The organism is Alcanivorax nanhaiticus (assembly GCF_000756665.1).
Classification (GTDB): Bacteria; Pseudomonadota; Gammaproteobacteria; order Pseudomonadales; family Alcanivoracaceae; genus Alcanivorax; species Alcanivorax nanhaiticus.
This window is the reverse complement of record NZ_ARXV01000002.1, coordinates 54,884-112,554: the sequence shown is the minus strand read 5'-3', so window position 1 is coordinate 112,554 and position 57,671 is coordinate 54,884. Positions and strand designations below refer to the sequence as shown.

General features: G+C 56.8%; 46 protein-coding genes and 1 tRNA gene (2 of these 47 running past the window's edge). 27 read left to right on the top strand and 20 right to left on the bottom strand.

The genetic code is table 11. The features are described 5' to 3' along the window. The 3 genes in view from Y5S_RS02615 to Y5S_RS02605 are tightly spaced (at most 41 nt apart) and all read left to right on the top strand, a layout consistent with a single transcriptional unit that may run on beyond the window. Positions 1–957 carry the 3' portion of a class I adenylate-forming enzyme family protein gene (locus tag Y5S_RS02615; RefSeq protein WP_035230215.1) on the top strand. It extends 714 nt beyond the left edge of the window, so 957 of the gene's 1,671 nt are visible here — the last part of the coding sequence; the start codon falls outside the window, past its left edge; it ends in the stop codon at positions 955–957. 41 nt (positions 958–998) lie between these two features. Beyond that, positions 999–2,654 (top strand): lipoprotein insertase outer membrane protein LolB, encoded by a 1,656-nt coding sequence (locus Y5S_RS02610; RefSeq protein ID WP_035230212.1) that lies wholly within the window; start codon positions 999–1,001, stop codon positions 2,652–2,654. Then, positions 2,654–3,199 (top strand): FMN-binding protein, encoded by a 546-nt coding sequence (locus tag Y5S_RS02605; protein ID WP_035230210.1) that lies wholly within the window; start codon positions 2,654–2,656, stop codon positions 3,197–3,199. The genes Y5S_RS02610 and Y5S_RS02605 overlap by 1 nt, the downstream gene beginning before the upstream one ends. A 93-nt stretch (positions 3,200–3,292) precedes the next feature. On the opposite strand, the gene Y5S_RS02600 is transcribed toward Y5S_RS02605, so the two are convergent. From Y5S_RS02600 to Y5S_RS02580, 6 genes are all read right to left on the bottom strand, one after another. After that, positions 3,293–4,120, bottom strand: coding sequence for an ion transporter (locus tag Y5S_RS02600; protein ID WP_035230209.1), 828 nt, complete (start codon positions 4,118–4,120; stop codon positions 3,293–3,295). A gap of 93 nt (positions 4,121–4,213) precedes the next feature. After that, positions 4,214–6,139 (bottom strand): exodeoxyribonuclease V subunit alpha, encoded by a 1,926-nt coding sequence (gene recD, locus Y5S_RS02595; protein WP_035230207.1) that lies wholly within the window; start codon positions 6,137–6,139, stop codon positions 4,214–4,216. A 186-nt stretch (positions 6,140–6,325) separates the two neighbouring features. Further along, positions 6,326–9,931, bottom strand: coding sequence for an exodeoxyribonuclease V subunit beta (gene recB / locus Y5S_RS02590; protein WP_035230205.1), 3,606 nt, complete (start codon positions 9,929–9,931; stop codon positions 6,326–6,328). Continuing rightward, on the bottom strand, positions 9,928–10,932 hold the full coding sequence (locus Y5S_RS19970; protein ID WP_231552611.1) for a hypothetical protein: 1,005 nt from the start codon (positions 10,930–10,932) through the stop codon (positions 9,928–9,930). The genes recB and Y5S_RS19970 overlap by 4 nt, the downstream gene beginning before the upstream one ends. Further along, on the bottom strand, positions 10,872–13,343 hold the full coding sequence (gene recC / locus Y5S_RS02585; RefSeq protein WP_231552610.1) for an exodeoxyribonuclease V subunit gamma: 2,472 nt from the start codon (positions 13,341–13,343) through the stop codon (positions 10,872–10,874). The genes Y5S_RS19970 and recC overlap by 61 nt, the downstream gene beginning before the upstream one ends. A 105-nt stretch (positions 13,344–13,448) precedes the next feature. Further along, complete coding sequence (locus Y5S_RS02580) at positions 13,449–14,162, bottom strand: LysE family translocator (protein ID WP_035230203.1); 714 nt, start codon at positions 14,160–14,162, stop codon at positions 13,449–13,451. A gap of 154 nt (positions 14,163–14,316) precedes the next feature. Here Y5S_RS02580 and Y5S_RS02575 point away from each other — a divergent pair, with 154 nt between their 5' ends. Continuing rightward, on the top strand, positions 14,317–15,717 hold the full coding sequence (locus tag Y5S_RS02575; protein WP_035230201.1) for an aminotransferase-like domain-containing protein: 1,401 nt from the start codon (positions 14,317–14,319) through the stop codon (positions 15,715–15,717). 114 nt (positions 15,718–15,831) lie between these two features. On the opposite strand, the gene Y5S_RS19085 is transcribed toward Y5S_RS02575, so the two are convergent. Further along, a complete protein-coding gene (locus Y5S_RS19085) occupies positions 15,832–16,275 on the bottom strand; it encodes a DUF3332 family protein (RefSeq protein WP_052041354.1) in 444 nt (147 codons plus the stop codon). A gap of 163 nt (positions 16,276–16,438) precedes the next feature. Further along, on the bottom strand, positions 16,439–17,794 hold the full coding sequence (locus Y5S_RS02565) for a KamA family radical SAM protein (protein ID WP_052041353.1): 1,356 nt from the start codon (positions 17,792–17,794) through the stop codon (positions 16,439–16,441). Between the two features lie 381 nt (positions 17,795–18,175). On the opposite strand from Y5S_RS02565, the gene Y5S_RS02560 reads away from it, so the two are divergent. Both Y5S_RS02560 and Y5S_RS02555 read left to right on the top strand, forming a co-directional pair. Continuing rightward, positions 18,176–19,627 carry a phospholipase D-like domain-containing protein gene (locus Y5S_RS02560; RefSeq protein WP_052041352.1) on the top strand — a complete coding sequence of 484 codons (1,452 nt, stop codon included), beginning with the start codon at positions 18,176–18,178 and terminating at the stop codon, positions 19,625–19,627. Between the two features lie 172 nt (positions 19,628–19,799). Next, entirely contained in the window at positions 19,800–20,522 is a 723-nt protein-coding gene (locus tag Y5S_RS02555; RefSeq protein WP_081939634.1) for an START domain-containing protein, read from the top strand. On the opposite strand, the gene Y5S_RS19360 is transcribed toward Y5S_RS02555, so the two are convergent. Next, complete coding sequence (locus tag Y5S_RS19360) at positions 20,491–20,667, bottom strand: PLD nuclease N-terminal domain-containing protein (protein ID WP_081939633.1); 177 nt, start codon at positions 20,665–20,667, stop codon at positions 20,491–20,493. The genes Y5S_RS02555 and Y5S_RS19360 overlap by 32 nt on opposite strands. Before the next feature lie 81 nt (positions 20,668–20,748). Continuing rightward, positions 20,749–21,954, bottom strand: a complete 1,206-nt coding sequence (locus Y5S_RS02550; protein WP_035230198.1) for an MFS transporter — start codon at positions 21,952–21,954, stop codon at positions 20,749–20,751. A 97-nt stretch (positions 21,955–22,051) separates the two neighbouring features. On the opposite strand from Y5S_RS02550, the gene Y5S_RS02545 reads away from it, so the two are divergent. Next, positions 22,052–22,936, top strand: a complete 885-nt coding sequence (locus tag Y5S_RS02545; RefSeq protein ID WP_035230196.1) for a LysR family transcriptional regulator — start codon at positions 22,052–22,054, stop codon at positions 22,934–22,936. Here Y5S_RS02545 and Y5S_RS02540 read toward each other — a convergent pair. Continuing rightward, positions 22,937–23,013: transfer RNA gene (locus Y5S_RS02540), tRNA-Arg, on the bottom strand. A gap of 424 nt (positions 23,014–23,437) precedes the next feature. Here Y5S_RS02540 and arsS point away from each other — a divergent pair. The 4 genes from arsS (at position 23,438) to Y5S_RS02520 (ending at position 26,167) form a co-directional block, all read left to right on the top strand. Next, positions 23,438–24,394: an arsenosugar biosynthesis radical SAM (seleno)protein ArsS gene (arsS, locus tag Y5S_RS02535; RefSeq protein WP_035230194.1), complete on the top strand. Its 957-nt coding sequence runs from the start codon at positions 23,438–23,440 to the stop codon at positions 24,392–24,394. Continuing rightward, positions 24,391–25,068, top strand: coding sequence for a TIGR04283 family arsenosugar biosynthesis glycosyltransferase (locus Y5S_RS02530; protein WP_035230192.1), 678 nt, complete (start codon positions 24,391–24,393; stop codon positions 25,066–25,068). Before arsS ends, Y5S_RS02530 begins: the two co-directional genes overlap by 4 nt. An 8-nt stretch (positions 25,069–25,076) precedes the next feature. Beyond that, positions 25,077–25,709 (top strand): TIGR04282 family arsenosugar biosynthesis glycosyltransferase, encoded by a 633-nt coding sequence (locus tag Y5S_RS02525; RefSeq protein WP_052041388.1) that lies wholly within the window; start codon positions 25,077–25,079, stop codon positions 25,707–25,709. Positions 25,710–25,822: 113 nt separating this feature from the next. Beyond that, entirely contained in the window at positions 25,823–26,167 is a 345-nt protein-coding gene (locus Y5S_RS02520; RefSeq protein ID WP_035230188.1) for an Hpt domain-containing protein, read from the top strand. 632 nt (positions 26,168–26,799) lie between these two features. Here Y5S_RS02520 and fdxA read toward each other — a convergent pair. Both fdxA and mutS read right to left on the bottom strand, forming a co-directional pair. Continuing rightward, positions 26,800–27,135: a ferredoxin FdxA gene (gene fdxA / locus Y5S_RS02515; RefSeq protein ID WP_035230186.1), complete on the bottom strand. Its 336-nt coding sequence runs from the start codon at positions 27,133–27,135 to the stop codon at positions 26,800–26,802. A 378-nt stretch (positions 27,136–27,513) separates the two neighbouring features. Then, positions 27,514–30,066 carry a DNA mismatch repair protein MutS gene (mutS, locus tag Y5S_RS02510; protein WP_035230602.1) on the bottom strand — a complete coding sequence of 851 codons (2,553 nt, stop codon included), beginning with the start codon at positions 30,064–30,066 and terminating at the stop codon, positions 27,514–27,516. Positions 30,067–30,296: 230 nt separating this feature from the next. On the opposite strand from mutS, the gene Y5S_RS02505 reads away from it, so the two are divergent. The 3 genes from Y5S_RS02505 to Y5S_RS02495 all read left to right on the top strand — a co-directional run bounded on the left by Y5S_RS02505 (position 30,297) and on the right by Y5S_RS02495 (position 32,808). After that, a complete protein-coding gene (locus tag Y5S_RS02505) occupies positions 30,297–31,280 on the top strand; it encodes a transposase (RefSeq protein WP_035230184.1) in 984 nt (327 codons plus the stop codon). 66 nt (positions 31,281–31,346) lie between these two features. After that, the gene (locus Y5S_RS02500; RefSeq protein ID WP_035230183.1) at positions 31,347–31,940 is read left to right on the top strand and encodes a hypothetical protein; all 594 of its coding nucleotides are present in this window, start codon (positions 31,347–31,349) and stop codon (positions 31,938–31,940) included. Between the two features lie 340 nt (positions 31,941–32,280). Next, on the top strand, positions 32,281–32,808 hold the full coding sequence (locus Y5S_RS02495) for a hypothetical protein (RefSeq protein WP_035230182.1): 528 nt from the start codon (positions 32,281–32,283) through the stop codon (positions 32,806–32,808). A gap of 199 nt (positions 32,809–33,007) precedes the next feature. Here the strand turns inward: Y5S_RS02495 and Y5S_RS02490 are convergent, their stop codons facing one another. The 3 genes from Y5S_RS02490 to Y5S_RS02480 all read right to left on the bottom strand — a co-directional run bounded on the left by Y5S_RS02490 (position 33,008) and on the right by Y5S_RS02480 (position 37,382). After that, positions 33,008–34,300, bottom strand: a complete 1,293-nt coding sequence (locus tag Y5S_RS02490) for an SO2930 family diheme c-type cytochrome (RefSeq protein ID WP_052041350.1) — start codon at positions 34,298–34,300, stop codon at positions 33,008–33,010. 88 nt (positions 34,301–34,388) lie between these two features. Then, positions 34,389–36,020, bottom strand: coding sequence for a parallel beta-helix domain-containing protein (locus Y5S_RS02485; RefSeq protein ID WP_035230181.1), 1,632 nt, complete (start codon positions 36,018–36,020; stop codon positions 34,389–34,391). Positions 36,021–36,341: 321 nt separating this feature from the next. After that, positions 36,342–37,382: a helix-turn-helix domain-containing protein gene (locus tag Y5S_RS02480; RefSeq protein ID WP_035230180.1), complete on the bottom strand. Its 1,041-nt coding sequence runs from the start codon at positions 37,380–37,382 to the stop codon at positions 36,342–36,344. Between the two features lie 391 nt (positions 37,383–37,773). Between Y5S_RS02480 and Y5S_RS02475 the strand changes: the two genes are divergently transcribed. The 8 genes from Y5S_RS02475 (at position 37,774) to Y5S_RS02440 (ending at position 47,759) form a co-directional block, all read left to right on the top strand. Further along, positions 37,774–40,146, top strand: coding sequence for a hybrid sensor histidine kinase/response regulator (locus Y5S_RS02475; protein ID WP_081939631.1), 2,373 nt, complete (start codon positions 37,774–37,776; stop codon positions 40,144–40,146). A 44-nt stretch (positions 40,147–40,190) separates the two neighbouring features. Then, entirely contained in the window at positions 40,191–40,571 is a 381-nt protein-coding gene (locus tag Y5S_RS02470) for a lysozyme inhibitor LprI family protein (RefSeq protein WP_035230178.1), read from the top strand. 576 nt (positions 40,572–41,147) lie between these two features. Next, positions 41,148–42,764, top strand: coding sequence for a GMC family oxidoreductase (locus Y5S_RS02465; RefSeq protein WP_035230177.1), 1,617 nt, complete (start codon positions 41,148–41,150; stop codon positions 42,762–42,764). A gap of 56 nt (positions 42,765–42,820) precedes the next feature. Next, positions 42,821–44,449, top strand: coding sequence for a long-chain fatty acid--CoA ligase (locus Y5S_RS02460; protein WP_035230176.1), 1,629 nt, complete (start codon positions 42,821–42,823; stop codon positions 44,447–44,449). A gap of 70 nt (positions 44,450–44,519) precedes the next feature. Next, a complete protein-coding gene (locus Y5S_RS02455; protein WP_052041349.1) occupies positions 44,520–45,134 on the top strand; it encodes a TetR/AcrR family transcriptional regulator in 615 nt (204 codons plus the stop codon). Between the two features lie 371 nt (positions 45,135–45,505). Continuing rightward, entirely contained in the window at positions 45,506–46,855 is a 1,350-nt protein-coding gene (locus Y5S_RS02450) for a WS/DGAT/MGAT family O-acyltransferase (RefSeq protein ID WP_035230175.1), read from the top strand. A gap of 24 nt (positions 46,856–46,879) precedes the next feature. Next, complete coding sequence (locus Y5S_RS02445; protein ID WP_035230174.1) at positions 46,880–47,170, top strand: hypothetical protein; 291 nt, start codon at positions 46,880–46,882, stop codon at positions 47,168–47,170. A 31-nt stretch (positions 47,171–47,201) separates the two neighbouring features. After that, the gene (locus Y5S_RS02440) at positions 47,202–47,759 is read left to right on the top strand and encodes a hypothetical protein (protein ID WP_035230173.1); all 558 of its coding nucleotides are present in this window, start codon (positions 47,202–47,204) and stop codon (positions 47,757–47,759) included. Positions 47,760–47,819: 60 nt separating this feature from the next. Here the strand turns inward: Y5S_RS02440 and Y5S_RS02435 are convergent, their stop codons facing one another. Continuing rightward, entirely contained in the window at positions 47,820–49,205 is a 1,386-nt protein-coding gene (locus Y5S_RS02435) for a class II fumarate hydratase (RefSeq protein ID WP_035230172.1), read from the bottom strand. A 90-nt stretch (positions 49,206–49,295) separates the two neighbouring features. After that, positions 49,296–49,685, bottom strand: coding sequence for a nucleoside diphosphate kinase regulator (rnk, locus tag Y5S_RS02430; protein WP_035230171.1), 390 nt, complete (start codon positions 49,683–49,685; stop codon positions 49,296–49,298). Between the two features lie 305 nt (positions 49,686–49,990). On the opposite strand from rnk, the gene Y5S_RS02425 reads away from it, so the two are divergent. Continuing rightward, positions 49,991–51,340 carry a WS/DGAT/MGAT family O-acyltransferase gene (locus Y5S_RS02425; RefSeq protein ID WP_035230169.1) on the top strand — a complete coding sequence of 450 codons (1,350 nt, stop codon included), beginning with the start codon at positions 49,991–49,993 and terminating at the stop codon, positions 51,338–51,340. A gap of 199 nt (positions 51,341–51,539) precedes the next feature. On the opposite strand, the gene Y5S_RS20155 is transcribed toward Y5S_RS02425, so the two are convergent. Continuing rightward, positions 51,540–52,964, bottom strand: coding sequence for a fatty acid desaturase (locus tag Y5S_RS20155; RefSeq protein WP_035230167.1), 1,425 nt, complete (start codon positions 52,962–52,964; stop codon positions 51,540–51,542). Positions 52,965–53,087: 123 nt separating this feature from the next. Here Y5S_RS20155 and Y5S_RS02415 point away from each other — a divergent pair, with 123 nt between their 5' ends. From Y5S_RS02415 to Y5S_RS02400, 4 genes are all read left to right on the top strand, one after another. Continuing rightward, positions 53,088–54,128: a helix-turn-helix transcriptional regulator gene (locus Y5S_RS02415; protein WP_035230165.1), complete on the top strand. Its 1,041-nt coding sequence runs from the start codon at positions 53,088–53,090 to the stop codon at positions 54,126–54,128. Between the two features lie 68 nt (positions 54,129–54,196). Then, positions 54,197–54,685, top strand: coding sequence for a CinA family protein (locus Y5S_RS02410; protein WP_035230164.1), 489 nt, complete (start codon positions 54,197–54,199; stop codon positions 54,683–54,685). A 155-nt stretch (positions 54,686–54,840) separates the two neighbouring features. Beyond that, positions 54,841–55,878 (top strand): recombinase RecA, encoded by a 1,038-nt coding sequence (gene recA, locus Y5S_RS02405; RefSeq protein ID WP_035230162.1) that lies wholly within the window; start codon positions 54,841–54,843, stop codon positions 55,876–55,878. Further along, positions 55,871–56,341, top strand: a complete 471-nt coding sequence (locus Y5S_RS02400) for a regulatory protein RecX (protein ID WP_035230160.1) — start codon at positions 55,871–55,873, stop codon at positions 56,339–56,341. The genes recA and Y5S_RS02400 overlap by 8 nt, the downstream gene beginning before the upstream one ends. Positions 56,342–56,724: 383 nt before the next feature. On the opposite strand, the gene Y5S_RS02395 is transcribed toward Y5S_RS02400, so the two are convergent. Beyond that, positions 56,725–57,671, bottom strand: the 3' portion of a protein-coding gene (locus Y5S_RS02395) for a M48 family metalloprotease (RefSeq protein ID WP_035230159.1). Its footprint extends 484 nt past the window's final position; the window shows 947 of its 1,431 coding nt (coding positions 485–1,431); the start codon falls outside the window, past its right edge; the stop codon is at positions 56,725–56,727.

Genomic DNA, 57,671 nt, shown 5'->3' with positions numbered 1-57,671 from the left:
ACCGGTGAAGAGACCGTGGCCTCCGCGTTTCCGCTATTCCACATTGGTGGTGCTGCGGTGCTGTTCAATGCCCTCCGTACAGCGTCGACTTTTTTGCTGATCCCAGATCCCCGTGACATTGATCATTTTGTCAGTGAAATGAAAGCCCGCACACCGACGGTGCTGGCGGCGGTGCCGGCGTTGTATCAGATGCTGTGTGCTAATCAGACCTTCAAAGAACTGGATTTCTCCGGCCTGCGGATGGCGATTTCAGGCGCGGCTCCTTTTGCCAAGGAAGAAGTGCAGCGACTGGAAAGTGTGGTGGGTGCCGGGAAATTCTGTGAAGTGTACGGCATGACTGAAACCAGCCCGGTGATCACCCTGAATCCGGCGTCGCACTTCAAGGAAGCTCATGTGGGAATCCCGCTGCCGGGTACCGATGTTCGCATCGTCGATGCGGAAACCGGTGATACCGTCATGCCCCTTGGGGAAGCGGGTGAAATTATCGCTGCAGGTCCCCAGGTGATGCAGGGGTATCTGGAAATGCCGGAAGCTAGCCGCAAGGCGCTGCGGGAAGTGGATGGAAAAGTCTGGATGCACACCGGTGACATCGGGGTAATGGATGAAGACGGTTTCGTTCGGGTCTGTGATCGCAGCAAAGATATGCTGATCGTGGGTGGTTACAAGGTGTTCTCGGTGGAAGTAGAGGGCAAGGTGCAAAGCCTTCCCTGGGTTGGCATGTGTGCGGTTGTTGGCCGTCCTGATACCAATCGCCCCGGTAATGATGTGGTGCAACTGTATATTCAGCGTACCCCTGATAACCAGGACAGCGAATCAGACCTGAAAGCCCAGCTGGAAACCTTCTGTCGGGACAATATGTCCCCTTACAAGATCCCCAGAGAGATTTTCTTTATTGATGCAATACCTCTGACCTCTGTCGGCAAGATTGATAAAAAGGCATTACGGCAGACCGCATGAGGTCTGCCTTTCGATAACAAAAAAACGTAGTTGAGAGCCTCATGAAAATGCTTAGCGAAAACGCAAAAGTAGTGCTTCTTGGGTTGTTGTTGGTGGCCCTTCAAGGTTGTTCCTCCCTGAAGGAGTCTGATTATGTTCCCAAATCTCCCGAAACGCTCAGCGAATGGATGGTGGAGGGTGCTATGGAGTTGCGCGCCAATGGTGTGAAATCCAAGAGCAACTTCTACTTCAAGCAGATTGATGAAAATTACGAGTTGGCTATTCTCGGCGATAACCCGGTGGGTAAACCGAAGGCAGTAATCCGTGGCAATATCTATGAGCCAGAGAGTGAAATGCTGGACGTGATTGGCGGGTATGAGGCAGAAAAAGTCGCTCAGCACTTTCAGTCGGTCATGAAGGCGAGCTCTCTGTCTTACTGGGTGCGTGGCCTGCCTGCCACGGCGGACGCCAATGTGACCCAGCAAGGAACCAACCTGGCCAAGAAGATTGAGGAAGATGGCTGGAAAATTTATTTCCATGATTACATGTCGGTCACCGGAAACTACAAGTTACCAGCCGAGATTAAGTTTAATGGGGATAAAAAAGAGCTTCGTCTGGATCTGGTGCGTGCGGAAACGGGGTATTTGACCAACCCCTGTGGCCAGAACGTGAGTGAGGCAGACATTGCGGCAGCCAACGGCGATGAGACCGCAGCCAGCGATAATGCCGTCCAGACACTCGTGCCCCGCGATGGCAGTGCGCCATTGCCGCGCTGGATTGATGAAGCGAATTTCTGCAAGCAGCTGCTGAAAATTCATGACAACGAGCTGCCTGATCCACGAGTCGGGCTGTATGGCCCGGATTCCATGATGTGGCGTTTGTCGGGTATGGCTCTGCCTGGCAGCTTTGGCGCTGGTCGTGCCTTGCTATTGCAGGTTGCTCACCCCTGGGTTACCGCAGGCATTGATGAACACTCCGTGGTTCGTAATGATCCGCTCGGTCGTGCGCGTCGCACTTTCTATCACATCCTGAGCGTTACCTATGGAAGCATGCCCCAGGTAATGGCATCCGCGAATCAGGTACGTGATATCCATGAAGAAATTGAAGGGCAGTTGCCCGAGAAGAGTGGTGCCTTCGAGCGTGGTTCTGAATACCGGGCCAATGAGATCAACGCGATGATCTGGGTACATGCCACCCTGTGGGAAACCATCGTGCACATGTACGAGGAGATGGAAGAACCGCTGACGCAGCAAGAAAAGGATCGTTTCTACGAAGAGACGAAACTGTTTGCCATGTTGTTTGGCATTCCTGAGAGCGCATTGCCTGCCGACTGGAACGAGTTCATGGAGTATAACCGGGCCATGTGGGCCAGCCCGCAGTTGACCGTGACGCCCGCCGCCATGCAACTGAAGAATGATCTGTTCAAGGCACAATCCATCTGGATGATCTTCCCGATGTGGGGTCAGGAAATTATTACTTCTGCCGAACTCCCGCCGCGAATTCGTGAGCAGTACGACATGAAGTATGGTTGGTGGCAGAAAATGAATTATGGGTGGATGCGTGCAGGTGCCTGGACTATGGGGGCGCTATTGCCGAAAAACATGGAGCGTCAGGCGGTTTATCATGAAGCCATGGCGCGGTTGGAAGGTAAGCGTCTTGGTGGCGTGAATCAGTTCTTCATTGAAGCCTTCTTCGACAAGGAACGTCTGGTTAACTGATGACAGCGATTCTTTTTCGGGCATCGATCCGCCTTGTGGGCGTATTGATGCTGGCGGTCAGCCTGCAGGCGCAAGCCTACGACGAAACCGAGTATCTGAAACCGGAAGCCTTCCTTGCCAAGGTTTATGGTAGCCATGTCCCGGGCATCTCGTTGATGCCTTTGCGCGGGGAAACCCGCAAAAAAGCAGAAGCGGCGCTGGGACATGGCTACAGTGGTATGCGTCTGCGCTACTGGGAGCAGGAAGGCACCACTGCCTGGATCATTGATGAAAAGAGCAAGGATATGCCCATGACCATTGGCGTGGGTGTGAGTCCTGCCGGTGAGATAGCCGTGATTGAGCTTCTGGTTTACCGGGAGCCGCGGGGCGGGGAAATCCATCAGGCAGCGTTTCGTCAGCAGTATCTGGGGCTCTCTCTGACGGAAGATAATGGGTTGTCTGCAGAGGTGGATGGCATTACCGGTGCCACCTTGTCTGTGGATGCACTAAACCGGGTTGCGGCTATGGCGTTGGTATTGCATCAAGCCGTTGCAGGAAACCGCTGACTTTTTCTTTTGCTGGTTCTGGTTTTTAGTAGTGTGCGTTCGGCCTGCGTCGAGCCCCTTTGACTGGGGCTCACCAGGCCGTCTTTTTTTGTCTCAGTCGTTCTTTCGTGTGCGAATCAGCTTGTTAAGTTCTGCCAGTTGCTCTTGTACGTCTGCCAGCTGGCGGGTCAGTTTTTCGCGTTCATCATGGGCCTGCTGGGCGTTCTTGGCATTTTGCTCTTCGCTCATGACCTCCAGGATGGCGCCGATCATCATGTTCAGGAACACGAAGGCGGTAAGGAAAATAAACGTGAGATAGTACAGCCAACTCAATGGATAGGTGTCCATGGTGGCGTACATGACGTCGGTCCAGTCTTCGAAGGTGGCCACCCTGAACAGGGTCAGCATGGCGATGGCCACATCGCCCCACAGTGTCTCATCAATGTCAGCGAAGAACATGGAACCCATGGCCGCGTAGATATAGAAGATGATGAACATCAACAGGGCGATGTAGCCCATGCGCGGGATAGCCTTGAGCAGGGAGTTGATCAGGAAACGCAATTCCGGCACCACTGACACCAGGCGAAGTACCCGGAACACCCGCAGCAACCGGCCCAGCAGTACCACCTCTGAATTATCCAATGGCACCAGACTACCGATCACCACCAGGGTGTCGAACAGGTTCCAGCCATCCAGCAGGAAGCGTTTCTTGTCCGCATGAACGCTAAAGCGGAACAGGATTTCCACCAGGAAGAAGATCGTGATGGCATTGTCCAGCAGCCCCAGGATATTGGTGAACAGGGGGGGCAAGCTGTAAGTATTGGCACCGATGGTCAGCGCCGAGAGGATGATGATGGCAATCACCGAGCCCTGAAAAAGCGGGCTGGCTTCAAGGCGTCGTAACTGTTCGAGCGTCGAGACACGGGTCAATTCGGATGACATGGTTGCCGGCTAGTCCTGTTGATATCGAGTAAACGTTGAAGCACGGATTCTAATGATCCTGATGCCAGTGTGGTAGCTTGGCAGAACGGCTGCTTATCCCAGCCGTTCAGCCAGCCCCGATGCCCGGCGCGTTGGCTTCCTTACTGCGCTTTCCAGTACCACCGACTTGCCATATTCCAGCAGCGTAAACGTTTGCCGGGCACGGGTGATGGCGGTGTAGACCAACTCGCGGGTGAGCAGCGGGTGCGGTGCGTCTGGCAGTAACAACAGGGTGTGGGTGAATTCAGAGCCCTGGGACTTGTGGACGGTCATGGCGTAGACGGTCTCCACTCCGTCCAGACGGCTGGGTAGCACCCACTTGATGCGGCCATCGGGCAGCTGGAAGGCCACCCGGAGCAGCAATTCGGGGTGGCCGTTTTTTTCCTCCAGCAAGGGCAGGGTAAGTCCCACGTCGCCATTCATCAGCCCAAGCTGATAGTCGTTACGGGTCATCATCACCGGCCTGCCTGCGTACCATTCCTGCTCGCGGATCAACTCGCGGCGCTGCAGGAAGCGGGTGATGCGCTGATTGAGTTGCTCCACGCCGAAAGGGCCGCTGCGCAAGCCGCTGAGCAGTTGTTGGTGGGTCAGCTGCTTGAGCAAGCTGGAGGCCCAATCGTCAAATTCGCCCCTTTGTCGCGGTGGCGTTTTCACCGCTTCCAGCAGGGTGTGCAGGCCTGGGTGGCCACCACTCCCCTTTAGCAGCAGCCGTTCCAGATCATCGCTTTCGCTTTTCAGCGTGTGACGATGCAGATTGTCGTGATGGGTAAAAGCTTGCCGCAGTGTGGCCAGGTCTTCCTCGTTGACCGCATTGGCCAGGGCACTGATGCCTGGCGAATCCTTTGAGCGCCAGTTGGTGCGCAACATGGCGGTGTGCTGGGCCAGTGCATTGCCCGGTTGACCGGGGAGTTCCCGAAAAGCGCTGACATCCATGCTGCAGCTTTGTTGTACAAAGGCTACCGTGTCCGCTTGATAGCGGCCATCACGGGCATGACGACACAGATCGCCCATGACGGCACCGGCTTCCACGCTGGCCAACTGATCCTTGTCGCCTAGCAGGATCAGCCGGGTGTGTGGGCTGAGTGCCTGCAACAGGCTGGCCATCATGTCCATGTCGATCATGCTGGCTTCGTCCACTACCACCAGGTCAGCATGCAGCGGATTGTGTTGGTGATGGCGGAAGTGGCGGCTGTCCGGCCGGGTACCGAGCAGGCGATGCAGAGTGGTGACGTCGGTGGGGATGGCCTCACGTACTGCTGCTTCAACATCCAGTTGCTCAACCTGATCACCAATGGATTCGGTGAGTCGCGCGGCGGCTTTACCGGTGGGGGCAGCCAGCCGGATACGCAGGCGTTTGCCTTCCCCCATGGCGAGACTTTGCAGCAGACCGAGCAGGCGGACCACGGTGGTTGTTTTACCGGTGCCGGGGCCGCCGGTAATGATGGCCATGGCACTGCGACTGGCCAGGGCACAGGCAATCTTTTGCCAGTTCAGTTGTCCGTCGGAATCAGGAAAAAGCGTATCCAGCGCGGTGCGCAGTTCGTTCACATCGATGGCACTGGGCGTGGCCAGCCGCTGGCGGATGGACTCGGCCACCGCCACTTCCTGGGACCAGTTACGGCGCAAGTAGAGGCGGCTGCCATCCAACACTAACGGTGTAGTACCGTCCTGGCTGACCAGATCGCTCTCGCTCAAGGCGACCACCCAGTCAGCATAGTCGCCGGAAAAAGGTAGCTCGCCCAACTGGCTGCGTAATGCCTCTCGAGTTTGTTTTAGCTCCAGGCACAGATGGCCGCTGGCTTGTTGCTGACTGGTAAAGGCTGCCAGGTACAGGACTGTATCGTGAGTACCGGTTGATTGCTCATGGAGAAAGCGCGCCACCGCTACATCGAGGTGACGTAGTATTTTTTTCTCGAGCAATTGCTCAAGTGTGCTTTTCCAGTCGGCCTCGGGCACCTGTTCGAACAAGTCAGCTTGCATGGCAGGCCCTCGGGAAAGAGCAGCTACGAGCCACTAGCTTCGAGCTGCCAGATGAAAATCTGAAAAAAAAGTGACGTTCAGGAAAGCTGTATTGTCTCATTGGTGTTGCGTAAGTACGTGGGCAGGGCACTTTCGGAAACGGTTTCCCGTCTCGCGCCTCGCGGCTAGAAGCTCGTAGCTCGTAGCTCATTTCTCACCCCCAAACATCTCATCCAGCGTTTCAATCAGGGCAGTTGCCGGGCGATCAAACACTGTGCCGGTGGCTGGGCCTTGCAGGCCGCGCAGGAATACATATACCGCGCCGCCCAAATGCTGCTCCGGGTCATAATCGGGCAGTCGGCTTTTCAACAGGCGGTGCAGGGCCAGCAGGTAGAGCACGTACTGTACCTCGTAGCGCTTCTCCAGCACGGCGTTGGTCATGGCCTCACTGGTGTAAGCATTATTGTCTACACCCAGCCAGTTGGACTTGTAATCCAGCACGTAATATTTGCCGTGGTGTTCGAACACCAGATCGATAAAGCCCTTGAGCATGCCATTGAGGGTGTCGGCTTCCAGGTGCGGTCGGTGTTGTTTGGGATGTACATGCTCACGGATCAAGGTATCCATGTCAGCCACGTTGACTTGCTGGGCTGGCAGCATAAATTCCAGTTCCGGGATGCAGCTTTCCATATCGCATAGCGCGACCGAGCTGTTGGCCAGTGGCAGGGCGGTGGAAAGGGTTTGCTTCCACCATTGTTTGATCACCCCTTCATGTTCTTGCCAGCCCCGCGCTTGCAGTTTTTCTTCCAGCATTTTCTCAAACTCTGCCGGGTCTTCCTGCGTGGCTGAAAAACCGGGGTTGGCAGCGGCTTCCAGAAAATCATGCAGCAAGGTTCCGGGGGCGGCACCTCGGGGAAAAGCATGGATCGTGCCCGGACGAGGTTCCTGTTCGTTATCGGCTTCTTCGTCCTGATGTTCTGCCAGTTGGTCGCCGCGTGGATCAGCGGGTGCCAGGGTCTCTTTCACTTGTTTAAGCGCGGAATAGCTGGCAATCCACCAGGGCTCACGCTGGCGAACCTTGGGAATACGCGGTTCACACAGGCTGATGACATCGCTGTTTGGCTGGTAGTGTTCGTCACTACTGTCGGGCGCAGCCATAATGGTCACAGCCGTGTTGGCCGCCGGCTGCAGTTTGCTCATCAGTTCGTTGTTAGCCACTGGGCCGCCGAACAGCAGACGGCCGATGGCGCTGCGTTCCAGCTGGTTCTGCTTGCCGCGGCCCTTGATGTAAGGTGCGATGCCCAGCGTGCAGGTGTGGCAGGCTCGGGTCAGCGCAACATATAGCAGGCGCAGGTCTTCGGCCAGGCGTTCCTGGTCGGCCATGAACTCCACGTTGTCATCCGGTTCCAGGCTGACCTGCAAGTGATCGTTGTCGTGATAGCGAAGTGGCGGATTACTTTTTTCTGCAGGTCGAAAACTGCAAATAAAAGGCAGATACACCAGCGGATATTCCAGCCCTTTGGACTTGTGGATGGTGATGACCTTGACGCGATCATCGTCACTTTCCAGTCGCAGGATGCTTTCCTTGCCGCTGCTGCCAGGCTCCGCCACGGTATCTTCCAGATAGCGGATCAGAGCCTGTTCGCCATCCAGCTGGGTGGCCGCTTGCTGAAGCAATTCCGCCAGATGCAGCAGATTGGTGAGTGAGCGTTCGCCGTCTAGACTCTGGCTGAGGCGGGCGGGTACCTGGAAGTCCAGCAGCAGGCTGCGCAGCATGGGCAGTACGCCTTGCTGCTGCCATTGCTGCCGGTAACCGTGGAACTGTTCCACCATGGCTTCCCAGCGCACTTCATCCTGATTGAGTGCATCCAGTTCCGTGTAGGGTTGTTCCAGTGCTACGCAGGCCAACGCACTGCGTACCTTGCGATCCGATTCCGGTTGCGCGCAGGCATGAAGAATCAGCAACAGGTCGCTGGCTTCTGGTTGGGCAAACACGGAGTCCTGATCGGAGAGATAGACACTGCGTACGCCGCGTTCCATGAGGGCATCGCGGATGGCTTTGGCTTCGGTGCGGTCGCGTACCAGGATGGCGATGTCATTGGGGTGCAGGGGGCGGAAGCTATCGTTCTTGCGGAAACCGGTTACCCCTTGCTCGGCACCGTTTAATAGATGGGCGATTTCGCTGGCGCAGCGGGCCGCCTGCTCGTCCCGGTAGTGTCCGGCGCTGATCGGAGCATCGCGTTCATCCACCCACAGGGTGACGCCGGCGGTTTCCTGGTCGTCGATGAGTAGAATATCGCTGCGGCCGTTAGCCTTTACCGCCTCGAACGGAATGGCGTCCTGCATCATGAAGACATCGCCAAACTGCTTCTGGCTGTAGCCGAACAGGTGGTTCACCGCGTCCACCATGGCAGCGGTGGAGCGGAAGTTGGTGTCCAGTGTGTAGTGGTTGCCCTCGGTGGCACGACGCGCTTTCAGATAGGTGAAGACATCAGCACCACGGAAAGCATAGATGGCCTGCTTGGGGTCGCCAATCATGAACCAGCCGGTCTGCGTTTGTCCTTGATAGAGCGCTGAAAAAATACCGTACTGGGTGGGATCGGTATCCTGGAATTCGTCGATCAGCGCCACCGGGAACTGTTCGCGAATCACCTGGGCAAGCCGCTCACCGTTGCTGCCTTGCAAGGCGTCGTGCAGGCGGCTGAGCATATCATCGAAGCCCATGGTCGCCGACTGGCGGCGCATGCGATCGACTCGCTGATCAATCCAGGCGGCGGTGTGGGCCAGCAGGTCGGTGCGCGGCAGCTGGGTTTGGGCGCGGCTTTCCAGCATCAGATCCAGTGCATCGCAGCAAGCAAAACCCGGGCGGTGTTCCTGTCCTTTCTTGGTCAGCTTCATGCCGCTGTGGGCGAAGCGCGCAAGAGTGTCGTAATCCTTGCCCTTGAGCTGTTCACCGTTGGCGTAACGCTTCAGGGTCTGTTTCATGGCCGGCAGGCTGGCGGTGCGATAGCTGTTACCGTTCAGCCATTTCTCTGTGCTGGCGGTGTTGATCCAGTCCAGAAAATTCGGCAGTTCGTTGGCCAGAGTGGCACGGGCTTGCTGGTCGTTTTCCTGTAGCGGGCCGGTAGCAGCCAGCCAGGCGGTCACACTTTCCGGTATCGCATTCGGATCCGCTTCGCGCAAGCCAAACAGCGGCCGGGCTTCATTGAGGAGTGTGTCCGGGCTGTTCAGTCCTTCCGCTTGCAGGGCCTGCGCGGCGCTGGCTGGGAATTTGGCGATGATGTTGCGCCAGTAGTCGCGGGCGGCCAGTTGTTGTTCATCACTGGCATCTTCCTGCAATTCCAGGCTGAACAGGCTGCCGGAATCGAACGCGTGCTGTTTGAGCATGCGGTTGCAGAAACCATGGATGGTGTAGATGGCCGCTTCATCCATCCACTGTGCGGCGGCATCCAGGCGCTGGCCACAATGAGCGCGCTGTTCAGGGTCTGCGTAGTCGGTCAGCAGTTCTGCCAGTACCGGATCGCTGGCCATGGCGTGGGGACTGCTGAAGATACGCGCCGCTTCCGCCAGCCGGTCACGAATCCGTTCACGGAGTTCTTCGGTGGCCGCTTCGGTAAAGGTCACCACCAGAATTTCCGGAGGCAGTAGCGGGCGGGAGAACCCGTTGTCGTCGCCATGGCCCAACACCAGGCGCAGATAGAGCGCAGCAAGAGTAAAGGTCTTGCCGGTACCGGCACTGGCCTCGATCAGGCGGGTGCCATGCAGTGGGAAGGTGATTGGTAATGGGCGCTGCTCAGCTACGGTTTGGCTCATGCGTCTTCTCCCGATGCCGACCAGTCCGCGTGGGTATAGAGAGGCGCATAAAGTTGTTCGATCCAGTAGGCGAAGGCGCTGGTGTCGTTATGGGTGGGGGTGAGCATCGCGTCGAAATCGTGCCAGGCGCGGCATAGCGCAGGTTCTTTTTCCTGTTCGCCGGTGTGGCTGAAACCGGATTCAAACACCTTGCGGGCTTCGCTTTCGCCGCGTTGTTCTTCTTGCTCCCCTTTGCTTTTGTCTTTGCCTTTCAGCCAGGCGAAGGCGGTGGCACAGGCTATCGGCAAGGGTTCGCAAAGTGCCTGTTGCCAGCCATGGGCCAGTTGTTCCAGCTGCTGTTGTGCGGCGTTACGATTAATGGCAGGCAAGGTGAAGCGTCCATCCTGGCCCTGAATGTGGGTGGTGATGGCGATGCCACTGGCGCAGGCAGCCAGGTGCAGTACCCAGTCCTGGCAGAGTTTGTCGAAACGGTCCTTGAGCTTGCCGGTATGCAGCACCAGCCGTTGATGTTTGCCGGCGGGGCCGCGTAGATCGGTAAGCCAGTCTTCCAGTTGCAGCTCGCCAAGGGTGAGACGGATTTCCTGTTGTGGTTGTGGCGCGCCGCTTTGTTCCAGCAAGGCAAAGTATTGCTGTAAGGGTTCGCGTAATGGGCTGAGCAGACTGTGGCGGCTGCCGTCTGTGAAGGGTGCCAGGGGCAATTCGCCGCTGCGGGTTTGTTGATCCAGGCTGTGCTGCATGGCATCCAGCGCCAGCTCAGGGCCGGCCTGAAGGGCGGCGCTGAGTAGTTCGTCTTGCAGTTGATAGCGTAGCAGGCCGTTGTCCACCGCGAAGGGCTCGCTGTCGTCCAGCGAGTGCTGCTCCAGTTTCAGGTTGGCCTTGAGCCGTTGTTGGAAAAAATGCGCCACGGGTTGTTTGAGAAAACGGCCCAGCGCAGCGCAATTTAGCGGCTCATTCTGCTCCATGGGGGGCAGGGGGGACGTTTTCTCAGCAGCGCCCGCCACTCATTCGCGTAGGTATCGAGAGAGGTGTTGCTGGCGTCAAAATAGTGGGCACTGAATGGCTGTAATGGGTGCGCCAGGGTCAGGGCGTCTACCGCTTCACCCTGTTCCGTTCGCCAGCGCTGATTGATGTGATCGCGCAGTTGCGCCACCAGCACGGATGGGGGGCGCTCACTGTTGTCGCGCACGTTGCGGCCAGTCCAGCTGATATAAAGGCTGTCGCGGGCGCTGAGCAGCGCTTCCAGAAACAGGTAGCGGTCATCATCCCGGCGTGATCGATCTCCCGGTCGGGCGGTTTTTATCTTTTTGCCATCGGGCTGCGCCGGATCGGCGGGTCCCCACAGTCGCATCAGATCAAAATCCATGGGCTGCTGCTGGCGGGGGTAGTCTCCATCTTTCATGCCCAGCAGGCACACATGGCGAAACGGAATGGCGCGCATGGGCATCAGGGTACAGAAGTTGATGCGCCCGGCCATGAAACGTTGCGACAGGCTCTCGGCGTTAAGGGCATCCAGCAGTGGGCGGCGGGCCACGGTAAGCGGCAGCCGGTCGGCAAAATCCGCCTGATCACAGGCGGCCAACCAGTCGTTTAATGCATCGCGAAGATTGGCATCCAGGGCCAGGTCTTCTTCACTTTGCGGCGCAAAGAGGTCGTCAAGCAAGGCAATAAAACGCTGCTGCCACTGGCTGGGCGTGGCATCACTATGGCTGGCGTGCCAGTGCTGCTCGAGAGTGCCGAGCAGTTGCGATAGCCGACCAGCCAATTCCGCGCCAAGACCGGCGACTTCATCCAGTGGCTGAATATTTTTCCACGCCGGGCCGTCGCCCATCAGATAACCGGCCAGCATTCGCTTGAGCCCGAAGGCCCAACTGTTCTGTTCAAACCCCGGTACATCCAGGCTGCTACGCTGCTGGCTGTTGAGGCCCCAGCGGATGCGGGCTTGTTCGATCCAGCGGGCCAGCTGGGGAAGATCACTTTCATGAATACCAAAGCGGTAGCGCAGGGCGGGCACATCAAGCAGGTCGAGAATATCGCTGGCTGTAAAACGCCAATGGGGCAGGTGTAGCAGCGTTTGTACTGCTTGTGCCAGAGGTGAGGCGGCACCCGCACTGCGGTCGCTGAGGGTATAGGGCAGGTAGCGGGGATCGCTGCGCTCCAGGCGACCGAACACCGCATCAATGTAAGGTGCGTAGGTTTCGATATCCGGCACCATGACGATCACGTCGCGGGGTTGCAAGCCGGGATCCTGAGTGAATTTTTCCAGCAGGGCGTCTTGTAATATTTCAACTTCGCGCTGGGTACTGTGGCCGATGCGAAAACGCAAAGAGTCATCAGCGATCAACACCGGTCGTTGTTCCCCGGCTGGCAGTGGTTCCAGATCCAGAATGTCCTGCTGTAATTGTTGCAGCAGAGTGGAGGGCGCCTGGTCTGTGAACAGATCAATCTGATTCTGAAAGGCACTGCGGTAACTTTCCGGGTCGTCGTGATCGTAGAGCAGGCCAATAAAGTCACGGCCCTGTTTGCCCCAGGCGGCCAGCAGCGGGTTCACACGATTTTCGGGTAGTGCATCCAGATGGCGTTTGCGGCCATCCAGTTGTCGCTTGAGAAGGTGTCGGTCTTCGACGATGTCGGCCCAGTAATGTTGGCAAGGGTTCTGTACCAGCATCAGTATCTGGCTATGCTTGCTCAGTGCGGCGATAGCTTCCAGGGCTTGTTGGGGCAGGGCACTGATACCAAAAATGATCAATCGCCGGGGTAACCCACTGATGCTGTCGCCGTTGTTCAGCTTTTCAACAAACGCATTGTGAATACTGCTGCGGCTGAGCCGGGTTTCATCGTTGGCAATATCTGCCAGCAACGCTCGCCATAGATACGCCTGCCACAACTGGCTGGTGGGGAAGTCATCAAAAACGTCGAGGTCTTGGCTTTTGCGCAGACGGTCATCACCGTTTTGCCAATCGTCTAGCCAGTCAGCGCGATAGACCTGGTAGGCGTCATACAGATCAGCCAGTCGTTCGGCTAGCTGGTGGCGCTTGCGGCTATCATTGTCGTCTTGCAGAAAGTGCTGCAGCGGGCCGAAATGTTCCTTGTCCAGCAAGGTGGGGAGCAGTCGGTACAGACGCCACAACAGGCGGGATTTGTCGAATGGGGAAGTGCGTGGTACTTGCTTTTCGCCAAGTACAGTTCGGTAAGCGCTCCACAGAAAGCGGGCAGGCATCTGGAAACGGAACCCTGCGCTGATTCCCAGAGCATCGGCTAATTCCAGCTTCAGCCACTGCGCCATGCCATTGGACTGCACCAGAAAGGTTTCTGTTTCCAGTGGGGCAAGAGGCTGGCGTTTTAACCAGTCGGCCACCAGTTCTGTCAGAGTTTCCAGACGGTTGCTGTGCAGCACCATCAGCCCGTTTTGCATGGGTCGTCCTTGGCACAAATATGTCGTTATGCGAAAGGAACTAGCCTAAGGGAGAACGGCACTGGACACCACAATGGGGGTGCCCAGATCAGCAAAAATGTCCGTTCACATCACGCTCAGCCACCAGGGTTCCCGTTGCCCGGGTGGAGGCGTCGCGGGTTGTTGCGGTGGCGATTGTGTTTGCGCCACGGGTTCCTGCGCGGCGTGTGGGTCTTCACTGGCCTGAAGACCGAATGTGGGTATCAGGGAGGCAACCAGCAGTGACGCCATGATGCGATTGAAGGTGCGTAGTCGTTGCCCTTGTGTGAGCCAGTTTTTAAGTATCGCGCCAAACAAACTCCAGCTGCTGATCAGCGGGAGGCCGATCATCAGAAAAGCGCCTGCCACAATGGCCACACTGATGGTGAAATCCTGTGGATTGGTGAAGGTGGCGACCCCGGTAAGGATCATCATCCAGGCTTTCGGGTTGACCCATTGAAACAGTGCTGCCTGCGTAAAGGTGAAGGGCTTGGTCTGGGTCGCTGTACTCTGTACGGGGTTGCTGCGCACCAGTTGCCAGGCCAGATAGAGCAGGTAAAGCGCCCCCACCACCCGAAGCAAATCCAGTGCTCCGGGCCATTGGGTAAGCAGTTGCCCAAGGCCCAGGGCAACACACAGCAAAATGATCTGACAGCCAACGGCAATCCCGAAGATATGTGGCAACGAGCGACGGAATCCCGCATTGGCCCCGGAGGCCATCAGCATCAGGTTGTTGGGGCCTGGGGTAGCGGTCATTACGGTTACGAAACCGAGTAATGGGAGAAGTTGTTCCGTTGTCATGTTGCGCATCCTTGAAATCGCAAGGGGAGCAACAAGAGTAGGTGGACAGTACTGATCATTACAGATATAAGAAAATGAATTTGGAGCGGTACAGATTGGGATTGAGTAAATCTGTGCTGCCCTGATTTTCAACAACTGTACTGTTGAGGTGGGAATGACGCTTTACCAGAATCTTGCTGATCGTCTCCAGGGGCTGATTCGCGATCAGGTTTATCCAGTGGGAAGCCGTTTACCGGGAGTGCGCTTGCTGAGTGAGCAGCATGGGGTGAGTGTTTCTACCGCGGTGAATGCCTGCCGGGAACTGGAGCAGCGAGGGGTACTGGAAGCGCGTCCCCGCTCTGGGTACTACGTGCGCCAACCGGCTCTGGTAAGAGAACCACCGAGGGTGGCCCGTGTCAGCCGCAAGCCAAGGCGGATTACTGGTCAGGAGCGGGTGCTGCAGATCCTGCAGTCGGTTAAAGACCCCAGAGTGGTGAATTTGGGTGCGGCGGTGCCTGCACCTGAGTTCATGCCGGTGGCTAGTATGGAGCGGGTTTATCATTCAGTGCTCCGCGAAGAGCGCCGACGCTGTGTGGGTTATGAATTCCCGCCTGGTGCGCCGGAGTTGAGAACGCAGATTGCGCGTCGGTTAGCTGGCCTGCAATGTGATGTCACTCCTGAAGAAGTATTGATCACGAATAGTTGCCAGGAGTCGGTATCCATTGCCTTGAAGCTGGTTACACGACCCGGCGATACGGTAGCCATCGAGTCTCCTACCTATTATGGATTGCTTCAGGTGATTGAATCGCTTGGTTTGAAAGCATTGGAGATTCCCACGGATCCAGAGCAGGGGATTTCTCTGGATGCACTCACATTGGCGCTGGAACGTTGGGATGTGGCGGCCTGTGTCGTGGTGAGCAATTTCTCCAACCCGCTGGGGGTGTGCCTTTCTGATACCCGCAAGCAGGCATTGCTGGCGTTGCTGGAAAAGCACAAGGTGCCGCTGGTAGAGGATGATATCTACGGTGATCTTCCCTTGTCCGGGCCTCGACCCAGGCCGTTAAAGAGTTGGGATAGAAAAGGGCTGGTGTATTACTGCTCCTCTTCCTCGAAAACACTCTCAGCGGGCATGCGTGTGGGGTGGTTGGTGCCGCCGTCCGGCCAACAGGAACGTGCTGAATACTTGCAGTTTATCAATACGGTTTCGGTTAACACGCCAGCCCAATTGGCGTTGGCACGTTATCTGGAAAAGGGTCGCTATGACCATTTTCTACGACAGCTTTGCGCAGATCATGTACGCGGCGTTGCGCGGATGACTGAACGGGTAACCCAGCTGTTCCCCGCCGAGTCACGGGTCAGCCGGCCGGCAGGCGGTTTCGTGTTATGGGTAGAACTGCCGGGGGATGTGGATACCACCAATTTGCTGGAGGATGCCTTGAGGGCCGGGGTGAGTTTTGCGCCGGGTGCGCTGTTTTCAGCGTCCGGAAAGTTTTCAAACTGTTTGCGGATGAATTGCGCAGTGAAATGGGATAATCGGGTCGAGCAAGCGCTGGTCATGCTTTCGAGACTGTTGTGAATAGTCAGAAGCGAGTTTCGAGTTGCGAGTTTCGAAATTCAAAACCTTCAGCCCTGAGGCCAGGATGGTTTTTGTTCTTCGTTACTCGCAACTCCTCACCCGCAACTTGGATTTTTACAGCAGCATGCTGCCAAGCACTTCGCGCTGATCATCCTGAATTTTGATGACCTTGCCGTCTTCCTTGATCAGGGTGTAGCGTTCTTCGGCCCCGTTGCTGGTGGCCAGTACAGAGATGGAGCCGTCGGCGTTGTAGGTCAGTTCAGCCTGGTTACCGAGGCCGTCGGTAACGGTTTCGGTGCTCCCGGCGACTTTGGCGCCTTCTTTGCTGATCGGGTTGGTGCCGGTCCAGAACTCGATGGAGTTGAAAATGATGATGTCACCCAACAGGCTCAGACCGTAAACCGGTACCCACCAGAATATGAAGGAAATACCCTGATTTACGAACTTGTTGTTGGTTGCGGTGGCGTTCCAGTCCTGCACGGTGTCGAAAAGCGCATTCTGACCGAGGCAGCCAGTCAGCATCATGGCGCAGGCTGCGCTGGTAAAGGCTTTCTTCATGGTTTTCTCCTTGGGGTTTGGGACATTTTTGCCGGGGAAAAACTCACTCTATTTCATTAATAGCCCAACCCAAGTGAAAGTTCCATCATGGGCAGTGTAAAAATGTAAGTGATCGACCAACAAAAACGCCCCGCATCGCGGGGCGTTTTTGTTGGCCAGCCAATTAATTTTCCATTTCGGCCAGCTCGTCTTCGAAGAAGAATTTGTCTTCACCAAAGGCGGGCTCGAGATGATTGAGCCAGGTGGCTTCCTCATTGTATTTGGCAAAGAACGGCCGTTGTACCCAGTCGTGGTTGCGGCCCTGGATAAAGCGCAGAGCGAAGACTTTTTCGCCGTTGATCTCGGTCACGCCCTGGATTTCCACCTTGCCCGGATGGCTGGACATGCTGGGGCCGCGTGCAGTGCGTGCAATACCGGAAACCTGTTTCATTGCGTCGCGGTAGATTTCCCAGGCTTTGGACAGCGGCACTTCGAAATAATGGCGGGCACCGGTATCGCGCTCCACGAACATGTAGTAGGGCACGATCCCCAATTCCACTTGCGTCTGCCACAGACGGGCCCAGTCGTCGGCATTGTCATTGATATGTGCAAGCAAAGGTCCTTGGGCACGAATGACTGCACCGGTGGCGCGTACCCGTCGAATGGCTTCCTTGGCGATGTCGGTTTCCAGCTCCTGCCAGTGGTTGTAATGCGCCATCAGAGCCAGGTGTTTGCCGCTGGCCTGGACTTCGCGGAACAGATCCAGCAGATCTTCCGCATCGTCATCGGACACAACGCGGTAGGGCCAGAACGTGAGCGCTTTGGAACCGATACGGATGGTGCGAATCTGCTCCAGTTCCAGCAGTGGTTCGATATGGGCACGCAGGTTCTTGGTCTTCATTACCAGCGGATCGCCGCCGGTAATCAGTACATCGGTAATTTCCGGATGCGCCTGGATGTACTTTTTCAGCTGGCCGGCTTCCTTGGCGGCAATTTTCAGATCGTTGTCGCCAATGAACTGGGCCCAGCGGAAGCAAAAGGTGCAGTAACTGTGGCACACCTGGCCCTGGCTGGGGAAAAACAGCACGGTTTCGTTGTACTTGTGCTGGATGCCATCCACCTTTTCGCCGTCCACTTCCGGCATGTTGTGTTCCATCTGGCCTGCCGGATGCGGGTTCAGGGCTTCACGGACCTCGGCAATGACCGCCTTGATCTCGGCCTTGTCTCCGCCCCGCATGGCGGTAGCGACTTTGTCGAAGTGTTCCGGTGCCAGCATGTCCTTCTGCGGGAAGGTCAGCTGATAGATGGGATCATTGGGGACCTTGTCCCAGTCGATCAGTTCGTTGATGACGTATTCGTTCACCCGGAACGGCAGGACATTGGCGACCACTTCCATGGCGAAACGGGTCTCCTCATCCAGGCGGGAGAGTTGCTCGATCTTGTCGAGCTGGCGCGCGGTATAAACCTTGAAACGGCGCGGCTCATCGAACTGTGGCTGCTCGCTTCGATGCAGCGGGATAACCCTATTGGTCTCGGGCATGGTTATGCTCCTCATCATGTGCCGGAGCGCGGATGCAACGCGGACACCGGTACACTGGCTGCCTAAACCAGCAAGATTGATTAGGTGATACAGATGGTCAGCGGCGGCAGCCGCTGAAAAATGAGCGTTGGGCTCAATTGCGCGCGCCATCGGGTGACGCGAAGGATTCGGGTAACCGCTGTATCCAGCTGTGCCGCAAGAGGCGCAGCCTGAAGGTGACCCAAAAGAGGGCGCATTCTACTGAAATTTGGCCTTGTCCGCAAAAAAGCTAGAGAATTCATAATGTTCTGTTTCCCGTCGCTGCAAGGAACTGTGCTATGTTGGCGGCAATGCCTGCCCGCCAGAAGGTGGGCGAGAGCGTGAATCAGGGACCGGAGTGCGATGGGCGCGAGGATCAGGGACTGGCAACAGCTGTGGAATGCGGGACTGGATCGGCTAGAGCCGTTCTGGCCGTATATTGCCGCCGCGATCAGTATCAGCCTGGCGATCACTGTCACCATCCATGTGGCTCAAAACAAGCGCGATGCGCGCGCCGCTGCGGCCTGGACCGGGCTGGTGTGGCTGGTGCCGGTATTGGGTGCCATTCTCTATTTCATGCTGGGTGTTAACCGGATTCGCCGCCGTGCCCGGCAGCTGACGGGCGGATTGATCGACAGCGAAGATGGCTGGCGGGTGGCCGCGGAACCACTTCCTGCCTGCGGGCACCTTCAGGAGCTAAGTCGCCTGGTGGGTCGCCTGACCCATTTGCCGTTGGTCGATGGTAATCGGGTAGAGCCGCTGGATGCTCCCCAGGCATGGCGAGCCATGCTGGCAGCTATCGACAACGCCACAGAAAGTATCTACCTCGCCACTTACATCTTTGGCAATGATGCAGCCGGCAAGCCGATCTGCGAGGCTCTGGAAAGAGCGGTGCAGCGCGGCGTCAAAGTACGGGTGCTGATTGATGGGGTGGGAGCCTTGTATTCGCTCCCTTCTGTGGTCTGGCGGCTACGTCGTCGCAAAGTGCCGGTGCAGCGTTTCCTTTACTCTCTCGCCCCTTGGCGCATGCCCTATATCAACCTGCGCAATCATCGCAAATTCATGGTGGTGGATCGTCGCCTGGCGTTTACCGGCGGGATGAATATTCGTGCCGGTTATATTCAGTCTCCGCCGGCCATCACGGATCTGCACGCCCGGGTTGAAGGCCCGGTTGTGGGACAGTTGCTGCGAAGCTTTGCTGCGGACTGGGTGTTTACCTGCCGGGAGGTGCTGGAGACCAGCTACAGTGGCAAGGCTCAGCTGGGTGATGTGCAGGCTCGTGGAATCAGTGCGGGGCCGGATGCGGATTTCGACAAGCGACGCCTTACCTTGCTGGCTGCCATCGGCAGTGCGGAGAAGCGCATCCGTATTGTTACACCGTATTTTGTTCCAGATCTGACTCTGCTGGCGACGTTACAGCTTGCCATCCTCAAGGGGGTGGAGGTGCAGATTGTTATTCCTCGCAAGAACAACCTGCGTATGGTGCATTGGGCCAGTTTGCACGCCTTGAGCTGGCTGGTGAACGAAGGCGCCCGGCTGTATCTCACCGCGGCTCCCTTCGACCACAGCAAGGTCATGACGGTCGATGGTCACTGGGTGATGCTGGGCTCGGGGAACTGGGACGCCCGCAGTCTCAGACTGAATTTTGAATTTGATCTGGAGTGCTACAGCGATGCGCTCACAGAGCGGGTAGACCGCTTCGTCGATAGCCGAATAGAGACCGCCTTGCAGCTGGATACAGACGGATTTCGCCAGATTGCCCCTTGGCGGCGCATCCGTAATGCTCTCGCGCACCTGATGGAGCCCTATCTCTGACTTGATCGCGGATTAGGGGCCGCCTGGCAGGATGAATGGCACTTTGCCATGATTATTGTGTCCCATGTCACGCAACAGAAGCTGTAATATTTCACCGGAACGGGAGTGCCGCTAGAGTGCATCCACGCGCTCTTCCCGCTCGGGGGAATGACGAGGAGTGCCAGGCTGAGACATGAAAAAAATCATAATACTGATAATGATGCTCGCCACAGCTGTGCTTGGTCGGGCCGGTGAAGCCGGGGCTGAGCCAGAGTGGATTCTGGTGACTGACCGCGATGGGGTAAAGGTCTACCGGCAGGATGAGCAAGATACTCGGTTGAAGACTTTCCGGGGCGTGGCGCGGATGCAGATGGATGATTTCAAGGCCATCGGTGTTCTCATGGATGATTATGATGCTGTGGCGGATTTCATGCACATGGTGTCAGAAATCCGTGATGTGAAGCGTTATGCCCACGACAAACGCGATGTTTATGTCACCACGCAGCTACCTTGGCCAGTAAGCGATCGTGATGCCCCTTTACGGGTGACGTTCTATCAGGAGCCGGATAGCTACGATTTGGTCATGCCCATGAATCTGAACCCGGGTATGCCGGAACAAAAAGGCTATGTGCGCATGCCGCAGATGGAAGGCTACTATCGCTTCTCGCCGGTGGCGCCGGGGGAAGTGGAAGTGACCATCGAGGTGGTGCTGGACCCCGGGGGCGCGGTGCCGGCCTGGATTGCCAATATCATCCTGCGCGACATTCCTTACTTTTCATTGAAACGCCTGCGCAGGGTGATCAATCAGCCACGTTTTCAGGGTGTGGATACCGGTTACTACAAGGTACCGGAAAGCTGGCTGAAGGAGACTGATGCCTCGCTGGCTAACGTTTCAGCGGAGAACCCGGCCCCATAAGCGCCCAGATAATCAGCCCGATCAGCGGCACGATGAGCACCAGCAGGGTCCAGAGCACTTTGGCACCGGTTTCTGCGGATGATTGGATGATCATGACAATGGCGTAGATGACCAGTGCCAGTTGTAACAATGCCAGCAGCTTCATAGGTGACTCCCTTCTCCTGTCTTGAACTGTCAATCTAGATCAGAGGTCGGGCCAGGTAAATCCTGCGTATGTAAAACCCTGTCATGCCTCTTGGGCTTGCCCTGGTACCGCACGCATGCCCAGTGCATAAAGTAGTGTGATGAACCCCAGGCTTGCACCGAGCAGAGTCACCCCGATCCAGCCGCCTTGCTGGTACACCGCCGCCGATGCCATTGAACCCGCCGCACCGCCGACAAAGTAGAGAAACATATAGCCTGAGTTGAGCCGATTGCGTGCGTTTTCATCCAGCCCCAGGACCAGATTCATATTGGTGATATGCACGGCTTGCAGGGCCAGATCCAGCAATACTATGCCCGCCAGCAGAGCTATCAGCGAATGTGCCCCCAGCCCGATCAAGCCCCAGGATAACAGCAGTGCCAGCACCCCGATCAGTGTGAGTGACCGGCTATGCCCTCGGTCTGCCAGTACCCCGGCACGGCGTGCGGATAACGCACCGGCTGCGCCGGCAAGACCAAACAAACCAATGGTGGCGTCCGGGAGCGACCACGGCTCACTGGACAACAGGAAGGCCAGTGAAGTCCACAGTACGCTGAACATGGCAAAAATCAGGCAGCCCAGCATGGAGCGTTGAAAATGGACCGGATAACGGACAAACAGAGTGAAAACCGAAACGATCAGCTTGCCATAGTGCATACGGGAATTGGTGGGCGCATGACGGGGGAGCAGATACCAGAGCGCCAGGGTATTGAGCAGCATCAGCGCAGCGGCCACCCAGTAAACTGTATGCCAGTCCCCCAGGCTGGAAAGCCCTCCAGCGGCCGTTCTTGCCAGCAAAATCCCCATTAGCAGACCGCTCATGATGGTGCCTACGACTTTGCCACGGTGCTGCGGTGAAGAAAGAGTGGCGGCAAAGGGGACCAGCACCTGGGCCACCACCGAAAAGGCCCCGGCGATGGCTGTACCTGACAACAGCATGATGAAATTCTGTGCGTTGGCACTGACAAGGAGCCCCGCAGTGGCAAAAAACATCATGGTAATGATCAGCCGCCGCCGTTCCAGCAGGTCGCCGAGGGGCACCAGCAACACCAGCCCTAACGCGTAGCTTGCCTGCGCCACGGTAACGATGATCCCCGCCTTGGCGTAGGTCAGGTTCAGCTCATCGGCAATGGTATGCAGCAGAGGCTGAGCGTAATAGTTGCTGGCAACCACCAAGCCAGTGGTGGTTGCCATCAACATGACCAGCAGGTTGCTGAGCGTGTCGGCTGATGAGGGTTGGGATCGTGTCATGAAGCCTCCGGAACAGGGGGGAGCAGTGTCCTTGAATTTTTGCTATCTCTCTAATGTATTATTGTCATTTCAGTAATCGAAATATGAGATTGATGCGGTGAAACTCAAGCAGATTGAATATGTGTTGGCGGTGGCCGAGCAGGGCAGTTTTACTGCCGCCGCCCGACAATGCCATATCGTCCAGTCCGCGCTGAGTCATCAGGTAGCTCAGCTTGAAGCGGAGTTGGGAGTGTCGCTTTTCGAGCGCAACTCCCGTTCGGTCCGCCTGACCGAGGCTGGTCATGCCTTTGTCGAAAACGGCAGGCGCGCGTTGGATGCGGTCCAGAGGGTGGCGGATGAGGCGGTCGCTACCGCAGGTGAAGTCAGAGGACGTTTGTCACTGGGAACGATTTCTACACTGACCAGCCCGGATCCGATCCAGTTGTTAGCGAGCTTTCACCGTGATTTCCCCCATGTGCATGTCGAACTGGTGATGGAGGGGAGTGAAAAGTTGCTTCAGCGCATGCGGGAACGTCGCCTGGACGTGGCTTTCATTGGCGTTTGGCCTGGGGAAACCATGGATGCAGGGTTCAGTAGCCAGCAATTGTGCAACGAGGAACTGGTGGCATTAATGTCCACAGGGCACCCTCTGAGCCACCAACAGGATGTGACGCTTCAGCAGCTGGCTTCCACACCGCTGGTGGATTTCCCGGTGGGCAGCAGCGCCTACCGGCAGTCAGCAGAGGTGTTTGCGGAGCATGGTCTCGAGTATGCGGTGCAGTTTGAGGTCAGCACGATAGAACATTTGGTTGCCATTGCCCGGCAAGGGTTGGCGGTAGGGCTGATCCCCGCGAGCCTTTCGCAACAACTTGAAGGGGTGTGCACACGGCGGGTCAAGAACGCGCCGCGCCGTTCTGTGCGAGTGGTCTGGCCAAAAACGCCCTCACCGGCAACGCGGGCGTTGCTGGCGCTGATGAATGTGGAGATTGCACAACAAGGATAATGGCGCCCCGGAGATGATTCGAACATCCGACCTAGCGCTTAGGAGGCGCTTGCTCTATCCAGCTGAGCTACCGGGGCATGAGAAACAGATTGTAAGGACTTCACGCTCAGGTGCCACTTCCGGGGAGCAAGCGACTCTTTACAGCGCTTGCTCGCCCTGACGGGCACCGGCGAAGCGGCGATATCCGCTTCGCGTTCGTTCGGCCAAAGCATGCTTTGGAAAACCCCGAACTCACCCAGCTGAGCTACCGGGGCATGGCTGCTGATTGTAAGGACTTTCAGCGGTGGCGCCAGTTTTCGGCAAATAGACGACTATTTTTTGTGCGGCCAAGTGTAGGAGATAGTCTAGGGAATTGCCTGTAGCCTCGTCCGGGCTGCCAGTAGGCATTGGCTCGCGTCCAGGGTCATCATCTTGTCGAAACTCGATTGCCTCCTTCACGTAACCTTTGCGACATCCTTGCATCCAATTGGTAGCATTGTGGAAACACGAATCAGGTGAATTATGCAGGACACCCACGACCTTCTGGTGCGCAGCTCCACAGATTTTCCTCCCCTGCGCCGCCATGCGACGACCATTCTCCAAGTGAATCTGGGTTACCTTTGTAACCTCAGTTGTGTGCATTGCCATGTGAATGCCGGTCCCACACGAACCGAACTGATGGATCGTGACACGGTGGAGCTGGTGCTGGCGGTGATTCGCCAACGCGGCATTCAGGTGTTGGATCTCACCGGCGGCGCGCCGGAGATGAATCCCCATTTTCGCTATCTGGTCAGCGAGGCACGCAAGCTGGGAGTGGAAGTGATTGATCGCTGCAACCTGACCATCCTGTTGGAAGAAGGCTACGAAGACATGGCTGCTTTTCTGGCAGAGCAGCAGGTTCACATCGTCGCATCACTGCCTTGTTACCTGGAAGACAACGTCAACAAGCAACGGGGTAAAGGCGTTTATCAAGGCAGCATGGAGGCCATCCGCAGGCTCAACCAACTGGGCTATGGCGATTCGCTGCCTCTGGATCTGGTCTATAACCCCACCGGCCCCTCCCTGCCGCCGCCCCAGGCAGCTCTGGAGGCTGACTACAAGCGTGAACTGGCCGAACGCTTTGGGCTACGTTTCAATAGCCTTCTCACTATTACAAATATGCCCATCAGTCGTTTCGGTGCGGTGCTGCTGGCCCACGAACAGTTCAACGATTACATGCAATTGCTGAGGGCTAATTTTAATCAGCAGACACTGCCTGCAGTCATGTGTCGTAGCACCATCAGCGTGGATTATCGTGGTTATCTGTATGACTGCGATTTCAATCAGATGCTGCACATGCCGCAGGGGAATCATGCCAGCCACCCCCATCTTTCTTCCCTGCTGGAGGCCGATCTTGAGGGGGAGGCCGTTTATGTGGCGGATCACTGCTTTGGTTGCACCGCCGGTGCGGGCAGTAGTTGCGGAGGCGCGCTGGGGTGACCACGGTCAGCGTTATCGTGCCGGTACGAAATGAGGCTCCCCATCTGGCTGAGGTTCTCACAGCTATCCGGCATGCCCTGCAGGAAAGCGATGAATTGATTGTAGTGGATGGCAACAGTGTGGATGCCAGCGCAGAGATTGCCTCCCGTTTCGCCGATCAGGTATTGAGTGCTGGGCCGGGGCGAGCGTTGCAGATGAATGCCGGTGCCAGGACCGCCGAGAGCGAGTGGTTGTGGTTTCTTCACGCCGATACCCGGGTGTTGCCGCTCCATCGGGAAAGGCTGGCAAGGTTGCCGGCGTCAGCTCAATGGGGACGTTTTGATGTCAGCCTGTCAGGCAAGGGAATCATGTTTTCCGTTATTGCCTGGCTGATGAATTTGCGTTCCCGTTGGACCGGGATTGCCACCGGAGACCAGGGCATTTTTGTGCGCCGTGGAGTTTTTGAGGCGCTGGGCGGTTTTCCCAACCAGCCGCTCATGGAGGATGTGGCCCTGAGTGCGCTTTTACGCCGCAGAGCCAGACCGTTCTGCCTGCGCCCTGCTGTGGTGACCAGTAGTCGTCGCTGGCAGCAGAATGGCACCTGGAAAACGATCTGGTTGATGTGGTGCCTGCGTTGGCGTTACTGGCGGGGTGCGGATCCTGCCAAATTGCACCAGGATTATTACGGGCGATAAGTATGATCATGAGCGTCCGTTCAGAACAGGATTTGCTGGTCGTTTTTGCCCGCGCGCTTGAGGAGGGCAAGGTAAAAACCCGTCTGATACCGGCAGTCGGTGAGGCTGGGGCGCTGAAGGTCTATCGCCAGCTACTGGATATCACCCTGGATGCGGCCAGTGCTTTCCCCGGCCATGTGGAACTCTGGACAGATCGCGCGGATGAGACATTGAGTGCCAGAGCCCGCCGTGCCGGCTGGGCGAGCAGATTACAGCAGAGCCACGGCGATCTGGGCGAGCGCATGTGTCACGCCCTTGCCCATGGGCTGCAACGCTATCGCCGGGTGTTGTTGGTGGGCAGTGACTGTCTGCTGCTGGATCGCGGCTACTTCCAGCAGGCACTGAACGCGCTTGAAACATCGGATGTGGTGTTTGGTGCCAGTGAGGACGGAGGGTATGTGCTGATTGGCAGCAGCCAGCAACGCCTGTGGAAACCGAATCCCTTTCAGGTTGTCAGATGGGGTACAGGGCATGCTCTGGCAGATAGTCAGGCTGCGCTGGCCCTCCACACAGACCGGCTTGTGACCCTCCCGGCGCTCTGGGATGTGGATGAGCCGGAGGATCTGGCCCGGGCGGTAACGCTGGGGCTAATCAAACCCTGAGCGAGATTCCCGAAACGGATTGTTCGGGAAAAGTGGAAATATCAGAACTACAGCACATAAGATGTATTTCGTAGATGAAAAAATAACTGACCGTAAAGGATGACGGAAGCGCTATGCAGGTATCAGACCCCCAGATTATTGATTCGGACATTGTCGCAGAGCTCAAGGATGTAATGGGCGATGATTTCTCTGTACTGGTTGAGTCATTTATTCGTGATGGTCAGCAGCGCCTGCAGGCCCTGTCTCAGGCTCTGCAAGGCCAGGATCGGGAAACCCTGCGTGCCCAGGCGCATTCCTTCAAGGGAAGCAGCAGTAATCTGGGCGCTATACAAGTCTGTGAACATTGCCTCGCGCTGGAAACTCTTGCCATGGAAGGGGATTTGGCCTTGGCGCAAACGCGGCTAAGCGCCCTCGAACGTGATTTTAAAAAGGCGGCAGAGGCACTCAAAACGCTTTGATGTAGTGAGCTGTCAGCTGAACAGGCAAAAAAAACCCTCTTCCAAAAGTGGGGTGGAAGAGGGGGGTTGTGAGCGCTATTTCTAGCGCCTTGGGGGGATACTGGTTGAGCTTTAATGTTGCCCTAAGCTCATATAACTAATGCTAGCGATTAGCGGCTTGGGCTGCTGTAAAAACCGGTGAGAAATTGTAAAAACTTGCCAGCCTTTTACCGACGCCATGTAGCTTCGGTCACATACGAGCCTTTCAGGGGCCTCGCCCCACTCTCTCTTGTAAGAGATATCTTACAAACCTGTAGGAAATGCCTGTCATTTTGGCAGTATTTGGAATGCCTGTTTGCATGTAACGCCTTGAAAATTAAGGGAATGGTGAAATTGAGTGTATTTTCGCCATATATTTAATCTTTTTTTTACCCAAAACCTAAAAACGCGTTGATATAGTGGAATCGTGCTCAAGGACAGGAGCACAGGGACAAGCAGGGAACGCAAGACACGGAAGTCACGGTGAGCGCAAAAGGGTCAGGACGACTCGACGCAAAAAGGGCGGCAGGATGCCGCCCTTTTATTTTGTCTGCAGGAAAGCTGCAGAAGTCAGCGCCACACAGGGATATGGCGCTGCCTGGTAGCAGGAAGGCTTAGCCTTCCCACTCCCGAACCAGCTTCTCACGCTTGTTCTGCACACCGTCCCACTCTTCAGCATCGTCCGGTGCGTCTTTCATTTCAGTAATATTTGGCCACTTCTCGGCCAACTCCGCATTGATCTCCAGAAATTCCTGCTCGCCGTCGGGCAGTTCATCTTCAGAGAAAATCGCGTTGACCGGGCACTCCGGCTCACACAGTGCACAATCGATGCACTCGTCCGGGTGGATAACCAGGAAGTTCGGGCCTTCGTAGAAACAGTCTACCGGGCACACTTCCACACAATCGGTGTGTTTGCAGTTAATGCAGTTTTCACCTACTACGAACGTCATAGCCTGTCCTCGCCAGGTGTCTTGTCTTTGTCCAGCATCAAGCCGCTAATCATAGCAGCTTGAAGAGGGTCTTACTCAGGGTGGCGCTAGTCTAGCGGCATGACCAAAGGCAGGCAAACGAAGACTTGATATAAGGATATAGCTCGGACAGTCCGAAGAGGACAGGGGCGGTGTAATGGGGCATCTGTAGGAGCACCTCTCGGGGTGCGAACCCGGGGTTTTGAGATGTGAGTGTCGAGTGGCGAGAAGCGGGTTTCGAAAACCTGAAGCCATCAGGTCGAGGCACCTTTTGCCTTTCGAAACTCGCTACTCGTCACACTCGCCGCTGTTTTGCTTCCTTCGCCCAGGCCTGTTCCTGCGCGGCCGGCAAAGGTTGGGTTACACCAAGTCCTTCAGCTTGTAGAGCGCTTGCAGCGCCTGTTTGGGAGTCAGATCATCCGGATCCAGCTTAGCTAGTGCCTGCTCGGCGGCGCTGGGCTCCGCAAACAGGCTGGCCTGTGCCGGCGCTGCTGCCGGAGAGTTAGTGGCGGGAATCACCGCGGGGGGCGCATCGTTCACCGTCAGGGTTTGCCCGGCTTCCAGTTCGCGCAGTTTCTCGCCGGCCTGCTGGATCACGCCCGCCGGTACACCAGCTAGCTGAGCGACTTGCAGGCCATAGCTGCGGCTTGCCGGCCCTTCCTGAACCCGGTGCAGGAACACGATACGGTTGTCGTGTTCGCTGGCGGTCAGGTGGGCGTTGTAGATGCCGGGCAGTTGCTCGGGCAGCTGGGTGAGTTCGAAATAGTGGGTGGCGAACAAGGTAAAGGCCTTCAGGTTGCGGGCCAGATGCTCCGCTGCCGCCCAGGCCAGGCTCAGGCCATCGAAGGTGCTGGTGCCACGGCCAATTTCATCCATCAATACCAGGCTCTTGGCGGTGGCATTATTGAGGATGTTGGCGGTTTCCGACATTTCCACCATGAACGTAGAGCGGCCACCGGCCAGATCATCGGAGGAGCCGATACGGGTAAAGATGCGGTCCAGATTGCCGATGCGGGCGCTGGCGGCGGGCACACAGCTGCCCAGGTGAGCCAGCAGGGCAATCAGCGCAGTCTGGCGCATGTAGGTGGATTTACCGCCCATGTTCGGGCCGGTGATGATCACCATGCGGCGGGCATCGTCCAGGTGCAGGCTGTTGGGCACGAAGGCATCGTCCAGCACCTGCTCCACCACCGGGTGGCGGCCATCCACGATCTCGATGATGGCTTCTTCGTCCACCAGCTGCGGGCGCACCCAGTCGAGCGCCTCGGCACGCTCGGCCAGGGCGGCCAGCACATCCAGCTCGGCGACGGCCGCGGCGCAGCGCTGCAGCGGGTGCAGATCAGCAGCCACTTTTTCCAGCAGTGCTTCATACAGACGCTTCTCCAGCGTCAGTGCCTTGCTGGAGGCGGACAGCGCCTTGTCCTCGAACTCTTTCAGCTCGGGGGTGATAAACCGTTCGGCATTCTTGAGGGTCTGGCGACGCTGGTAATCCACCGGCGCATCATCCGCTTCCCGGCGGGAGAGCTCGATGTAATAGCCGTGTACCTTGTTGTACTTCACCCGCAGGGTCGAGAAGCCGGTGCGCTCGCGCTCACGGGTCTCGATATCCACCAGCACCTGACCGGCGTTTTCGCTGATGGAGCGCAATTCATCCAGCTCCGCACTGTAACCGGGGGCGATCACGCCGCCGTCGCGGATCAGCATGGGCGGGTTCTCAATCACCGCCCCACCCAGTAGCTCGACCTGTTCCGGGAACTGGCCGATGCGTTCGATCAGCTCATAAAAAGCATCGGAGGCGGGCAGGGTGCCGATCAATGCCGGCAGCGACTTGAGGCTGGCATGGAGGCGTGTCAGGTCGCGGGGGCGGGCCGAACGCAGCGCCACCCGGCCGAGAATCCGTTCCATATCGCCAATGTCATTGAGCACGTCGCGGGTGGACTCGAAACACCAGCCCTGGCGCAGGGCTTCAATCTGGTCCTGGCGCTGATTAAGGGTGGTGCGGTTGCGCATGGGCTGGTGCACCCAGCGTTTCAGCTGGCGGGCGCCCATGGCGGTCTTGGTGCTGTCCAATACCCAGGCCAGGGTGTGCTGCTCCTGGCCATCCAGGGTTTCGGTGAGTTCCAGGTTGCGGCGGGTGGCCGCATCCATGGCCACGGTGTCATCAAAGCTTTCCACCGTCAGGCCGGTGACATGAGGCAGCTCACCGCGCTGGGTTTCCTTGGCGTACCCGAGCAGGGCGCCAGCGGCGGCCACCGCCACGGGCGTGGGTTCACCAAACCCCGCCAGGTCCTGTACCTGAAATTGCTGGCACAACTGGCGGCGGGCGGATTCCTCATCGAATTCCCAGTCCGGACGCTTGCGACTGCCGGGCTTGTCTGCCCAGCGGCCGGGCAAGGACCTGTCTTCACTGTAAAGCAGCTCGGCGGGAGACCAGCGCTCCAGCAGCGCCTGCAGATGCTCGCTGCCTTCTACCTGGGTGACCACAAAGCGACCCGCCGCCACATCCAGGCTGGCACAGCCATACAGCCCCTTTTCTTCATAGACGGCACAAAGCAGGTTGTCGCGACGCTCTTCCAGCAACGCCTCGTCACTCACCGTGCCCGGGGTAACAATGCGCACCACCTTGCGCTCCACCGGCCCCTTGGCCAGCGCCGGATCACCAATCTGCTCGGCAATCGCCACGGATTCACCCAGCTTCACCAGCCGCGCCAGATAGCCTTCCGCCGCGTGATAGGGAATCCCCGCCATGGGAATCGGCTTGCCGGCACTCTGGCCGCGCTGGGTGAGGGTAATGTCCAGTAGCCGCGACGCCTTCTGGGCATCGCCAAAGAACAGCTCATAGAAATCCCCCATGCGGTAGAACAGCAGCTGATCCGGATGTTCGGCCTTGATGGCAAGGAATTGCTGCATCATCGGCGTATGTTGGCTCAGGTCCGCGCTCACTTTACCTCCGGGGGATTCGACGGGTTTCAGATCAAGTCGGCCATGATATAGCGATTGGCAGAGGGAATCATGGCCCATTCCTCTTTTATCGGGGACACCCATAAATTGGACAAAATCTTACACGAAGAGTCGTCACTGTCTGATGTTTTGCTGTCTTTATGGTCAGTATTGTTGGGTCATGGATAAGCAAGGAGGCTGCCATGACCCGCGCTCGTTATACCCAGGTATCTCTCGACTCTACTTCTTACTACCACTGTATCTGCCGCTGTGTTCGGCGGGCCTTTCTGTGCGGCAAAGACCACTATTCCGGGCAGGATTATGAACACCGCCGCCAGTGGGTGGTGGACCGACTGTCGCTGTTGGCTGAGGTCTTTGCCATTGATCTGTGTGCCTATGCGGTGATGTCCAATCACTACCACCTCGTTGTTCGTATTGATCGGCAGAAAGTTTTGTCATGGTCCGACCAAGAGGTGGCAGGGCGCTGGATGCAGCTGTTCAGCGGCCCTCTGATCATCAAGCGCTGGTTGAAGGGGGAGGCTGGGGAAGCGGAGTCTCTCAAGGCCGAAGAGATCGTTTTTCAATGGCGGGAGCGGCTTTACGATCTTGGCTGGTTCATGAAATGCCTGAATGAGTATCTGGCCAGGAAGGCCAATGAAGAAGATTGCTGCAAAGGGCGCTTCTGGGAAAGTCGCTACAAGTGTCAGGCCTTACTGGATGAACAGGCTGTGCTGCAGTGTATGGCGTATGTAGACCTGAATCCGGTCAGAGCTGATATGGCCGCCACGCCAGTGGAATCCGATTACACCTCTGTTCAGCAACGAGCTAAGGCCCTGAGATCAAATGAGCCCGCAAAGCTGCCGCGGTTGTTGCCTATGGTTGAGGCGGAAACCGTAGGATTTGAGGATGATAATACCCTTCTTCGATTTCGAGTAATGGATTATCTGGAGCTAGTCGATAATACGGGCAGGGCGATCCGCGATGACAAGCGCTGTGCTATATCAGCCAGGGCTGCCGGGGTATTGGACCGACTCGGGATTGATGAGCATACGTGGCTTTTACACATGAAGCCGAGAACTCCGCGACAGCCTGTAGCGATTGGCGCTTTGGAAAAGCTAAAGGAATATGCAAAGAATACCGGTCGAAAATGGGTGGCGGGGCGGTATGCGGAAGTCGGGCAAGTGTAGATGATGTGAATTTTGAGCCCTGTCTGACTGGCCTTTAAATATTTGAATTGAGTGTTGGATTTTTACATGTACGAAAAAATAGCTGGGTCGCTTATTACTTTGCTTGTTCCCATGTTAATAAAATGGATTGTTGATGGCTTTTCAAAGGATAGGGTTAGGGTAAAGAAAAGGCGTGTTGATGAACTCTCCGATTATCTTTCTTTGCCCATCGAAGAGATGAATAGATTGGCAGTTCAAGAGAATTTTCAATACTTTTTCAAATACCCTTACACCTATGAAGAAATAGTGTGCTCGCTGAAATCAAGTAATCCATTGCAGTTCCTGGAGTTGATCAAGAAATTCTCAACCTATATCGAGGTTTCCGCCGGTGGAGGAGAGGTGGATTTTAAAGAAAAGTATTCAACGGTTGGTCGCCGCAAGAAGGTTGGGATTTTTTTTAATACGATCTACTTTATTTTCGCTTTTCTGGCATTGATGCCAATAATTCGGTTTGAATACTTTTTAAATAAATACGGGAGCGGAGGAATTCCCTTTGTTGCTCTTTTTTCTGTGTTCATGATGTTCGTGGCGATACTGTGCCTGAATGAGGCAGCAAAACCGGAGATGGCTGCCAAATTAAAGGAAAGGCTACTCCAAAAACCGGCGAGGGAGGGGGAGTAGAACACCGGGCACCGACAGCAGGATTAAAAAGCCCCCTCAGAATGGCCATCGGGGTCAGCCTGCACTTGGTTGCTGCGCACCGATTTTTTGTCTTCAGCTGATATTAACCTGTCTTGTTTAGGCTGTGCTGTTTGTTCATGGAAAACAAGGGGTAGAACCTCCAATGTCCGTCTCCCGTTCGGGCATTGATAGCAATCAAGAGGGGAAATATAGGAGTTGAGGGAAGGAGGAGTTATGGGCTAGGCGTTACGGTGCATGAGCAGGAGTCTGCTACACTTTGCGTTACCAGTTGACAGCAAGCCCGGCCCATATGTCGCCGCAGGCTTGAATGGGGGAATCTATGCGGAACATGATCCAGCTCGTGGTGGCAATGTTGCTGTTTGTCGCCACAAACGTCTTCGCTTACCAGCAGATTTTCAAGGTGACAGAAGGGTTAAAGATTCGTACCCAATACTACGGTGACCAGCCTGTTCTATCCATTCGTGTCTATGGCGATACGGTTTCGGCTTACTCAAAGGGGCCGAATGGCAAGCACTATAATGACACCCTCTTTAAGGTGACGCCTGACATCGAGCCCTATAAAGAATTTATGTTCGATATCCTGGAGAAGGGGCGCTTTGTCATTCTTCCCAATCGCACCGACAAGATTGAAGATTTGCGTATTATTTATAAGGAAAAAAAATACAGTTTTCTTGAAGCGGCCCGCTATTTGAGTGAGAACGACGTGTGTGGCTTGGCGATGCAATGTCCTACCAGTGAGGCGGCAGCGAGGCAGGGGCGGAAGACTACCGCGCCGGGTACAGAAGGGCCGCTGGAACGCGCCGATGCCCGGAAAGTGGATTACATGACGAGGGTGAATATCTTCTAGGGCTTCTGATCGCGGGCTCCTCGCGGATTGATTTTGCTATTCCGTTGGGTGAGGGGCTTCAGGATCTGGAATATGTCAGATTGGTCGCTTGCCTTTTGGTAGAGGATTAAGGCATTTGCCCAGTATCTTCAAACCTTACCGGGCCAGTAACGCGCAGACGCGCAGAAAGGACGCGCAGCGCGCGTCCTTTCCGGGATGATCACGGCGAACAAGCCGCATCTGGCAATTGATTAATCCACTCACTGATCAACGCAACGCCCTCAGCATGAACGGTGCTTCGTCCAAGTTCTGGCATCTTGTGACGCGGATCCGTTGTGCTCATCCGGAACACCAGATAGGACATATCTGCTGCACCGGGCACCACATCCCCCAAGGGGTAATCCGGGCTGCCACCGGCAACCGGTGTCTTGCAGGTGCCGAACCGGGTCGGGTCGTCTTCGTAGTTGCGGTTGTATTCCATCTGCAAACCGCTGCTGCCTGCCGGGCCAGCGTACAAGGGTTCTGGCAGGGTCAGTTCAGAGCGGTGACAGTGCGCACAGTTGATGTCCAGATAGGCTTTGGCGGCATCATGCAGCGCTTCTGGCGACAACAGTGTCGGGTCCATGGCGTTGCTGAACACCGGCGCTTTTGACACCTCGCTCAGAGACTCTGGCAAACCTTCCAGTACACCTTGCTCTTCCCAGTAAGCCAGCTGGTTCCTGATATAGCCTTCATAATCGAAATCTTTATTGAGGAAACGTGCCTTGGGGCCAATGGGTTTGAAGATCGGCTGGCGCTGATCTTCTGAGCCTTGCAGCAGCGGCACCACCGAGTGACAGGAGGTACAGGACGAAGCCTTCGGCACCGCATAGGTGAACGTCAGGGTTTGACCATTGTGCAGCGTAGTCATGTTCTCCACGCTTTTGCCAGCGATGGCCAGGGAGGCATCCGCTTCCGAGTCCCAGTAATACGGGCGTGCGACCCAGCCATTTTCGCGGTGGATCAGCAGGCGGGTTTCGATGATGGTTTCGTTCTGGCCGCGGTTGGCGGTGTCCGCCGGCATGGCGAAGGTTTTCACCAGCACGGTGCCCACAGGAAACTCGAACGCCTCGTGTTCACTGTAGGTGGCTTTTTCCCCTTCAGGAATGAACACAAACCGGTATTTACTCGCATAGTCCGTGAACAGCGGCGTCGACAGGTCGTAGGGGATGCCTCCGGCGTTCGGATTGCGGGTGGGGTCGGTGCTGTCCGCAAAGAGATTGTAATCCGACAGCTTGGGGCAGTTCTCGTTGAGCAAGGCTCCCCAGTTTACGCCTGAAGTGGTGCCGCCGCAGTCTGCGGTTTCTGCAGGCGGGGAGGTTGTGCCGGGTGCATCTACATACCGGACACTGTCATCTTCATTGATGGTGAGCCCGTCTTTTCCTATATCAAAGTCACAGGCGGAGAGCGTAGACAGGGTCAGCGCCAGGAACGCGCTGGTGAACGCACGCTTGCTAAATGTTGAGTTGTTCATGATAACCACTCACTCTCAATTCTGGTTGCGGCATGCAGTGCTGAAGAAGAGGCGAACGGTTGTCCGCCTCTTGCACATGCCAACGGAATTACAGGGCACATGCCGCTTCAGACAGATCATCGCCAGTACAGCCATAGGCCACGCCATTGATGCTGACGGAGTTGGGCGGCAGGCGGTTGTGTGCACAGTTGAGGAGCGAGGAGCCGATCATTGGCTCAATGAGCAAGCTGGGTGCCGGGGCGGTGCCGTCTGCATTCCAGTTGTCCGGGTTCATCGGATCGGTGCCAAATACCTGGCCGGTGTTGACGTCGTCGTAGCTCGGCGCAGGATTACCGTTCACATTGTTGTTGGCGCAGATCTGGTCTTCCGGGCCGTACGGCATATAGCTCACGCCATCCGCTTCGGCTTGGGAGCCTTCTGGAATGAATGCCTGGAAATCAGTCAGCGCGCCCGCATTGGCGAGCAGTTCACCGACACCGTCATAGAGAATGGCAGGGAAAACCTGGGCCATGCCGCTGGCGTTATACGGGGAGGTATAGCCGTTGATGATGTCGACCAGCAAGACGCCCTGGGGGTTGGAACCGTTACGGGCGATGAAGTTGTTGTGCGCATAGACGTTGCGAACCAGCGGGGTCCAGCCATTGGTCATGGCCTGACCATACTTGCTGGGGTAGTTGGCCAGGTCATCGTCTGCCAGCAGATAGCTGGCAATCGCCAGGGCGGTGGTCTCGTTATCGGTGATGTCGTTGTTGTAGATTTCCACGTCACTGGTGGCGAACACCAGGATGCCGGTGCCCGGAGGCGCAATACCTACCGCGCCGGCACCCACGTTCGGTGCATTGTTGGCATAGGCACGGTTGCTGAATACCCGGATGTTGCCGCCATAGGCATTGGTCAGGCCCGGCAGGTCGAATACCAGGATGCCGGCGGTATTGCCGGTGGCCATGTTGTTATACACATCGGCATTGAGGGTGTTTTCCACTTCGATACCGGCCACGTTGCGCACGGCCACATTGTCACGGATTACCACATCCCGGGACTGACCCACGTAAATGCCCGCATCCGCAGAGCCAGCCGCATAGTTGTGCTCCAGCAGGACATTCTGGGATTGCAGCGGGTACAGGCCATAGGCGCCGTTGTCCGATTCCAGCGGGCCTTCCCAGACGGTGGCCGTGTAGGCGAAATGCACACCGCTGGCGTTGGTAACCTTGATGGCGTTCTTGTTGGATTCATACACGCCAAAATCGCGGATGGTCAGGTTGGTGCCACCTTCAAAGCGGATGGAATCGTCGCCGGTGGAATTGCTGAAATCCAGTTTGGTGTCGTGGATACCGTAGCCGGTCAGTACCACGCCGCTGGCGCTGGTGACGGTGATGGTTTCAGAGACGGTGAACTCGCCCTTGGGCAGGACCACGACAGCATTTTCCGGCAGCTCGAACAGGGCCACTAAGAGCGCTTCGGTGATATCGTCACCATTTTGAGCATCCGGCGCGATAAAGATGGCATCGCAGGGGAATACATAGCCAGAGGTGCTGGCGCCGGCGTCACAGGTCTCCACGGTACTTGAGTTTCCGGTACTGCCATTGCTGCCGCTGCTCTTTGTGTGGGTGACTTCGTCCCCCTCATTCACGTCAACACAGCCTGACAGAAGCAGTGAGCTAGATAGCATGCCAGCGGCCAATGCCGGTAACGCTTTTCGGCTTATCCGGTTCTTCATCATGGTAGTTCTCTCCCGAGTTATTATTTTTCCAGTCCCGTCGTCGCGTGCGGTGCTAAGACTTTTGTACTAGGAGAAACAACCTACAGAACGCGGTGAGACAGGCTCAAAGAGAAGCGCTGTGCAAACCCGAAAAATGCTGTGCAATACGTGACAGACACCATGCAAAAGTTAAAAAGCCGCTTAGTAAATCCTTTAACTTATTGTTTATATTGAAAAATTAAGACTTTTGGCGTGGGGCGTTAACGTCGGCCGGTGTTACGCTTTTTGTGACGGCTGAGGCGTTGGGAAGGGGGGGGGCGCAAGGACAAAGCACGGCCAATCTTATTGGCGAGACTGACGATACTCGGTTGGGGTTTGCTGTGTGAGTTCCTTGAACGCTCTATTAAACGAGCTCAGGGTTCGGTAACCGATATCCAGCGCGATATTCTGGATGGGGGTATCCGGTTCGTTGACCAGTCGGTCACAGGCCTCTTCGATACGCATCTGATTGACGTAGTCGTTGAAGTTGCGATAGTTGAAGGTGCCATTGATGATGGCCCGGACTCTGTATTCCGGCAGGGACATTCTGTTGGCCAGCTTTTTCAGGGTTAACTTCTCGGTGCGATAGAAGTGTTCCTCATTCATGAGAGATCTGAGCTGCCTGGCAATCTCATGAGTCTCGTCTTCGGTCTGTTCTGTCTGGATGCTGGCTGGAAGTGGGTCGGGCCCGGTATCAGGGTCATTCGATGCGGGGGTGGTTTTTTGCAAATCGAGCAACACACCTTCCTGGCCTCTCAGCAAAAGAAATCCGACCAGCAAGGTCGCCACACCAACCATTCCTGCCACTAACTGACGTGTATCCAGTCCATGATTAAGGGAAACGGTCACACACAGCGAGGTGGCACCCACTGACACCAGCAAAGCGACCCTTAGTTGTCTTCTGCCTTCGACCAGATCATTACGCCAATGTGCTGCGGTAATCCACAATCCACTGAGGATGAGAATGTACTCGGCATATTGGGGAATCTTGAACCCCAACCAGTGCAGCCACCAGATTCCATCGGGATCAGCACCTCCAAACGGGCGACTCAAGGCCGGCGGGACAAAACTGTAAAGGGCGAGGGCAACCCAGGCCGAGTGAGTTTTGGGTTTGGGGGAAAACGCGAGCAAGCACACGAGCCAGAACGCTGCAGGCAGGGTCGTCATGACATCACCCAGCAGCCATTGGTACTCCTTTCCTGTGACGCGGCTCAGCAGGAAGGCCGCAGCGCCAATCAGCAGCCACAGAAACACTTTGCCGACCAGCAGCTGCCTGAAGTCGCGCAGGACAACAAGAAAAACGACGGCAAGACAGCCGAGACTGAAGCCTGTGAGCAATTGCATGCGGGATTCATCACTTAATGCTGAGGGGCGCGGCCCAGAATAGCACCAAACCGGATGGCAATCTGTCCGTGCTTCTGGCAAATCGGGGGTTTCATCGCTTGCTGACCGGTTAGAGGGGATATCGCCGGGCATTGTTTGTAACGACACGACGATCCGGATTAATTGGGCATCAATACGAAGAGTGGAGGCTTCTTATTACTCCGGACGGTTTTTATGGCGCTTTTTGATCCGGTGATTTCACAAACTGAATTCGCTTTTGGCGAGCCTGATGGGAATAGCGAAACCGTTCGGGTAAAGAATGTGAATCGGCTGGCGGTTCCCAATGGCGATACTATATCCGTGTTACTGAACCGATTATGATGACGACTGCTTGAAAGGGACTCCAATTGAGATGAAGCAAGGGATTGTGGGGATGTTGTGGCTAGGGTTGCTGCTGTTGTCAGCTCCCGCCTCTTCGCAACCGCTGGATGTGGCGGTGGCGCAGTCCCGTATTGCTCTGGCGTCTTTTATGTCCTACCAGTGGGCGAGCGAATCCGGGCAGGCAGAGGGGGACTGGTTGGCCCTGCCGGATCCAGACATGAACTTTGGATTTGAAGCTCGAACCCTGGTGTTATCCTTTGCACTGACCAACAGCTCCGGTGGCACCCTGGAGCGCTTCCTGGTGATTGAAAATCCCACTCTGGATTATCTGGATATTCGCCTGCTGCATGGATCAGGGCGGGAGGAGTCGTTTTCGCTGGGTGCAGCATTGCCGTTTGGCAATCGATTGGTGGAGGCGCGTCAGTTTGCGGTTCCTCTGACGGTGTTCCCCGGCGAAGAACTGCGGGTCCAGCTTCGGGTTCGCGAGAGCGGCAGTATGCAGGTGCCGGTTGGGCTTTGGTCGCCGAAGGCCTGGTATCGGGATACCTTGCAGCGGCAGACGGCCCTGTCTGCCTATTTCGGCCTGATTGTCTGCCTGATTCTCTACAACCTGTGTCTGTGGCTGTCGTCCGGCATGCGGGCGTACTCCTACTATGTTCTCTATATCGTCAGTATCGGCATTGTGCAGGCCAGCCAGACCGGCTTCGGGGCGCAGTACCTGTGGCCAAACCATCCCGGGTTTTCCTATTACGCGGTCAGTTTGTTCGTTAATTTTTCGCTGCTGTTTGCCGGGCTCTTTTCCATCCAGGCCCTGGGCCTGACCCGACAGCAGCGCTCCTGGCGTCTGCCTGCCACGGTGGTGGTGCTGGCCACATTGATGCTGCCGGCTGCCTTCATTGTTCCCGAAAGCCTGCACCTACGCGCATCGGTCATTCTGGGTGTGCTGGGTAGCGTGATTTTCCTGCTGGTGGGCTTGGTGGAGTTGCGTCAGCGAACCGTCACCGTAAGGGTGTATGTGCTGGCGTGGGTGTTCCTGTTTGTCGGTGCGGGGGTGTATGGGGCGGCCAAGCTGGGTTGGTTGCCTCTCAATGCTTTCACTGATCACGTTTTCCTGATTGGTTCTGCGCTGGAAGGGGTGCTGTTGTCATTCTCCCTGGCGGCGCGGCTCCGGGAAATCGGGGAGAAGGAACAGGCCATGATGGCGCTACGTATGGAATCTGCACTGGAGCGAGTTCGGCTGCAGGGAGAGGCCGAGAGTGCCCGTGCGGCTAATAAGAGCAAGAGCCGGTTCCTGGCCACGGTGGGGCATGAGATTCGCACCCCGTTGAATGGCATCCTGGGGGCCTCGGAGTTGCTCGATGACATGCCCATGCCCAGGGAGCAGCGAGAGTATCTGGATGTGGTGCTGCACTCCGGTCAGGTGCTACTGGCGCTGGTGAACAATGTGCTGGACTACTCGCGACTTGAAGAAGGGCAGTTGGATGTGAGTCTGGAATCGGTGAATTTGCCCTGGTTGCTGGAATCCACCCGCTCCATTTTCGTGTCCCGCTACTTGAGCAAGACGCTGACCATGGAGACCTCATTGGCTCCCGGGCTGCCGGAATGGATCGTGGCTGACGAAATTCGGGTGCGGCAGGTGTTGATCAATCTGGTGGGTAATGCCTTCAAGTTTACCGAGCAGGGCGGCATTTCCCTGCGGGTCTCCGGAGAAGGGGACTGGCTTCGGTTTGAGGTGCAGGATACCGGTCAGGGGATCGATCCCGCGTTGCAACAGCAGTTGTTCCAGTCTGTGGTGCTTCCTTCTACGTCCTCTACTTCTTCTACGTCTTCCACCTCGGTTTCGGCTGAGCGTGGGGCGGGCCTGGGAATGTGGATCTGTCGTCAGTTGGTGGAATTGATGGACGGGGAGATCGGCCTGCACAGTCAGCCGGGGCAAGGGACGACAGTATGGTTCCGTATTCCGTTAAGGCCGGATGCCGCGCCTCAGGCTGTCCAGTCCGAGTTCACGAAGGATAAGACAGGTGCCCAGCTCGAAGGGTTACGGGCGCTGGTGGCGGACGATAACGGCGTCAACCGTATGCTGATGGAGCAGCAACTGGGTTACTACGGTGCCCAGGTTTCGGTAGCTGAAGAGGGTGAAAGCGCGCTGGCGTTGTTCCGTGAGCAGCCTTTTGATCTGGTGCTGCTGGATTACGATATGCCTGGACTGAATGGCTGCCAGGTAGCGGAGCAGATGAGGGACTGGGAGCAGCAACTAGGGCGGCCGCGCACTAAAATTATCGGGATTACCGCCTATGCCCTGCCTGAATGGCTGCATGCCATGCTGGAGGCGGGAATGGATCTTTCCCTGAGCAAGCCAGTAGATCGTGAATCGTTGCTGAGAGCGGTGCTCGGAGAGAGTTAACCGGGCTCTCCAACTGGGCTCTCCATTGATGGAGTGGGCTGATAATGAAGCGTATCGCAAACGTAATGGGGCTGTTGTTGTTGGCCGGGCAGGCGATGGCCTGTGATGAAGACTGCAATGGTCCCGCTTACAGTACCGCCGCAGAAGCATGCCGGTTGAAAGCGGAGGCCACTGTGTTGGAGGACGTCATCGCTGACCGGATAACGGGGTTGCATGCACGGGTTGGTTCCGATACCCGGGTTGGCAAAATGCTGGCGGAAAGCCAAAACGCCTGGCTGGCGTATCGCGATGCCCAGTGTCAGCTTGCCGCCCAGACCCAGGGGGGGACCCACGGCATTTCCTGGCATCGCTGTAATGCCGAGATGCTGCGTGAGCGTGACATGTTGCTGCAGGAGATGGCCGCTGCTGTCGTCCCGGACTCCTGAGTGAGCTGACATCACTTTTATTCGTCGCCATGGGGGGAGGTTGTTGCCCTCATCGGTAAAGCTGGGTGTTCTGCCGTTGAGCGGCTTTTCCTGCCTGATTTCTGTTGTGCTCCCCCCGCTTCCGGGCCAATGAACGCCGACCCGCTCGCAAAGTTACAAAACTCATCCTACCGTAAGGGCCTGTTAACACTACCAAAATGACACCTGTTGGGCCCCCAAACCCGCCAATCTAGGCATGACGAGTGATGTTTGGTTTCTCCAAATGAGTGACGAATAACGACGAGTGGCGGGTTTGGGGGCCCAACCCGAAGGGCTGATCCCTTTTTCCGTCCAGCAGCGGCATCCGCTGTTTATGTAGAGTGACTACACGGCACATCGGCTGACACTACTGGACGAAAAAATGCATTCAGCAGGTGCCATTATGGTAGTGTTAACAGGCCCTAGTACAAATAAACTGGACAGATGACCAAATTTAGTGATTCATTGTTGGCTGCTTGATTGTCTGGCCAGCGAAGACCGATTCCGCAGGCCTCCAATACAGATAAGAACACCGAAAAGAACAACAGGGAGAGCAAGATGGAATTTGATTACGTCATCGTTGGTGGCGGGTCTGCAGGTGCCGTGCTGGCAGCACGTCTGAGCGAAGACCCCTCTGTGTCTGTGTGTTTGCTGGAGGCTGGCGGCAAGGGCGATCACATTCTTATTCGCGCCCCTGCGGGTGTGGTGGCCATGATGCCCAATGGCAGGGTCAGTAACTGGGCGTTTGAAACGGAACCCCAACCCGGCTTGCAGGGACGTCTGGGCTACCAGCCTCGGGGCAAGGCCCTGGGTGGTTCCAGTGCCATCAATGCCATGCTGTATGTGCGTGGCCAGAAGCAGGATTACGACAGCTGGGCCGAACAGGGTTGTGAGGGCTGGTCCTGGGATGAGGTGCTGCCCTATTTCATCAAATCCGAGAACAATGAAAATGGCAGCAATGCTTTTCATGGTGCGGATGGGCCGCTGCATGTCAGTAATCAGAAATCCCCCCGGCCGGTGACGCATGCCTTCGTTGAGTCCGCCCGCCAAGCGGGTTACCCCGTCGTCGAGGACTTCAATACCGGTGATAACGAAGGCGCGGGGATTTATCAGGTCACCCAATTCCATGGTCAACCCAAAAATGGAGAACGCTGCTCTACTGCCGCCGGGTTTCTACACCCGGTGATGGACCGCAGTAACCTGACGGTACTGACCGATGCCCATGCCACCCGTATCTTGTTTGAGGGAAAGCGAGCTGTTGGTGTGGCCTACCGGCAGAAGGGGCAAGATGCCGAGGTCAGGGCTCGCCGTGAAGTGTTGGTGGCGGGAGGGGCGTTTGGCAGCCCGCAGTTATTGCAGCTTTCCGGTGTTGGCCGTGCGGAAGATATCACTCCCCATGGTATTGCGCTGGTTCACGAGCTTCCCGGTGTGGGGCAGAACCTTCAGGACCATATCGATTTCATTCTTTCCTATAAATCCCGCGATACTGACAACTTTGGCATCGGGCTGACGGCAACCTTCAATCTCATCAAGCATACCCTGCAGTGGAAAAAGGATGGCACGGGCATGATCGCCACCCCATTTGCAGAAGGTGGGGTATTCATGAAAAGCGATGCTGCGGTGGACCGCCCTGATCTGCAGCTGCATTTCGTGATCTCGGTGGTTGATGATCACGCACGCAAGCTGACCCTGGGCCATGGTTTCAGTTGCCATGTCTGCGTACTGCGCCCCCATTCACGAGGGCGAGTCTTCCTCAAGACGGGAGACCCCCTGGCTGCTCCGGGTATTGATCCGAACTTCTTGAGTGATGAACGTGATCTGGAAACCCTGCTCAAAGGGGCGAAAATCACCCGCGACATCCTTGAAGGGGAGCCGTTGAGCAAGTATCGGGAAGAGCCGCTGTTTGGTTTGCGTGGCGATTTCAATGATGACGAATGGAAAGAGCATCTGCGCTCTCGTGCAGATACTGTGTATCACCCGGTTGGCACCTGCAAGATGGGGCAGGATGAAATGGCGGTGGTAGACCCTCAACTCAAGGTGCGCGGCCTGAACGGGCTGCGTGTGGTGGATGCCTCGGTGATGCCCTCCCTGGTGAGCGGTAACACCAACGCACCCACCATCATGATTGCCGAAAAAGCGGCAGACATGATCAAGGCGGATCAGATTCAGGCCTGACAAACCCTAAAAAACATAACCAGAAAATGTACGTTTTTGATTAAAGGAGAGAGAGAATGAATGGCACCATGATGTATGAGTCACTGACGGTTGGCTCGTTGCTGGACCACGCCATGAACTACCACGCGGGCACCGAAGTGGTGTCAGTGGAGATCAATGGTGAGCGGGAAGTACTGAGCTGGGGGCAGGTAGCGGATAATGCCCGCCGTCTGGCGACGGTGCTGGATCAGCTGCAAGTGCCGGTGGGCAGCCGCTGCGCTACCATCGCCTGGAACAACCGGCGTCATCTGGAAATTTATTATGGCGTTGCCTCCAGTGGCCGCATCACTCACACCATCAATCCTCGTCTGCATCCTGAACAGCTGATCTACATTGTCGAGGATGCGGATGATCAGGTGTTGTTCTTTGATCGCACTTTCCTGCCGGCGGTGGCAGCCCTGAAGCCCAAGCTGAAAAGCATCAAGCATTTTGTGCTGATGAGCGGTCGCGATGAAGAAGCTGCGGGCATGCTCGAGGGCATCCAGTTCTATGATGAGCTGCTGGCCAATGCTGAGCCGGTGAAAAGCTGGCCGGAGATTGATGAGAAGAGCCCTGCCGCGCTTTGTTATACCTCAGGTACAACGGGTAATCCCAAAGGTGTGCAGTATTCTCACCGCTCCACCGTGCTGCATTCATTGGCGGGTAACCAGCCTGATGGTCTGGCCATTGCGGCGCGCGATACGGTGCTGCCGGTGGTACCCATGTTTCATGTGAATGCGTGGGGGGTTCCCTATATTGCCGCAGCAGTGGGTGCCAAGCTGGTATTGCCGGGGCCGCATCTGGATGGCGACAGTCTGGTGAATCTCCTCAATGAACAGTCTGTCACTCTGGCTCTGGGGGTTCCGACCATCTGGATGGGCTTGCTGGAAGCCATGGCCCGCTCCGGCAAGAAGCCGGAAAGTCTGGAGCGTACGGTAGTGGGGGGGTCGGCGCTGCCACCGTCCATGATCAACCAGTTCCGTGACAAGTATGGCGTTGAGCTGATTCATGCCTGGGGCATGACGGAAACCTCGCCGCTGGGCACCATGAATCAGCTGCTGCAGAAGCATGACAAACTCAGTGATGAGGAAAAGGCATTGTTGCGTCAGGGCCAGGGTCGTCCGCCCTACGGTGTGGCGCTGCGGATCGTGGATGAAGCCGGTAATGAATTGCCCCGTGACGGTGTCACCCAGGGCGATTTGCAAATTCGCGGTCACTGGATTGTGGAAAGTTATTTCGGTAAGAACGAATCGGCCCTGACCGCCGATGGCTGGTTTGACACTGGCGATGTGGCCACCCTGGACGCGGATGGTTACATGATCATTCGTGATCGCTCCAAAGACATCATCAAGTCCGGTGGCGAATGGATTTCTACGGTTGAGCTGGAAAACATTGCCATCGCCCACCCTGGTATTGCCAATGCTGCAGCTATCGCGGCTCGTCATCCGAAGTGGGATGAGCGCCCGATTCTGATTGCCGTCAAGAATGGCGAGGAGGATGTGTCAGAGGAGGCATTGCTGGCCTTCTACAAGGATAAAGTGGCCAGCTGGCAGGTGCCGGATACGGTGATCTTTGTTGAGGATCTGCCGCTGGGTGCCACTGGCAAGGTGATGAAAAACCAGCTGCGTGAACGCTTTGGTGACGTCCTCATGCAGGCTGGAAGCTAAGCGCTATTTCCGATGAAGGACAGGATGGCTCAGGCTTGCCCTGGGTTATCCGTCACTCGGGAGAGATAATATGAGGGATTCCCTACCGGAAAAACTTCAGCAGCGAGCAGAGCGCAACGCGCAGAAACGCAATGAGAAAAAAGCACTCATTGCGAACAGTGCGTTGCGGGTGTTACACGAACTGGGTTTTGCCAACACCAGCCTGCGCGATATCGCCACCCAAGCCAACTTGTCCCTGGGGATGCTGCATTACTACTTTGAGGACAAGGCGGAGCTGATCGCCTATTGCGTGTCGGCTTACAAAGCTGGGTTTCTGTCGTATCTGGAAAATGCCCTGGAGGGCAGTGTGGGCCGCGATGCGGTCATCCTGCGGCTTTCCGGTGCGTTGGCTGCGTCGATCTTCAGGGATGGGCCTTCCCATCGTTTGTGGTACGACCTGCGCAATCAGGCAATGTTTGATCCCTCGTTCCGGCCTACGGTTAGCGATATCGAGCAGGGACTGATTCAGGTGCTGGAAAGTGCCTGGGCAATGGCCGGCCATGACCCCGAGGCATTCTCGCCGCTGCTCTATTCGGCTATGGATGGCGCTTTTCGTTACTTGATGCAACAGCAGATACTGGCCGAACCTCTGGACCAGCCAACCCTGGCTGCCGAGCTGCAGCGCGTGCTGGAGCGCATTCTCTAACAATGTCAGAGCGAGTCTGGCCGCCAGAATGGTGGCCGGTTTCTCTGATAGCGATCAGATTTCCCTTTCGACCTGCGCAGACCGAGAGCATGGTCGTCTCAACTTTGCCCTGAACACTCGACCCTCAAGATTCCACCCTCAAGACTCCATCCTCAACCCCGCACCCGGCTCTGCTTCCGGGGCTGCAATCAAGGCTTCTGCATTCCTCTTGCCTTTCCCGTGTGTAAACATGGCTATTGTCCCCTGTATCTGTCGATAACCAAACGCAACGAATCTGGCAATGAGTCAGGGGCTGAAATCAGAACAATAAAAGGTTTGCGATTGTCCCGCTAAGGGGCAAACGCTCAGTAATGGATCCACGGGAGCACACTATGGCGCGCAAATTATCGATCATGGATTCCGGTTGGCTGATGATGGAGACCCGGGAGACGCCGATGCATGTGGGGGGATTGGCGTTGTTCGGGGTTCCCGAAGATGCACCCTCCGATTATATGGAAAGCATGTATCGCTATCTGGTGGATGTGGATGGCATTTGCCGCCCCTTCAATCAGAAGATCCAGTCGCATCTGCCGCTGCGTATGGACGCTGCCTGGGTTGAAGATCAGGCGTTTGATATCGACTACCACGTGCGTCATTCCGCGTTGCCGCGTCCGGGTCGGGTACGTGAGCTGCTGGCACTGGTTTCCCGATTGCATGCCCAACGGCTTGATCCCAGTCGGCCCCTGTGGGAGTGCTACCTGATTGAGGGTTTGGAGGGCAATCGTTTCGCACTCTATACCAAGATGCATCACTCCATGGTGGATGGCATGGCAGGCATGCACCTGATGCAGTCGCGCATGGCTTCCAGTGCTGATGAACGGATTCCGGCCCCCTGGTCCGGGGCGTGGGATGCGGATCGGCCAAGCCGCTCTCCGACCCAGAAAGTCAAAGCCAGTGTGCGTCAGGGATTGAGTAATGTATCCAAGGGAACCGGGCAGTTGGTGGATCTGTTGCGTCAGCCTCGCGAGAGCAACGTCAAAACCATTTACCGCGCGCCCAAGACCCAGCTTAATCGACGCGTCACCGGCGCGCGCCGTTTCGCAGCCCAGTCATGGTCTTTACCGCGCATCAAGGCGGCGGGGAAACGCCATAACGGCACCGTGAATGATATTTTTCTGGCCATGTGCGGCGGGGCGCTTCGCCGTTATCTGTTGTCTCAGGATTGCCTGCCGGAGGAGGCGCTGGTAGCGCAGGTGCCCGTCGCTTTGCGCAGCGCTGATCAGGCTGGAGAGGGTGGCAATGCCATTACCACCGTGCAGGTGAGTCTTGGCACCCATCTGGATTCGCCGCTTGAGCGGCTGGCTGCCATTCAGGATTCCATGAGCTCCGTGAAGGAGCGTCTGGGTGACATGCAGAAAGCCGAGATCGATGTGTACACCTTGCTGACCAATGTGCCCCTGTCGCTGGGGCAAATTACCGGGTTGTCCGGTCGGGTCAGCCCCATGTTCAATCTGGTAATTTCCAATGTGCCGGGACCAAAGCACAGTCTCTATCTCAATGGCACCGAGATGCTGGCGACCTACCCAGTGTCGTTGGTGCTGCATGGGTATGCGCTGAATATCACGGTAGTGAGTTACAAGGACAGCCTGGAATTCGGGGTGATTGGTTGTCGTGACACCTTGCCGCAGATCCAGCGCTTTCTTGACTACTTTGAAGAGTCTCTGGCAGAACTGGAGGCGTAAGAGCGCGTTTGGGGCGGGGGAAACATGGCTGATACGGTGTTGGCAGCAGGCATTACTCTCTGGCTGGTATGGGGAGGTTACGAAACCGTCCAGGGCAGACTGTTTGATGATAAAACCCTGATTACACTGGTCTGGTGGTTTGTGCTGTTTGCGGTGGTGCTCTACTTCGGAGCCAGTGTGTTCCATTTTGTCTGGGTTATGCCGCTGATCTATCTGATGGCGTATATGGTGACGGTGAACTCCTCGATTCAGGCCTGGGTCATGTCGTTGGTGATGATGACACCATTGATGGCATCGTTGGCGTTATTCGGCTGAATGGGGAAGCAACAGGGTGGGGAATCAAGCAATGGGTTTGCGGAAAAGTTTCGTCATGGTAGTGGGGCTGCTGGCGGTATTGTCAGTGCAGGCCGCCGAGCCGCCAGCGTCTTATGTCGATGCCGGAGTGTGTCCCTTTGAATGTTGTACCTACGGTAGCTGGACTGCGATTCAGGATGTGACGGTCTTTGATCAGGTGGAGGATGGCAAGCCGGTAGCTGAGGTGCATCCTGAGCAGCCCGTGCATGCGCTGACAGGTGATGTACACATTCGTCGCCCCGGCGTGGTGGAAGTTCGGCGTGAGCATGAGAGCGCAGAGACCGGCCGGCGCTATCTTCCGGGGGACAAATTGTATGTCTATACCTACCAGGGTGAAGGCTACTACAAAGTCTGGTTTGAGCAGGCCTGGCTAAGTGAGGAAATTCCCTTTCTGGCGGGCTGGGCCGGTTGTGAAGAAGATCACAGTTGCTGGGGCGAAGTCCTGAGTACTCCTGAATCCCGCTGGTGGGTCAAGGTACGGCTTGAGAGCGGCCTGGAGGGCTGGGTGGATGATGCTGACGGTTTCTTTGGCAAGGACGCCTGCGGTTGAGTTGTCCTTGCCGGTTGGGGTGGTGTTGGGGTGGCTTTTTGCAATCCTGTGCAAGCCCAGTCAGGGGGATTCGCTCGGGTTTTCCGTCAGTGATGCCGGGTTCAACAGTCGCTCCAGCTCCCCCCGGCCCAGGTCGGTATTCTCTGCGGCCACGTCTATGATGGGGCGGTTTTCCCGGTAGGCTTGTTTGGCGATATCTGCGGCTTTCAGATAACCAATGATAGGGTTCAGCGCCGTTACCAGAATCGGGTTTCGGGCCAGCGCCTCATTCAGTTTGTCTTCCCTTACCGTGAAGGTGGCGATGGCCTTGTCTGCGAGTAGACGACTGACGTTGCTGAGCAGGGTCAGACTTTCCAGCAGGTTCTTTGCCACCAGGGGCAGCATCACGTTCAGTTCGAAATTGCCGGACTGGCCGGCTACCGTCAGCGTGGTGTCATTACCGATGACTTGTGCGGCCACCATGGCGGCAGCTTCCGGGATCACCGGATTGACCTTGCCGGGCATGATAGAGGATCCCGGTTGCAACGCTTCCAGTTCAATTTCCCCCAGCCCAGCCAGTGGCCCGGAGTTCATCCAGCGCAGGTCATTGGCAATTTTCATGATCGACACGGCGGTGGTCTTCAGTTGTCCGGATAAGGCGACAGCGGTGTCCTGGGAGCCGATGTGGGTGAAAAAATTGTCGGCAGGGCGAAAGGTGAGGCCGGTTTGTGCGCTGATCGCCTTGGCAAAGCTGGACGCAAAGGCCGCATGGGCGTTGATGCCGGTTCCCACGGCGGTGCCACCTTGTGCCAGGCTCTGGATTGAGGGCTGGAGTTGTTTCAGATGAAGGATATTGTGTTCGATTTGATCTGCCCAGGTCGTCAGCGACTGGCTCATGCGTACAGGCATGGCATCCATCAGGTGGGTACGCCCTGTCTTTACGTAGTCATGTACCTGAGAGGCCTTGTGGCGCGTCACACTGACAAGGTGCTGCAGGGCGGGTAACAGCTCTTCTGCCAGTGCGATGGCCGCGCTGATGTGGATGGATGAGGGAATCACATCGTTGCTGCTCTGGCCGCAATTAATGTGATCGTTGGCGCTGACGGCTTGACCATAATGACGGCTGGCCAGGGTGGCCAGCACCTCATTGGCGTTCATGTTGGTGCTGGTACCGGAACCTGTCTGAAACACATCCACCGGGAAGTGTGGCATGTAATCCGATGCCAGCAGTTCGTCCACGCTGTGACAAATGGCGTCTGCCATTTTCTCCGGGATTTGTTCCAGTTCGCCATTGGCTCGGGCGGCGGCCCGTTTGGCCAGCAGCAGGGCGCGAATGAAGGTGGCAGGCAAAGGCTGACCACTGACCGGAAAGTTGTTGATGGCCCGTTGAGTCTGGGCACCATACAGGGCATCGGCCGGGACGTTCAGTTCGCCCATGCTGTCTTTTTCGATGCGGAAACGGGTCATGGTTGTCTCCCTTTTAGCCACCTGATTTGAGTGTAGCAGCTGCTTGCCGGGAAGTGGGGCCTGCTTCCCGGCGAGCAGGCGTTGCGGCACTCAGTCTGTCTCCGGGGGGAGGACGTCCAGCAGTTCAAGCTGCAGGGTGCGGTTACGGTAGGGCCACTCGATGATATCCCCCACGCTCAAGCCCAGCAGGGCGGCCCCGGCCGGGCTGAGAATAGAAATGGCATCCGCATGGGTGGCGGTGTCGTGGGGCAGCACCAGCACGCGCTGGTGAGTTTTGCCGGAGGCGAGTTCCCGAAACTGCACACGGCTGCCAAGGCAGACGGTACCTTTCGGCAGTTCCTCCGGGGGCACGATGGTGGCCCGCTCCAGTTCAGCATACAGGTGCTCAACTTCATCGCTGTCTTCCTGCTGGCGTTCCAGCAGCGCATACAGTTGGGCGCGATCTACGGTGGTGACCGTAATGGATGGCAAATTGGCCATTTTTCTCTCCAGACTAAATCAAATTTGAGGTGCGGGTTGCGCCGAACTTCCGGCGCAAGCACGGCCGTTCGGCGTCAGGAGAGAAAGGCAGGGAGGCTCGCAACCACGCCCGCTGCGGGGGTGATTGTCTTGGTAAAAGCAGAGAGATTGGCCGCAGTGGGCGCAATGATGTCAGTCATAAGCTGAGCGTAGCAGAACCGGGGCCGTTGTCCAGATGGCTCAACCCCAAGCGGGTTCTGTCATGGTGCCTGCCCCCGGCCCGGCGTAGCGTTCCCGCATCAAGGGAATGCCTGGGAGAAGGAACAGTGGGAAAGAAGCTATCCATTTTTGACGCCGGTTTTCTGCTGATGGAAACGCGGGAGACCCCCATGCATATCGGCATGCTGCAACTTTACGGTTTACCGGAGGATGCTGCTGACGATTACATGGAGCAGATCTATCGTCGCATGGTGGAGGTGGAAGGCATTTGCCGCCCGTTTAACCAGAAATTGCACTCACGGGTGCCCGGCAGGCTGGATGCCACCTGGATCACGGATGACAACTTTGACATCGATTACCACGTGCGGCATTCCGCGCTGCCCCGTCCAGGTCGTGTGAGGGAATTGCTGGCACTGGTATCCCGGGTGCACGCGCAACGTCTGGATCCCAGTCGTCCACTGTGGGAAAGCTACCTGATTGAAGGATTGGAAGGTAACCGCTTTGCGGTTTACAACAAGATGCATCATTCCATGATGGACGGGGCAGGGGGGATGAATCTGCTGCAATCACGGATGGCCACTACCCCTGATGAAGATTTCCCTCCGCCCTGGTCCTCGGAGTGGAATACCCGTTTGCCGCAAAAGCGAAAGAAAAAGGTCCCCGCAGTTGGCCTGGTGAAATCCCTGCGCAATATGCAACGCGGTACCAGCCAGTTTGTGGACCTGATGCGGCAGCCCAAAGAGAGCAATATCAAGACCATCTATCAAGCACCCAAGACGGTATTCAATCACCGGGTGACCGGTGCGCGCCGTTTTGCAGCACAGTCCTGGTCGCTGGACCGAATCAAGGCGGCAGCAGAAAAACATCAGGGCACGGTGAATGATATTTTCCTGGCCATGTGTGGCGGGGCCATGCGTCGTTATTTGCTGTCGCTGGACAAGTTGCCTCATGACCCGCTGGTAGCGCAGGTGCCGGTGGCGTTGCGTTCTGCTGCCGAGGCAGGCGATGGTGGCAATGCCATCACTGCGGTACAGGTAAGTCTCGGAACGCATCTACATGATCCGCTGGAGCGGCTGGAAGCGATCAAGGATTCCATGAACGGGGTGAAGGGCCGACTACGCTCCATGGAGAAGGCGGAGATTGATATCTTCACCATGATTTCCAATCTGCCCCTTTCTGTTGGGCAGATGACCGGGATTTCCGGGCGCATCAACCCGCTGTTCAATCTGGTGATTTCCAATGTGCCGGGGCCAAAGCAGCCTTTGTACATGGGCGATGCGAAGATGCTGGCATCTTACCCTGTCTCACTTGTCATGCACGGTTACGCTCTGAACATTACGGTGTTCAGTTACTGCGACAGTCTTGAGTTCGGCATCATCGCCTGTCGTGAGACGCTGCCGCGCATTCAGCGCATGCTGGATTATCTCGAGGAGTCGCTGGTAGAGCTGGAGGGGTAGGACGGCGCAATCGCGGCGGAACCGCCGCTCCCACGGGAAATGCTCCGGCATTTGATGCTACAGCAAACCGCTTTGTGGGAGCGGACGTTCGGCCGCGAAATGGAGTGCCGGTTGGCACCGTCGGATCGTGGCGGAACCGCCACTCTCACAGTGAGCGATCCCGCGTTTGATGTGACAGCAAACCTTCGCGTTAAAGTGCCTAGACCGGCTTGGCGGTGGACGTCAGTGGTACAAAATCTGCCTTGTCCCTGACAGCGCACTCCGGGCAGGACCAATCTGACGGGATCGCTTTCCAGGGCGTGCCGGGCACAAAGCCCTCACTGGGGTTTCCTTTCAGCTCGTCATAGACATACCCACAGTTGCTGCAGCCATGGCGGCTGGCAGACGGCACGTTGGGGGAATGTTGTTCTTCTTGTGGTCGCGTTGCAGGGGCCTCGGTCTCCGGGCAAGACGGTGTCGCAGTCTGCCATTTTTTTATCAGTTGCTCTCGCTTCGGGCCGTACAGGTGTGCCTTGGTGACGTCTCCGTTGTAGTGGCGGGCAACACGCGGGTTCATGACCCTGAACCACAGAGGCGGGATGTACGCCAGAATCAGCATGGACGCATAGCCGGACGGCAATTGCGGGGATTCATCAAAATGCCGCAGGGACTGGAAGCGCCGGGTCGGGTTGGCGTGGTGGTCAGAGTGGCGCTGCAGCTGGTACAGCAACAGGTTGGTAACGATGTTGTTGCTGTTCCAGGAATGGCTGGGGGCGCAGCGCTCGTAACGCTGGGTGCGCTTGTCCCATTGTCGCAGAAGACCGTAGTGCTCAAGGTAGTTGACCACTTCCAGCAGGGCGGCACCAAAGAATGCCTGTATCGCCAGGAAGGCCAGAGCGCCGGTGCCCAGCCACAGGGTCAGCGCACCGAACAGCAACACTGTCAGGCTCCAGGCGCGCAGGTTCTCGTTTTCCAGTGACCATACGGATTTTCCCTGACGGGCAAGGCGTTCGCCTTCCAGGGCCCAGGCGGAGCGGAGACTGCCAATCATGGTGCGGGGCAGGAAAGCGTAGAAGGTTTCCCCCATGCGCGAGCTGGCAGGGTCTCGGGGCGTCGCCACGTTCTTGTGGTGGCCGCGGTTGTGTTCCACAAAGAAGTGCCCGTACGCCACCGGAGCCAGGGCGATCTTGGCCAGCCATTTTTCCAGATCGGCACGTTTGTGGCCGAGCTCATGGGCAGTGTTGATAGCGACCCCGTTGATGAGCCCGGCAGAGAATATCAGTGCAATGATGCTGGCGATGCTGATGTCACCACGGGTGGCCAGCCATACCGCCATGATGGTGGTGGCGTACTGGGCCGGGATATAGGCATAGACGATGGCGCGGTAGTAGCGGTTGGCCTCGAGTTGAGCTACTGCGCTTTCCGGTGGGTTGTTGATGTCGGTGCCCACCAGCCAGTCCAGTAGCGGTAACACGGCGTAGAAAAACACCGGCATGAGCCAGTAAAAGGCTGGCTGTTCAAACACATAACCTGCCAGAAGGCTGAGAAAGCCCAGCAGGGGAAGAAAAGGGCTGGCCAGCCAGAGTAGGTATTTCTGGTCGGTCCATGGGGTTGGTGGTGCTGTGTGTTGGGCGTGATTTGTCATGGTTGTTTGCCTCGCAAGTCACCGTTACGGGAAGAATCGGTGGAGGCAGAGTCCCAGAGTGAAGCTTGCGAAAATTGTCATTTTTCGCCAATCTGTTGTCATTTATTGACATGAGGATTCGGGATGACCGCTTCAGCCGAGCTACCGTTTATCCCTGCCCGTTACTATGCCCGGCTGGCAGAACTGTTGGTGGCAAGAGGGCAGGACGCGCAGGCCGTGCTGGCAGTGGCGGGAATCAACGAAGGTGTACTGGCCGCGCCGGAGGGGCGCCTCACGCTGCCCCAAGTGGAGGCGTTGATTGCCGAGGTGTATCGCGTCGCGCCGAATATCCCCTGGGCTTTTGAACTGGGGCGCAGCCTCAAATTAAGTTCTCACGGCATGCTGGGGTACGCCATGTTGAGCAGCCCCAACCTGGACTATGTATTCCAATTGTTGGCGCGCTACTTTCGCATCATCATGCCTACTTTTCGTTTGCAATATCGTCGTGCCAGTGAGCACGATGAGGTGCTGCTGTCTGTTACCGCCAAGCTGTCGGCCCAGAATTTGCTCTTTCACGTGGAAACCATTGCGGTGGCCTGGCATTGGGAAATCCTCTCGTTACTGCAGGGAGAGATGCCTGCCTATGACCTGTATCTCTCTATCGGTTCCCCCCGACATCTGGAACGCTACCAGTCTTTGAAGCCGGCTCGCTGGCATTTTGGTTGGCCAATCCAGCCCGGTTTCCGGATTGTGTACCCGAAAGGGTTGGTTGGCCGGGAGCTGGCAATGGCCGACCCGGGAGCGTTGCAGCTTGCTGAGCGACAATGCAGTGAGTTGGCCCAACAGACCCTGAAAGAGGGGCGCTTGGTGGAGTGGGTGACCGCCATGCTCACCTATTCCCGTGATGTGATCACCACCCGTGAGGAGCTGGCGGACCTGCTGAATATCTCACCCCGAACGCTGGATCGGCGTCTTCAGGATGAAGGAGCCAGTTTCCGGGAGTTATCGCGGCAAATTCGTTTTCAGCGGGCTTGTGATCTACTTCAGGCAGGGCAGCTGAGCATGCTGGAGATCGCGCTGGAGCTGGGCTATCGGGACGGCGCCAACTTCACTCGGGCTTTCCGCAGAGAGGCAGGGTGTTCCCCATCACAGTGGCGCTCGCACGCGGAGCGGCAGATCAAATAAGGTGTTGGCTTGGTGCCGGTGCCGGTAACATGGCGCATTGAATGATCAATGCCTGACAGGATAGAAACGTGGAACTGGACGCACTGGAGCATGCGGCCCGACAGCTGGCTGATACACTGCTCAAACAACAGATCATGGCCGTTACGGCTGAATCCTGCACCGGCGGCGGGATTGCCCAGCTGCTGACGGAGATCCCCGGGTCCTCACGCTGGTTTGAGCGGGGATTCGTAAGCTATTCCAATCAGGCGAAGCAGGAGATGCTGGGTGTCAGTGCTGCCACACTCGATGTGCATGGCGCCGTGAGTGAAGACACTGCACTGGAAATGGCGCGCGGGGCAATCCGTCATTCCCGTGGTCATGTCAGCGTGGCGGTCACCGGCATTGCGGGTCCGGATGGAGGCAGTCCGGAGAAGCCGGTAGGTACGGTCTGGATCGCCTGGGGACAGAAACTGGGTTATGCCGAAGCGCTCTGTTTTCATTTTGACGGAGATCGTCATGCCGTTCGTCAGCAGACCATTTTGGCGGCCATCCAGGGGTTGAACGACCGCCTGCAGTAGTCACAATTGCCCGATCAGACAAACAGGGTTGCAAAGGACAGGAATACCTGTTCATAATACTGTCCATATTGTCAGTGCTGACTGAAAGGCCAGTTTTGACGACACAGATACCGGCGATGCAATGACTGTCACGCCGACACAGGAGAGGGGTCACAATGAGCGATAAATCCAAGGCGTTGTCCGCCGCACTGTCCCAGATTGAACGTCAGTTTGGTAAAGGGTCCGTCATGCGCATGGGCGACCAGAAGCGTGAGCGCATCCCGGCCATTTCCACCGGCTCCCTGGGGCTGGATATCGCACTGGGCATTGGCGGCTTGCCGAAAGGGCGTATCGTGGAAATCTACGGTCCGGAATCCTCCGGTAAAACGACCCTGACCCTGAGTGTGATTGCCGAAGCCCAGAAAAAAGGGGCGACGTGTGCGTTTGTGGATGCGGAACACGCGCTTGACCCGGATTACGCCGAGAAGCTGGGCGTGAACGTGGATGATCTGATCGTGTCCCAGCCGGATACCGGTGAGCAGGCCCTGGAAATCACCGACATGCTGGTGCGTTCCGGCGCGGTGGATGTGATCATTGTGGATTCCGTAGCAGCGCTGGTGCCGAAGGCGGAAATTGAAGGTGAAATGGGCGATGCCCACGTGGGTCTGCAGGCCCGTCTGATGAGCCAGGCGCTGCGTAAAATCACTGGTAACGTGAAGAACGCCAACACCCTGGTGGTGTTCATCAACCAGATTCGCATGAAGATCGGTGTGATGTTCGGCAACCCGGAAACCACCACCGGCGGTAACGCACTCAAATTCTACTCCTCCGTGCGTCTGGATATTCGTCGTATCGGTGCGGTGAAGCAGGGCGACGAGGTCACCGGTAACGAAACTCGTGTGAAGGTAGTGAAGAACAAGGTGTCTCCACCATTCCGTCAGGCCGAGTTCCAGATTCTTTACGGGCAGGGCATCAATCAGCTGGGCGAAGTGCTGGACCTGGGTGTGCAGCAGGGTCTGGTGGACAAGTCTGGAGCCTGGTACGCCTACAAGGGTGACAAGATTGGCCAGGGCAAGCAGAACGCCTGTGATTATTTGCGCGAAAACCCGGCCATTGCCCAGGAAATCGAGAAGGAAATTCGTGCCCGTCTGCTGGCGGTACCGGGCGATGCACCGGTAGAGGCAAAAGAGGAAGCAGAACTGGGCGATGAATAAACCGCTCACTGAATCCGAGCTGCGTCAGCGGGCGGTAAGCCTGCTGGCGCGTCGGGATCATGCCCGTCGCGAGCTGGAAACCAAGCTGCGCAGCAAGGTGGGTGATCATCCTGCGATGGCGGCGGTGATCGAGTGGTGTGAAGAACATGGGTTCATCGATGACCGGCGCTTTGCCGGTTTTTTTGTGCGTTCGCGTATTGAACGAGGCCATGGTCCGCTGCGTATTCGTCAGGAGATGCAGCAGAAAGGGGTCGATCGGGAGCTGATTGAAATAGCGATCCGTGAGGCGGGAGAAAATGAAGGGGTGGACTGGTTTGCCTTGGCCAGAGAAGCTCGCGCCCGCCGTTTCCGCACGTGTCCCGGTGATCAAAAAGAAAAAGCCCGCCAGTTACGCTTTTTGCAAAGCCGCGGCTTCGATGCGGAGCAGAGTTTTGCGGCGCTGGATGTCCCGGAAGAGGATTAGCCAACCCTTAAACGAGGGGCTGTCACAGAGGTCTCAGTGATCACTGAGGTTAAGAGTGCACAGGCTTGTCTGGAATATTTCTAAGCGGAATGAAAAGCGCGAAATGATGGGCAAGGTGCCGAAGCGAGTAACGAGTTTCGAGTTGCGAAAACCCAACATCCCAAGCCAGCAGGCTTTGCCTTTCGAAGCTCACTTCTCGTAACCCGAATCGGTTTTTTCCTCGCCAAGGTTCGGATTCGCCTCTCAGGCGAGGCTCTTGGGATAGCTCTCTTTCTTTGCGATGGCGCGTTGCTTCGCTGGTTGACGTTCAAGTGAACCGCATTGCGGAATGATGGTGCTTTGATTGTTGCGTCGCAAATCCCGCCTTCGGCATCAGAGGTCGGTCAGAATTTTTCCTCGGACAAACGTTTCATTTCCTTCATGCGGCCACTAAGTTTGCTATACAGGGCAAAGTCGCCCTCGGCATCGGCCAGCGCATAGCCCATTTGCTGAAGTGCCTTGCTGTTGTTACCCCTCAGGAACTGACTTTCGGCACGGGCATGGAGTGCACGAACCCTGTCGCCACTATTACCGTAAGCGTCAGCAGCAAGATCCCAGGTGGCAGGATCGGTGGGGCGCTTGTTGAGTAGCGGTTTGATGACCGGTAATGCCTGTTCCGGTTGCTTGTTGCGTAGATAGGCCTTGCTGAGCAGGATGGAAGCAGCATAGTCATCGGGAGAGACTTTCAGCACCCGCTGCGTTTCGGTAATGGCCTGTGGATATTTTCCTTCGTCGAGTGCCACCTCGGCGAGCCCCAGTCTGAACCACAACTCATCGGGGTATTGCGCCGCCAGCTGTTCCATCAGGGAGCGGGAAAGATCGTAATGATTAGCACGCAGATGGCTCAGTGCAAGGCCGTAGCGGGCGGCTTGCAGCGCAAGTGCACTACGTTCGTTAACGTAACGCTCAAAATAGTCGATAGCCTGTTTGTCACCCTGAATAAATGCCGCCCTCAATCGGGCCTGTACCAGCAAATAGTGAGGCGACACGCTCATGGTGGGTGAAGGCAGGGCGCGAGCGCGCGCACGGCTGTCTGCAATACGGCTCTCGGTAACCGGGTGAGTCAGCAGGAATTCAGGTGGATCGCCGGCAAACTGCCGGTCATTGTGCATGCGCTCGAAAAAGCGGGGCATGGCATCCGGGTCCATGCCGGCTGCGGCAAGGGTTTGCATGCCAACCCGGTCGGCTTCCTGTTCGTTTTGTCGCGAGTACGCCAGTTGTGCCTGAATAGCGCCTGCCTGAGTGGCGGCCATGCCGGCAAAGCCGGCTTCGCCGTCACCGGCAATGGCGA

Coding starts and splice junctions, on each gene's coding strand:
- Y5S_RS02610 (WP_035230212.1), top strand. CDS start 999: ATGAAAATGCTTAGCGAAAACGCAAAAGTAGTGCTTCTTGGGTTGTTG.
- Y5S_RS02605 (WP_035230210.1), top strand. CDS start 2,654: ATGACAGCGATTCTTTTTCGGGCATCGATCCGCCTTGTGGGCGTATTG.
- Y5S_RS02600 (WP_035230209.1), bottom strand. CDS start 4,120: ATGTCATCCGAATTGACCCGTGTCTCGACGCTCGAACAGTTACGACGC.
- recD (WP_035230207.1), bottom strand. CDS start 6,139: ATGCAAGCTGACTTGTTCGAACAGGTGCCCGAGGCCGACTGGAAAAGC.
- recB (WP_035230205.1), bottom strand. CDS start 9,931: ATGAGCCAAACCGTAGCTGAGCAGCGCCCATTACCAATCACCTTCCCA.
- recC (WP_231552610.1), bottom strand. CDS start 13,343: ATGCAAAACGGGCTGATGGTGCTGCACAGCAACCGTCTGGAAACTCTG.
- Y5S_RS02580 (WP_035230203.1), bottom strand. CDS start 14,162: ATGACAACGGAACAACTTCTCCCATTACTCGGTTTCGTAACCGTAATG.
- Y5S_RS02575 (WP_035230201.1), top strand. CDS start 14,317: ATGACGCTTTACCAGAATCTTGCTGATCGTCTCCAGGGGCTGATTCGC.
- Y5S_RS19085 (WP_052041354.1), bottom strand. CDS start 16,275: ATGAAGAAAGCCTTTACCAGCGCAGCCTGCGCCATGATGCTGACTGGC.
- Y5S_RS02565 (WP_052041353.1), bottom strand. CDS start 17,794: ATGCCCGAGACCAATAGGGTTATCCCGCTGCATCGAAGCGAGCAGCCA.
- Y5S_RS02560 (WP_052041352.1), top strand. CDS start 18,176: ATGGGCGCGAGGATCAGGGACTGGCAACAGCTGTGGAATGCGGGACTG.
- Y5S_RS02555 (WP_081939634.1), top strand. CDS start 19,800: ATGAAAAAAATCATAATACTGATAATGATGCTCGCCACAGCTGTGCTT.
- Y5S_RS19360 (WP_081939633.1), bottom strand. CDS start 20,667: ATGAAGCTGCTGGCATTGTTACAACTGGCACTGGTCATCTACGCCATT.
- Y5S_RS02550 (WP_035230198.1), bottom strand. CDS start 21,954: ATGACACGATCCCAACCCTCATCAGCCGACACGCTCAGCAACCTGCTG.
- arsS (WP_035230194.1), top strand. CDS start 23,438: ATGCAGGACACCCACGACCTTCTGGTGCGCAGCTCCACAGATTTTCCT.
- Y5S_RS02525 (WP_052041388.1), top strand. CDS start 25,077: ATGAGCGTCCGTTCAGAACAGGATTTGCTGGTCGTTTTTGCCCGCGCG.
- Y5S_RS02520 (WP_035230188.1), top strand. CDS start 25,823: ATGCAGGTATCAGACCCCCAGATTATTGATTCGGACATTGTCGCAGAG.
- fdxA (WP_035230186.1), bottom strand. CDS start 27,135: ATGACGTTCGTAGTAGGTGAAAACTGCATTAACTGCAAACACACCGAT.
- mutS (WP_035230602.1), bottom strand. CDS start 30,066: ATGATGCAGCAATTCCTTGCCATCAAGGCCGAACATCCGGATCAGCTG.
- Y5S_RS02505 (WP_035230184.1), top strand. CDS start 30,297: ATGACCCGCGCTCGTTATACCCAGGTATCTCTCGACTCTACTTCTTAC.
- Y5S_RS02500 (WP_035230183.1), top strand. CDS start 31,347: ATGTACGAAAAAATAGCTGGGTCGCTTATTACTTTGCTTGTTCCCATG.
- Y5S_RS02495 (WP_035230182.1), top strand. CDS start 32,281: ATGCGGAACATGATCCAGCTCGTGGTGGCAATGTTGCTGTTTGTCGCC.
- Y5S_RS02490 (WP_052041350.1), bottom strand. CDS start 34,300: ATGAACAACTCAACATTTAGCAAGCGTGCGTTCACCAGCGCGTTCCTG.
- Y5S_RS02485 (WP_035230181.1), bottom strand. CDS start 36,020: ATGATGAAGAACCGGATAAGCCGAAAAGCGTTACCGGCATTGGCCGCT.
- Y5S_RS02480 (WP_035230180.1), bottom strand. CDS start 37,382: ATGCAATTGCTCACAGGCTTCAGTCTCGGCTGTCTTGCCGTCGTTTTT.
- Y5S_RS02475 (WP_081939631.1), top strand. CDS start 37,774: ATGAAGCAAGGGATTGTGGGGATGTTGTGGCTAGGGTTGCTGCTGTTG.
- Y5S_RS02470 (WP_035230178.1), top strand. CDS start 40,191: ATGAAGCGTATCGCAAACGTAATGGGGCTGTTGTTGTTGGCCGGGCAG.
- Y5S_RS02465 (WP_035230177.1), top strand. CDS start 41,148: ATGGAATTTGATTACGTCATCGTTGGTGGCGGGTCTGCAGGTGCCGTG.
- Y5S_RS02460 (WP_035230176.1), top strand. CDS start 42,821: ATGAATGGCACCATGATGTATGAGTCACTGACGGTTGGCTCGTTGCTG.
- Y5S_RS02455 (WP_052041349.1), top strand. CDS start 44,520: ATGAGGGATTCCCTACCGGAAAAACTTCAGCAGCGAGCAGAGCGCAAC.
- Y5S_RS02450 (WP_035230175.1), top strand. CDS start 45,506: ATGGCGCGCAAATTATCGATCATGGATTCCGGTTGGCTGATGATGGAG.
- Y5S_RS02445 (WP_035230174.1), top strand. CDS start 46,880: ATGGCTGATACGGTGTTGGCAGCAGGCATTACTCTCTGGCTGGTATGG.
- Y5S_RS02440 (WP_035230173.1), top strand. CDS start 47,202: ATGGGTTTGCGGAAAAGTTTCGTCATGGTAGTGGGGCTGCTGGCGGTA.
- Y5S_RS02435 (WP_035230172.1), bottom strand. CDS start 49,205: ATGACCCGTTTCCGCATCGAAAAAGACAGCATGGGCGAACTGAACGTC.
- rnk (WP_035230171.1), bottom strand. CDS start 49,685: ATGGCCAATTTGCCATCCATTACGGTCACCACCGTAGATCGCGCCCAA.
- Y5S_RS20155 (WP_035230167.1), bottom strand. CDS start 52,964: ATGACAAATCACGCCCAACACACAGCACCACCAACCCCATGGACCGAC.
- Y5S_RS02415 (WP_035230165.1), top strand. CDS start 53,088: ATGACCGCTTCAGCCGAGCTACCGTTTATCCCTGCCCGTTACTATGCC.
- recA (WP_035230162.1), top strand. CDS start 54,841: ATGAGCGATAAATCCAAGGCGTTGTCCGCCGCACTGTCCCAGATTGAA.
- Y5S_RS02400 (WP_035230160.1), top strand. CDS start 55,871: ATGAATAAACCGCTCACTGAATCCGAGCTGCGTCAGCGGGCGGTAAGC.